The sequence below is a fragment of the Streptomyces sp. NPDC057424 genome (genome assembly GCF_042803315.1).
Lineage (GTDB): Bacteria > Actinomycetota > Actinomycetes > Streptomycetales > Streptomycetaceae > Streptomyces.
The window spans coordinates 10,241-64,906 of sequence record NZ_JBHVCP010000009.1 but is presented as its reverse complement, the minus strand read 5'-3'; the positions used below and the strand labels follow the sequence as shown (position 1 = coordinate 64,906).

The 54,666-nt window shown below is 71.7% G+C and carries 58 protein-coding genes, 1 tRNA gene and 2 pseudogenes (1 of these 61 running past the window's edge); 38 read left to right on the top strand and 23 right to left on the bottom strand.

The features are described 5' to 3' along the window. The 3 genes from ACFU3E_RS10750 to ACFU3E_RS10740 all read right to left on the bottom strand — a co-directional run. Positions 1-1,005 carry the 5' end (the start) of a BTAD domain-containing putative transcriptional regulator gene (locus ACFU3E_RS10750; protein WP_384154784.1) on the bottom strand. The gene continues 2,052 nt to the left of window position 1, outside the view, so the window shows 1,005 of its 3,057 coding nt (coding positions 1-1,005); its start codon is at positions 1,003-1,005; the stop codon falls past the left edge of the window. 333 nt (positions 1,006-1,338) lie between these two features. Beyond that, a complete protein-coding gene (locus ACFU3E_RS10745; protein ID WP_384154782.1) occupies positions 1,339-2,508 on the bottom strand; it encodes a serine hydrolase domain-containing protein in 1,170 nt (389 codons plus the stop codon). Further along, positions 2,502-3,446: a LuxR family transcriptional regulator gene (locus ACFU3E_RS10740; RefSeq protein ID WP_384154780.1), complete on the bottom strand. Its 945-nt coding sequence runs from the start codon at positions 3,444-3,446 to the stop codon at positions 2,502-2,504. Before ACFU3E_RS10740 ends, ACFU3E_RS10745 begins: the two co-directional genes overlap by 7 nt. A gap of 432 nt (positions 3,447-3,878) precedes the next feature. Between ACFU3E_RS10740 and ACFU3E_RS10735 the strand changes: the two genes are divergently transcribed. The 14 genes from ACFU3E_RS10735 (at position 3,879) to ACFU3E_RS10670 (ending at position 18,948) form a co-directional block, all read left to right on the top strand. Continuing rightward, on the top strand, positions 3,879-6,395 hold the full coding sequence (locus ACFU3E_RS10735) for a PEP/pyruvate-binding domain-containing protein (RefSeq protein ID WP_384154779.1): 2,517 nt from the start codon (positions 3,879-3,881) through the stop codon (positions 6,393-6,395). Then, positions 6,392-7,633 carry a hypothetical protein gene (locus ACFU3E_RS10730; RefSeq protein WP_384154777.1) on the top strand — a complete coding sequence of 414 codons (1,242 nt, stop codon included), beginning with the start codon at positions 6,392-6,394 and terminating at the stop codon, positions 7,631-7,633. Before ACFU3E_RS10735 ends, ACFU3E_RS10730 begins: the two co-directional genes overlap by 4 nt. Then, positions 7,633-8,415, top strand: coding sequence for an HAD-IIA family hydrolase (locus tag ACFU3E_RS10725; protein WP_384154775.1), 783 nt, complete (start codon positions 7,633-7,635; stop codon positions 8,413-8,415). Before ACFU3E_RS10730 ends, ACFU3E_RS10725 begins: the two co-directional genes overlap by 1 nt. Next, the gene (locus tag ACFU3E_RS10720) at positions 8,412-10,154 is read left to right on the top strand and encodes an alkaline phosphatase family protein (RefSeq protein ID WP_384154773.1); all 1,743 of its coding nucleotides are present in this window, start codon (positions 8,412-8,414) and stop codon (positions 10,152-10,154) included. The genes ACFU3E_RS10725 and ACFU3E_RS10720 overlap by 4 nt, the downstream gene beginning before the upstream one ends. 28 nt (positions 10,155-10,182) lie before the next feature. Beyond that, the gene (locus ACFU3E_RS10715; protein WP_384154771.1) at positions 10,183-11,229 is read left to right on the top strand and encodes a DUF6001 family protein; all 1,047 of its coding nucleotides are present in this window, start codon (positions 10,183-10,185) and stop codon (positions 11,227-11,229) included. Next, positions 11,226-11,840: a DUF6031 family protein gene (locus ACFU3E_RS10710; RefSeq protein ID WP_384154769.1), complete on the top strand. Its 615-nt coding sequence runs from the start codon at positions 11,226-11,228 to the stop codon at positions 11,838-11,840. The genes ACFU3E_RS10715 and ACFU3E_RS10710 overlap by 4 nt, the downstream gene beginning before the upstream one ends. A 28-nt stretch (positions 11,841-11,868) precedes the next feature. Next, the gene (locus tag ACFU3E_RS10705) at positions 11,869-12,318 is read left to right on the top strand and encodes a type II toxin-antitoxin system RatA family toxin (RefSeq protein ID WP_384154767.1); all 450 of its coding nucleotides are present in this window, start codon (positions 11,869-11,871) and stop codon (positions 12,316-12,318) included. Then, positions 12,315-13,394, top strand: coding sequence for a hypothetical protein (locus ACFU3E_RS10700; protein WP_384154765.1), 1,080 nt, complete (start codon positions 12,315-12,317; stop codon positions 13,392-13,394). Before ACFU3E_RS10705 ends, ACFU3E_RS10700 begins: the two co-directional genes overlap by 4 nt. Beyond that, the gene (locus tag ACFU3E_RS10695; RefSeq protein ID WP_384154763.1) at positions 13,391-13,951 is read left to right on the top strand and encodes a hypothetical protein; all 561 of its coding nucleotides are present in this window, start codon (positions 13,391-13,393) and stop codon (positions 13,949-13,951) included. The genes ACFU3E_RS10700 and ACFU3E_RS10695 overlap by 4 nt, the downstream gene beginning before the upstream one ends. Then, positions 13,948-14,475: a deoxycytidine triphosphate deaminase gene (locus tag ACFU3E_RS10690; RefSeq protein ID WP_384154761.1), complete on the top strand. Its 528-nt coding sequence runs from the start codon at positions 13,948-13,950 to the stop codon at positions 14,473-14,475. Before ACFU3E_RS10695 ends, ACFU3E_RS10690 begins: the two co-directional genes overlap by 4 nt. Continuing rightward, positions 14,462-15,805 carry a cation:proton antiporter gene (locus tag ACFU3E_RS10685; RefSeq protein ID WP_384154759.1) on the top strand — a complete coding sequence of 448 codons (1,344 nt, stop codon included), beginning with the start codon at positions 14,462-14,464 and terminating at the stop codon, positions 15,803-15,805. The genes ACFU3E_RS10690 and ACFU3E_RS10685 overlap by 14 nt, the downstream gene beginning before the upstream one ends. Before the next feature lie 173 nt (positions 15,806-15,978). Further along, positions 15,979-17,238, top strand: a complete 1,260-nt coding sequence (locus ACFU3E_RS10680) for an ATP-grasp domain-containing protein (protein ID WP_384154757.1) — start codon at positions 15,979-15,981, stop codon at positions 17,236-17,238. Continuing rightward, entirely contained in the window at positions 17,228-18,205 is a 978-nt protein-coding gene (locus ACFU3E_RS10675) for an EamA/RhaT family transporter (protein ID WP_384154755.1), read from the top strand. Before ACFU3E_RS10680 ends, ACFU3E_RS10675 begins: the two co-directional genes overlap by 11 nt. Beyond that, positions 18,202-18,948: a phosphodiesterase gene (locus ACFU3E_RS10670; RefSeq protein ID WP_384154753.1), complete on the top strand. Its 747-nt coding sequence runs from the start codon at positions 18,202-18,204 to the stop codon at positions 18,946-18,948. Before ACFU3E_RS10675 ends, ACFU3E_RS10670 begins: the two co-directional genes overlap by 4 nt. 367 nt (positions 18,949-19,315) lie before the next feature. On the opposite strand, the gene ACFU3E_RS10665 is transcribed toward ACFU3E_RS10670, so the two are convergent. Beyond that, the gene (locus ACFU3E_RS10665; protein ID WP_384154751.1) at positions 19,316-19,540 is read right to left on the bottom strand and encodes a hypothetical protein; all 225 of its coding nucleotides are present in this window, start codon (positions 19,538-19,540) and stop codon (positions 19,316-19,318) included. Between the two features lie 44 nt (positions 19,541-19,584). Next, entirely contained in the window at positions 19,585-19,818 is a 234-nt protein-coding gene (locus ACFU3E_RS10660) for a hypothetical protein (RefSeq protein WP_384154749.1), read from the bottom strand. A 123-nt stretch (positions 19,819-19,941) separates the two neighbouring features. On the opposite strand from ACFU3E_RS10660, the gene ACFU3E_RS10655 reads away from it, so the two are divergent. Then, positions 19,942-20,163 carry a hypothetical protein gene (locus tag ACFU3E_RS10655; RefSeq protein WP_102910292.1) on the top strand — a complete coding sequence of 74 codons (222 nt, stop codon included), beginning with the start codon at positions 19,942-19,944 and terminating at the stop codon, positions 20,161-20,163. A 247-nt stretch (positions 20,164-20,410) separates the two neighbouring features. On the opposite strand, the gene ACFU3E_RS10650 is transcribed toward ACFU3E_RS10655, so the two are convergent. The 3 genes from ACFU3E_RS10650 to ACFU3E_RS10640 are packed head-to-tail and all read right to left on the bottom strand — an operon-like array spanning position 20,411 to position 23,872. Further along, the gene (locus ACFU3E_RS10650) at positions 20,411-20,908 is read right to left on the bottom strand and encodes an MSMEG_6728 family protein (protein WP_384154747.1); all 498 of its coding nucleotides are present in this window, start codon (positions 20,906-20,908) and stop codon (positions 20,411-20,413) included. Between the two features lie 17 nt (positions 20,909-20,925). Further along, on the bottom strand, positions 20,926-21,378 hold the full coding sequence (locus ACFU3E_RS10645) for a DUF4383 domain-containing protein (RefSeq protein WP_384154746.1): 453 nt from the start codon (positions 21,376-21,378) through the stop codon (positions 20,926-20,928). 13 nt (positions 21,379-21,391) lie between these two features. Continuing rightward, positions 21,392-23,872, bottom strand: a complete 2,481-nt coding sequence (locus ACFU3E_RS10640) for a SpoIIE family protein phosphatase (RefSeq protein ID WP_384154744.1) — start codon at positions 23,870-23,872, stop codon at positions 21,392-21,394. Positions 23,873-24,020: 148 nt separating this feature from the next. Here ACFU3E_RS10640 and ACFU3E_RS10635 point away from each other — a divergent pair, with 148 nt between their 5' ends. Continuing rightward, a complete protein-coding gene (locus ACFU3E_RS10635; protein WP_384154742.1) occupies positions 24,021-24,992 on the top strand; it encodes a DUF72 domain-containing protein in 972 nt (323 codons plus the stop codon). Here ACFU3E_RS10635 and ACFU3E_RS10630 read toward each other — a convergent pair. The 4 genes from ACFU3E_RS10630 to ACFU3E_RS10615 all read right to left on the bottom strand — a co-directional run bounded on the left by ACFU3E_RS10630 (position 24,892) and on the right by ACFU3E_RS10615 (position 30,017). Then, positions 24,892-26,712 carry a copper resistance protein CopC gene (locus ACFU3E_RS10630; RefSeq protein ID WP_384154988.1) on the bottom strand — a complete coding sequence of 607 codons (1,821 nt, stop codon included), beginning with the start codon at positions 26,710-26,712 and terminating at the stop codon, positions 24,892-24,894. The two genes, ACFU3E_RS10635 and ACFU3E_RS10630, sit on opposite strands and share 101 nt — an antisense overlap. A gap of 122 nt (positions 26,713-26,834) precedes the next feature. Further along, complete coding sequence (locus ACFU3E_RS10625) at positions 26,835-27,332, bottom strand: cupin domain-containing protein (protein ID WP_384154740.1); 498 nt, start codon at positions 27,330-27,332, stop codon at positions 26,835-26,837. Further along, positions 27,329-27,937 (bottom strand): GNAT family N-acetyltransferase, encoded by a 609-nt coding sequence (locus tag ACFU3E_RS10620; RefSeq protein WP_384154738.1) that lies wholly within the window; start codon positions 27,935-27,937, stop codon positions 27,329-27,331. The genes ACFU3E_RS10625 and ACFU3E_RS10620 overlap by 4 nt, the downstream gene beginning before the upstream one ends. Further along, positions 27,930-30,017: a penicillin acylase family protein gene (locus ACFU3E_RS10615; protein WP_384154736.1), complete on the bottom strand. Its 2,088-nt coding sequence runs from the start codon at positions 30,015-30,017 to the stop codon at positions 27,930-27,932. Before ACFU3E_RS10615 ends, ACFU3E_RS10620 begins: the two co-directional genes overlap by 8 nt. A gap of 78 nt (positions 30,018-30,095) precedes the next feature. Here ACFU3E_RS10615 and ACFU3E_RS10610 point away from each other — a divergent pair, with 78 nt between their 5' ends. From ACFU3E_RS10610 to ACFU3E_RS10590, 5 genes are all read left to right on the top strand, one after another. Then, entirely contained in the window at positions 30,096-30,818 is a 723-nt protein-coding gene (locus ACFU3E_RS10610) for a siderophore-interacting protein (protein WP_384154734.1), read from the top strand. A gap of 36 nt (positions 30,819-30,854) precedes the next feature. Next, positions 30,855-31,448, top strand: a complete 594-nt coding sequence (locus tag ACFU3E_RS10605) for an HhH-GPD-type base excision DNA repair protein (protein WP_384154732.1) — start codon at positions 30,855-30,857, stop codon at positions 31,446-31,448. A 110-nt stretch (positions 31,449-31,558) separates the two neighbouring features. Then, entirely contained in the window at positions 31,559-31,822 is a 264-nt protein-coding gene (locus ACFU3E_RS10600; protein WP_384154730.1) for a hypothetical protein, read from the top strand. A gap of 6 nt (positions 31,823-31,828) precedes the next feature. Then, a complete protein-coding gene (locus ACFU3E_RS10595) occupies positions 31,829-32,167 on the top strand; it encodes a hypothetical protein (protein WP_384154728.1) in 339 nt (112 codons plus the stop codon). 73 nt (positions 32,168-32,240) lie between these two features. Further along, complete coding sequence (locus ACFU3E_RS10590) at positions 32,241-32,378, top strand: hypothetical protein (RefSeq protein ID WP_384154726.1); 138 nt, start codon at positions 32,241-32,243, stop codon at positions 32,376-32,378. Between the two features lie 58 nt (positions 32,379-32,436). Here ACFU3E_RS10590 and ACFU3E_RS10585 read toward each other — a convergent pair. Beyond that, positions 32,437-32,766 (bottom strand): annotated as a pseudogene (locus ACFU3E_RS10585) (helicase HerA-like domain-containing protein); the annotation flags it as partial. Between the two features lie 106 nt (positions 32,767-32,872). Here ACFU3E_RS10585 and ACFU3E_RS10580 point away from each other — a divergent pair. Next, positions 32,873-33,169 (top strand): type II toxin-antitoxin system VapB family antitoxin, encoded by a 297-nt coding sequence (locus tag ACFU3E_RS10580; RefSeq protein WP_003999914.1) that lies wholly within the window; start codon positions 32,873-32,875, stop codon positions 33,167-33,169. A 121-nt stretch (positions 33,170-33,290) separates the two neighbouring features. Continuing rightward, positions 33,291-33,908 (top strand): LytR C-terminal domain-containing protein, encoded by a 618-nt coding sequence (locus ACFU3E_RS10575; RefSeq protein WP_384154986.1) that lies wholly within the window; start codon positions 33,291-33,293, stop codon positions 33,906-33,908. Positions 33,909-33,947: 39 nt separating this feature from the next. On the opposite strand, the gene upp is transcribed toward ACFU3E_RS10575, so the two are convergent. After that, positions 33,948-34,583 carry a uracil phosphoribosyltransferase gene (gene upp, locus ACFU3E_RS10570; protein WP_384154724.1) on the bottom strand — a complete coding sequence of 212 codons (636 nt, stop codon included), beginning with the start codon at positions 34,581-34,583 and terminating at the stop codon, positions 33,948-33,950. A gap of 131 nt (positions 34,584-34,714) precedes the next feature. Between upp and ACFU3E_RS10565 the strand changes: the two genes are divergently transcribed. The 4 genes from ACFU3E_RS10565 to ACFU3E_RS10550 all read left to right on the top strand — a co-directional run bounded on the left by ACFU3E_RS10565 (position 34,715) and on the right by ACFU3E_RS10550 (position 36,388). Continuing rightward, positions 34,715-34,948, top strand: a complete 234-nt coding sequence (locus ACFU3E_RS10565; RefSeq protein WP_384154722.1) for a hypothetical protein — start codon at positions 34,715-34,717, stop codon at positions 34,946-34,948. Between the two features lie 276 nt (positions 34,949-35,224). Then, complete coding sequence (locus ACFU3E_RS10560; protein WP_384154985.1) at positions 35,225-35,770, top strand: hypothetical protein; 546 nt, start codon at positions 35,225-35,227, stop codon at positions 35,768-35,770. Positions 35,771-35,826: 56 nt separating this feature from the next. Beyond that, on the top strand, positions 35,827-36,258 hold the full coding sequence (gene tadA, locus ACFU3E_RS10555; protein ID WP_384154720.1) for a tRNA adenosine(34) deaminase TadA: 432 nt from the start codon (positions 35,827-35,829) through the stop codon (positions 36,256-36,258). Positions 36,259-36,303: 45 nt separating this feature from the next. Further along, positions 36,304-36,388: transfer RNA gene (locus ACFU3E_RS10550), tRNA-Ser, on the top strand. Between the two features lie 413 nt (positions 36,389-36,801). Here the strand turns inward: ACFU3E_RS10550 and ACFU3E_RS10545 are convergent. Continuing rightward, entirely contained in the window at positions 36,802-37,668 is an 867-nt protein-coding gene (locus ACFU3E_RS10545) for a helix-turn-helix domain-containing protein (RefSeq protein ID WP_384154718.1), read from the bottom strand. Further along, positions 37,665-38,462: a peptidoglycan-binding protein gene (locus ACFU3E_RS10540; protein WP_384154716.1), complete on the bottom strand. Its 798-nt coding sequence runs from the start codon at positions 38,460-38,462 to the stop codon at positions 37,665-37,667. The genes ACFU3E_RS10545 and ACFU3E_RS10540 overlap by 4 nt, the downstream gene beginning before the upstream one ends. A gap of 310 nt (positions 38,463-38,772) precedes the next feature. Between ACFU3E_RS10540 and ACFU3E_RS10535 the strand changes: the two genes are divergently transcribed. From ACFU3E_RS10535 to ACFU3E_RS10510, 6 genes are all read left to right on the top strand, one after another. After that, a complete protein-coding gene (locus ACFU3E_RS10535; protein WP_384154714.1) occupies positions 38,773-39,216 on the top strand; it encodes a peptidoglycan-binding protein in 444 nt (147 codons plus the stop codon). Positions 39,217-39,334: 118 nt separating this feature from the next. Beyond that, a complete protein-coding gene (locus tag ACFU3E_RS10530) occupies positions 39,335-39,760 on the top strand; it encodes a peptidoglycan-binding protein (RefSeq protein WP_384154712.1) in 426 nt (141 codons plus the stop codon). A 134-nt stretch (positions 39,761-39,894) separates the two neighbouring features. Then, positions 39,895-40,071, top strand: a complete 177-nt coding sequence (locus ACFU3E_RS10525) for a hypothetical protein (protein ID WP_384154710.1) — start codon at positions 39,895-39,897, stop codon at positions 40,069-40,071. Further along, on the top strand, positions 40,071-40,364 hold the full coding sequence (locus tag ACFU3E_RS10520; RefSeq protein ID WP_384154708.1) for a Dabb family protein: 294 nt from the start codon (positions 40,071-40,073) through the stop codon (positions 40,362-40,364). Before ACFU3E_RS10525 ends, ACFU3E_RS10520 begins: the two co-directional genes overlap by 1 nt. A 179-nt stretch (positions 40,365-40,543) precedes the next feature. Beyond that, positions 40,544-41,464 (top strand): RNA polymerase sigma factor SigF, encoded by a 921-nt coding sequence (locus ACFU3E_RS10515; protein WP_384154706.1) that lies wholly within the window; start codon positions 40,544-40,546, stop codon positions 41,462-41,464. A gap of 268 nt (positions 41,465-41,732) precedes the next feature. Then, a complete protein-coding gene (locus ACFU3E_RS10510; protein ID WP_384154704.1) occupies positions 41,733-42,635 on the top strand; it encodes an RNA polymerase sigma factor SigF in 903 nt (300 codons plus the stop codon). Between the two features lie 271 nt (positions 42,636-42,906). On the opposite strand, the gene ACFU3E_RS10505 is transcribed toward ACFU3E_RS10510, so the two are convergent. Beyond that, complete coding sequence (locus tag ACFU3E_RS10505; RefSeq protein WP_384154702.1) at positions 42,907-43,104, bottom strand: hypothetical protein; 198 nt, start codon at positions 43,102-43,104, stop codon at positions 42,907-42,909. A 215-nt stretch (positions 43,105-43,319) separates the two neighbouring features. Between ACFU3E_RS10505 and ACFU3E_RS10500 the strand changes: the two genes are divergently transcribed. The 3 genes from ACFU3E_RS10500 (at position 43,320) to ACFU3E_RS10490 (ending at position 47,258) form a co-directional block, all read left to right on the top strand. After that, on the top strand, positions 43,320-43,808 hold the full coding sequence (locus ACFU3E_RS10500; protein WP_384154701.1) for a MarR family winged helix-turn-helix transcriptional regulator: 489 nt from the start codon (positions 43,320-43,322) through the stop codon (positions 43,806-43,808). A 13-nt stretch (positions 43,809-43,821) separates the two neighbouring features. Next, positions 43,822-46,347, top strand: a complete 2,526-nt coding sequence (locus ACFU3E_RS10495; protein ID WP_384154699.1) for an MFS transporter — start codon at positions 43,822-43,824, stop codon at positions 46,345-46,347. Between the two features lie 89 nt (positions 46,348-46,436). Beyond that, a complete protein-coding gene (locus ACFU3E_RS10490) occupies positions 46,437-47,258 on the top strand; it encodes a YceI family protein (protein WP_384154697.1) in 822 nt (273 codons plus the stop codon). Here the strand turns inward: ACFU3E_RS10490 and ACFU3E_RS10485 are convergent. Continuing rightward, entirely contained in the window at positions 47,241-47,942 is a 702-nt protein-coding gene (locus tag ACFU3E_RS10485; protein ID WP_384154695.1) for an ANTAR domain-containing protein, read from the bottom strand. The two genes, ACFU3E_RS10490 and ACFU3E_RS10485, sit on opposite strands and share 18 nt — an antisense overlap. A 57-nt stretch (positions 47,943-47,999) precedes the next feature. Continuing rightward, on the bottom strand, positions 48,000-48,722 hold the full coding sequence (locus ACFU3E_RS10480; protein ID WP_384154693.1) for a GAF and ANTAR domain-containing protein: 723 nt from the start codon (positions 48,720-48,722) through the stop codon (positions 48,000-48,002). Positions 48,723-48,938: 216 nt separating this feature from the next. On the opposite strand from ACFU3E_RS10480, the gene ACFU3E_RS10475 reads away from it, so the two are divergent. Both ACFU3E_RS10475 and ACFU3E_RS10470 read left to right on the top strand, forming a co-directional pair. Then, entirely contained in the window at positions 48,939-49,292 is a 354-nt protein-coding gene (locus ACFU3E_RS10475; protein WP_384154691.1) for an STAS domain-containing protein, read from the top strand. Positions 49,293-49,302: 10 nt separating this feature from the next. Continuing rightward, the gene (locus ACFU3E_RS10470) at positions 49,303-49,773 is read left to right on the top strand and encodes a PPOX class F420-dependent oxidoreductase (protein WP_384154689.1); all 471 of its coding nucleotides are present in this window, start codon (positions 49,303-49,305) and stop codon (positions 49,771-49,773) included. Between the two features lie 18 nt (positions 49,774-49,791). Here the strand turns inward: ACFU3E_RS10470 and ACFU3E_RS10465 are convergent, their stop codons facing one another. The 4 genes and pseudogenes from ACFU3E_RS10465 to ACFU3E_RS10450 all read right to left on the bottom strand — a co-directional run. After that, complete coding sequence (locus ACFU3E_RS10465) at positions 49,792-50,571, bottom strand: TetR/AcrR family transcriptional regulator (RefSeq protein WP_384154687.1); 780 nt, start codon at positions 50,569-50,571, stop codon at positions 49,792-49,794. 153 nt (positions 50,572-50,724) lie between these two features. Further along, positions 50,725-52,218 carry an MFS transporter gene (locus ACFU3E_RS10460; RefSeq protein WP_384154685.1) on the bottom strand — a complete coding sequence of 498 codons (1,494 nt, stop codon included), beginning with the start codon at positions 52,216-52,218 and terminating at the stop codon, positions 50,725-50,727. A 106-nt stretch (positions 52,219-52,324) separates the two neighbouring features. Beyond that, positions 52,325-54,490 carry a glycosyltransferase family 39 protein gene (locus ACFU3E_RS10455; protein ID WP_384154683.1) on the bottom strand — a complete coding sequence of 722 codons (2,166 nt, stop codon included), beginning with the start codon at positions 54,488-54,490 and terminating at the stop codon, positions 52,325-52,327. Beyond that, a pseudogene (locus ACFU3E_RS10450) lies at positions 54,487-54,666 on the bottom strand (glycosyl transferase); the annotation flags it as partial. The gene ACFU3E_RS10455 and the pseudogene ACFU3E_RS10450, both read right to left, overlap by 4 nt.

The following is a 54,666-nucleotide window of genomic DNA, read 5'->3' as shown; positions in this document are numbered from 1 at the left end:
CCACACCGCGAGTGACGTCTTCCCCGAACCGCCCATGCCGTCGACGGCCACGACCCGGCTGGCACGGTCGTCGGAGCCGTCCGCCGCGTCGACGTAGGCCAGCAGCTCGGCGAGTTCCTTGTTGCGGCCGGTGAAGTCGGGCAGCGGCTGGGGCAGGGTGCACACCCGGAGCGGCGGGGCCGGGAGCGACTCCTCGACGGCCGGCGGCTGCTGTTGCAGCAGCAGCCCGGGATCGTCGCGCAGGATGTCCTCGTAAAGCCTGGTCAGCGGGGGGCACGGGTCGACGCCGAGCTGATCGGCGAGGATTTCACGGACCCGGGCGTACTCGTGCAGCGCCTCGGCCTTCCGCCCGGTGCGGTACAGGGCGAGCATGAGGTGGCCGTGGAAGGTCTCGCGCAGCGGATGCTCGGAGACGACGGTCCGGAGGTCGGCCACCAGTTCACTGCTGAAGCCCAGGCCCAGGCGCAGGTCGAAGAGTTCCTCCATGGCCACCAGCCGGCGCTCCTCCAGCGCCCTGGCCGCCGACTCGATGACCGCGCCGCCCTGGCCGGAGAGGACCGCCCCGCGCCACAGCGAGAGCGCGGCCTCGAGTTCGGTGGTGGCCTCGCGCCGCCGGTCCTCGCGCAGGGCCTGCTCGGCGGCCCGTATCCGGTCGTTGAACTCCAGCAGGTCGAGCTGTGCCGCGGTCACGGTGACGCGGTAGCCGCTGCCCTCGGTCGAGATGACCGCGTCACCGGGTATGCGGCGCCGCAGCTCCGAGACGGCCTTGCGGACCTGGTGGAAGGCCGTCGCCGGCGGATCGTCCTCCCAGGCCGCCTCGACGAGGCGGGGCATGGGGACCACCCGGCCCGGCTCCAGGAGCAGGACGGACAGGACCCGCTCCTGGACCGCGCCGCCGAGCGAGAGCCTCGCCCCGCCGGCGGAAACCTCGAGCGGTCCGAGAATCCGGAAACGCAGCTGTCTTGCCTCGAACGTCGCTTCTCGTTCGGTGTCTTCTGTATGCATGTTTCGCCCCGTATGCGGACCACCAGGGCCCCCTCACAGGGCTCCGCGCAGTCCGATGATATTGGCTCATTGGTATGGACAGGGGTAAACCGGAACGGTGGTCTCAGGCATGCGGGTGTGAGGAGGACGTCTGGGTGCGACGTGGCCCGCGGAAGCGGAGCGACGACGGCCGGGCCGCCGGGGTGGACGGCATCACGCGCGCACGGCACCCTCGTCCGGCGCCGGCCGCACCGCACAGGAGTGCGCGATGCGCCGGACGCGGACGGATCCGTGCGCGCCGGACGCCTTCCGGGGCCGGGCGGGCAGTCCCCCCGGCGTGCCCTGCGGGCGTCCCTACCCGTTGCCGCGGGCCGCCGACCTCATCACCTCTTGGATCAGCAGGGAGTTCTCCCTGTCCGCACTGTCACCGAGCGCGAACCGGTTCCGGATGTACGCGTAGGCGAGGCCGTGGCGCGGACTCGCGAACGCCATGGCGCCGGCCGCGCCCCCGTGACCGAAGGCGTCCGGTCCCAGTGCCGTGTAGCGGTCGTCGAGGACCTGGAATCCCAGGGCGAAGCGGCTCTCGCCACCGCCCACCACGTCGATGCCCTCGGAGTGGATCCGGCTGAACGTCTCCATCGTGTCCGGGGTGAGCAGCGCCGGCCTGCCGTCCAGCCCTCCGATGACCGCCGCATAGGCTCCCGCCACACCCCGGGCGGAGGCCACTCCGCCCGCCGATCCCTGACCGAGGGCCCTGGTGCGGCGGAAGTTCGGGAAGACGGACAGGTCCGGCATGTACCTGGTGCTGAAGGCTGTCGCCAGCAGCTTCCCCACTTCTTGCGGGCTCTGCGCACTCTCCCCCGGCTCGGGGACGGCGGGCTGCACGGGCAGGTAGCGGGGCTCCAGCTCCTCGGGCAGCCCCAGGTAGAAGTCGACGCCGTACGGACGGCGGACGCGGTGCTCCCACCAGTCCTGCAGACTCCGGCCGGTGGCCCTGCGTACGACCTCTCCCGTGAGGGCGGCGATGACGAGCCCGTGGTAACCGAAGGCCGTACCGGGTGTCCAGTAGGGGGCCTGCGCCGCAAGGCGTTCGGCCATCAGCCGGTCGTCGGCCAGCTCCTCGATCGTGAAGACCTCGTCGACACCGATCACACCCGCCTGGTGGGCGAGCAGTTGACGCAGTGTGATCCGGTCCTTGCCGTACCGACCGAATTCCGGCCAGTACGCGGACACCGCGCGGTCCAGGTCGAGCACGCCGTCCTGGACGAGCATCGCCACGACGAGGTGTGCGGCCCCCTTGCTCACCGAGAACACGCCGGTCAGGGAGTCCCCGTCCACGGCGGGGCCGGCCCAGAGGTCCACCAGGCGGATCCCCTCGCGGTACACCGCGAGCTGCTGGCCGGTGGGTTGCGGCTGGTCCCGCACCACCTGCGCGAAGGCCTCACGCACGCCTTCGAATCCGGCATGCACGTGTCCGTGAACCGTCAGCTCGCCCTCGCCGGTCCCGTGGTCGCTCGTCAACATGCCTCTCCCTGTCGTTCCCGCTCGGGTGCGGTCACCCGTTTCTGCCCGGGCGGTCGCAGCGGCATGCCGGCGCCCCTGCGCGTGCGCACCGCCGGTCCCACCGGGTGGGGACGCAGCAGGTAGCCGGCCTGGAACCGGCTCTGGGCGCCCAACTCCTCCATCAGCTCCGCGATGTGGCGGCGGCAGGTGCGCACGGACATACCCAGACGCTTGGCGACGGAGGCGTCCGTCAGCCCCTCGCCGAGCAGACGGACGATGGCCTGACGGACGTCACCCGCGGCCTCCGCCCGGGCACGGGGGGCCACCACGCAGGGGGCCGCCGTCAGCCACAGCCGCTCGTACGTCTCCACGCTGAAGGCGACGACGTGCGGTTCGCGGACCACCACGGCGCCCAGCGGGTTGCCGGGCAGGGAGATGATCGCCGTCTCCGCGTCGAAGACCAGCAGCCGGACGAAGTGGTCGTCCAGGGTCCGCACCTGGGCGCCCAGTTCCAGCATGTGGTCGATGCTGGAGGAGGTGCCCGGGCTTAACGGGGCCGTGCGCTGGCAGAGGACGCGCATGCGGACGCCCTGGCCGAGCGCGTCCCGGTCCCTGGGCACCGCCTCCGCGAAGCTCCCCCCGGCGCGGCCGCCGCCCGGCTGGGCCGTGAGTATCTCGGTACGGGCCCGCGCCGTCAGGTCGGCGATGACGGCGCGGACCTGGGTGTGCTCCTCCAGGACCTCGAACCTGCTCTCCTTCTCCCGGGAGAACTGGCTCGACTGGAAGACGGGCAGGAAGCCCATGATCGACGCCCGCGCCTGTTCCGCGAGCGCGCGGCGGGTCCGGATGTCGCGGTCCAGGGGGCCGACGACGGAGGCCACGGCTTCCTCCGGCGCCACCGCCCGGAGTCCGTCGCCGGAATCACCGCGCAGCAGCCCGAGGGCCAGAAGTTCTCTCACCGCGTCATGGACGTCTGTGAGAGGAAGGCCGGTATTCACACTGATGGAATTGGCCGAAAATGCATTCCCCGAGGCGCATTGCAACGCATATTCATACACGGACTGAAGGATTGCTTGCGATGCTCTACCTTTGTCCGTATTGGTGACATTTCCCATCTTTCCCCCCTGTGCACTGCATGGCAGCAAGCTGCCATGCAGCTTGCTGAAACCATTCTGCCCGCTCATGTGTCTGCAAGCTCTGGAATGGTGATTCATCCCGCACACATTCCCGCAAGGCAGTGTCCACGACAGGCGGATGGACGACAACCAACGCACGGGGGAAGGCGATGCCATGAATGTTTCACAGTGAACGTTTCACGGCGAAACGATTCGCGTCGGCCGGCCGTCGAGGCCCCCACACCCTTCTTATGAGACGAGCGAACAGGTCGACCCATGATTCTGACCGGGAGCGAGATCGAGCGAGAACGGGCGAATGGTCGTATCACGATCGAGCCGTTCACGCCTGAGCAGGTAAACCCCAACAGCTACAACTTCCGCCTCGGCAAGACCCTGCGGGTCTACCAGGCCATGCCGCTGGACGCCCGGCGCACGAACGACTTCGAAGAGGTCGAGATCCCGGACGACGGGTACGTCGTGGAGCCCGGGCGGCTCTACCTGGCCCACACCATCGAGGTGCTGGGCAGCGAGCACTACGCGCCCACCTTCGCCGCACGCTCCTCGGTCGCCCGGCTCGGTCTCTTCATCAACCTCTCCGCCAGCCTGGGCGACATCGGTTACACCGGCCAGTGGACACTGCAGCTCTACAGCATGAACCGGGTCCGGGTGTATCCCGGCCTCAACATCGGCCAGATGATGTGGTGGCGCCCGCAGGGCGAGATCGTCCTCTACGACGGCAAGTACCAGGGGTCTGTCGGCCCCCGCTCCAGCGACATCCACGTCGACTTCGACAAGCAGTTCGCCCGCCAGCGCTTCCCCGGGCTGGGCGCGAGCTTCGACGCGAACGACGTGGGCCCCAAGTTCGCCCAACTCGCCGCCTCCAGCCACGACTTCCGCGTGCCGACCGCCTTCTGCGTGCCCGCGGGCGAGTTCTCCGACGCGCTCACCGCCGAGCAGAACGCCGCGCTCGCCGACGCCTTCGGCGACCTGAAGGCCACCGTCGGCGCCTTCTTCACCGACTCCGCGGCGAAGATCCAGAAGATCGGTGCCGAGGTCCGCGTCCCCGAGCAGGTCCGCGAGCTGTTGGCCGCCCGGCTGAACGAGGTGTTCCCGGACTCCGGAGACGAACCGACCGAACTGGCCGTTCGCTCCTCGGGCCTGGACGAGGACACCGAGGGCTCCAGCCTCGCCGGGATCCACCAGTCCATCCTCGGCGTGCGCGGCGTGGATGCCGTCATCGATGCCGTCGAGAGGTGCTGGCGCTCGTACTACGAGGCTCCGGCCGTCGCCGCCCGTATCCGGGCCGGCGACTTCTCTCCTGCACCGCGACTGGCCGTGATCGTCCAGAGGCTCGTACGCCCGACTGTCGCGGGTGTCGCGTTCACCGGCCTCGACGGCGGCGACGGCGACCGGGTGTCCGTCGAGTACGTCGAGGGCCTCGCCGACGAACTCGTCGCCGGTGTCGCCGTACCGCGGCGCGCCGACTCGGCGGAGCTGGCCGCGGGGCACGCGGAGCACGACGCGGCCGAACACGAGGTTCTCGTCCAGGTCGTGGACCTGGCCCGGCGGCTGCGCGAGAGCCGCGGCCACGACGTGGACGTCGAGTGGGCGGCCGACACCGACGGCGTCCACCTCGTCCAGGTACGCCCGCTCACCGCGGCCCGCGAGGTCTCCCACGGCTGCGCCGAGCCGGTCACCGAAGCACACCGGCTGTATGCCGACGAACTTCCCGCCGGCTTCAACCTCGGCGCCGTGGCGGCCGTTTACGGCGGATACAGCGCCAAGCGAGGTCCGGCTCACCGGCTGGCCCACGAGCACGGGGTGTCCACCGGCGCGGGCTGGGTCATCCGCTTCAACGGCCGCGGCCTGCACGGCGCCGAGGGCGGCAAGACCCTGCGCGACACGCTCTCCGGCGGCACCGACGAGTGCGTCCTGGACTTCGGCGACACCCTGCGCCAGATCGTGGTCCCCAAGGAGGAGGTGCCGCACCAGCTCGCCGTCACCACCGGATCGGCCCCGGACGGAACGGATCTGCACACGGTCGTGGTACGCGACTTCATCCGCGGTGAGCTCGGTGTGATCTCCCGCCGGGCGGGCGAGAACGGCCTCGTCGTCGAGTACACCGACGAGGGCCTGATGGCCCTCAACCGGGGCACCGCAGGCGGCGAGGCGATCGTCGTCAAGGACCTGGACGCGGGATACGACGACGCGTCCAACGTGACCTGCCCCGCTGCGGGAACGGTGCTGCGCCCGCACTTCGACGAACTCGCCCGCTTCACGGCGGCCATGCACGCCAAGCACGGGCCGGTGACCCTGGAGTGGGTCTTCGACCGGGGCACGCTGTACTTCGTCGACTACTCGGTGCTCGGCGGCGGCGACGCCGTCACCGTCGCCCACGGAGAGGTCTGCATCTCCCCCGGCACCGCCCGGGGACCACTGCTGCGCCTGGACGACGACGCACTGCTGCGCCGGCTGTCCATCGGCCCGGCCGTGAGCATCGACAAGTCCCAGGACGTCACCGAGCACGAGGGGCTCGCCCGAATCCTCGACCTGGTCAAGTCGTACGACGAGAAGCCCGTGATCAGCACCGCGCGGCCGTACGCGGTGCTGTCCGTCCTCCTCGACGACGTGGCGGGGTTCGTCTTCGACCAGGGTTCCGCGCTGGGGCACCTGGCGATCCTGCTGCGCGAGGCCCGGATCCCCGCGGTGACCGCCGCCGGGATCAGCGGAGCCGAAGCAGTGATCAGTGACGGCACCGTCGCGACGACCGGCCCCAAGGGAGAACGACCGTGAGCGACACCACCACCCTCACCGCCACGGCCGGACGCCGGGCCTGGCTGGTCCTCGGCGGGCTGCACCTCCTCAACGGCACGGCCCCGCCGACCGACTCCGACCCCGTGGTCCTCGTGGAGCTCGACGCCCCGGTGGAACAGGCCTTCCCGAGCAATACGGTCGTTCTGCACTGGGACCGGCTCGGCCCGCTGGAGCTGGCCGTCCGTACCGTCGACGGGACCCGCCGCCACACCGCGAAGGCGCGCGGCGAGGAGCTCTTCCCCGGCATGCTGGCCGGCCGGTCGCTGCGCGAGGCGGTGATCGCAGTCACCGGTCGGGCCGTCGGACCGCTCGTGCCGCTGTTCTACGTCACCGCGGACGGCGGCCAGGCCCACGTGCACAGCCAGATCCGGTTCCTGGCCGAGGACGCATGCTTCATCCGGATCACGCCCGAGGCCGTGGCCACGGCCGGCGTCGAGGACCTGGATTGGCTGCCGGAAGCGGTCCGGCTGCACGCGGAACAGTTCCTCTTCCTCAACAACCACCAGCGCTACTACCGCAAATGCTTCAGCGGCAAGGAGCTGGAGTACAAGTACACGCTCACCCCGCCCGTGGACACCTGGACGCTGACGGTCGAGCTGTACCAGAGCCTGCTGAACGGCGAACTGCCCGGCTACGTCATGGAGTACCGCGACGAGTACCAGGCCTGGGACTACCTCAACCACCTCTTCGAGGTCACCGGCCCCACCGAGGCGGAGCGCGGCTACGTCTCCTTCATCCCCACGACCGACGGCAAGCACCTGCTCAAGCGGAAGTGGTACGCCGAGGACGCCTTCAACCGCAGAGAGAGCCACACCTACGGGCTCGAACTGGCCGACGACGGCGGCTTCGAGCGGTACGTCCGCGAGGAGCTGAAGGTGGAGGGCGTCCGCCTGCCGTCCTTCCGCCGGGTCCGCTACGACGTCAACTTCGAGTCGGTGCGCACCGGTCACGTCTACGGCGTCTTCTTCGACCACTGCAGCCTGGTCGAGGCCCGCGAGGTGACGCTCAACCAGTGCGAGCTGGAGTACCTGCGCAGCCGGGTCGCCGTCGAGCCCGACGAGGCCGAGGTGCTGGCCGAGATGAGCGAGATCGCCGCCTGGCTGGAGGCGTTCCTGCGGGCGCGCGGCCTCAACGACCAGTGCGGCTTCTACTCGAAGCGCACCTTCCTCAAGGACGCCGTCGCGGCCCGGCCCGAGCTGGCCCGGGAGGTCGGCTGATGGCCTGCGCCCCGGTGGGAGCGGTCCTGCTCGACCTGGAGGGCACCCTCTACGCCCGCGGTGCCGTGATCGACGGTGCGGTGGAGGCGGTGGCAGCCCTGCGCGAGCTGGGGGTGGGGCTGCGCTTCCTGACCAACACCGACTCCAAGTCCGCGGAGCGGATCCGGGCCGAACTGGCCGGCTACGGCCTCGCGGTGGCGGCGGAGGAACTGTTCACACCGGTGGTGGCGGCCGCGCAGCTGCTGACCGCCGCCGGGGCCCGCACCTACCCACTGGTCTCGCGGGAACTGCGCGAGGTGCTGCCGACCCTGGCCGACGAACCCCCGTACAGCCATGTGGTGATCGGGGACTGCCGGGACACGCTGGACTATGCCGCGCTCGACGGGGCCTTCCGTGCCGTACGGGACGGGGCGCGGCTGCTCGCCCTGCAGACGGGCCGCTACTTCAAGCGGGCCGACGGGGACCACCTGGACACCGGCGCCGTGGTCGCAGCCGTCGCGTACGCCGCCGGAACCGAGGCGAGGGTGCTGGGGAAACCGGCCACCGACTTCTTCGAACTCGCGGCCCTCTCCCTGGGCGTACCCGTCACCGCGTGCGTGGTGGTCGGCGACGACGCGACGACCGACATCGCGGGGGGCCGCGCCGCCGGGCTCAGGACCGTACAGGTGCGCACGGGAAAGTACGAGGACCAACGGGCCGAGGGGCTGACCGGGCAGGCCACCCACGAGCTGGACTCCGTGGCCGGCCTGCCCCGGCTGGTCCGGGAGTGGGGCGTCGCATGACCGTCTACTGGGTGGTCTGGGACGCAGGGGCGCACTGGGTCGTGGACCGGCTGGAACGTGAGGGCGCACTGCCCGCCGTCACACGGATGCGGGAGCGTGGTGTCTTCGCGGCGGCGCGCCCCGCACACCCCAACTGCCAGACCCCGCCGTCCCTCGCGACCCTGTTCACCGGCACCTGGCCGGCCGAGCATCAGGTCACCGGGTACACCGTGCCGGGGGCGGGAAAGGGTGTCGCCAGCCATGTCAGCGGCTTCTCACCGGGTTTCCCCGCCACGCCCCCGGTGTGGGAGGCCATGTCCGAGAACGATCTGACCAGCGCGCTCGTGCACGCCCCCTGGGTCTTCGGCGCCGACGATCACGTCGGCCCGCACATCGACGGGGCGGTGGAGGCGTACAGCGGCCGGCTGACCCGGCACGCACTGCGCACGCTGGACCCCGGCCCCGGGAACCAGCCCTGGGACATCGGCGGGTTTCGCGTCGAAGCCGTGGTCGAGCGGGCCCGGGGCGGCTCGCATCGGGTACGGATCACCGGCGGCGAGCGACTGCTGCTCGGGTCCGAGGAGGGCTGGCAGCCCTTCGCACTGGACCGCGACCACGGCACCTGGATGCGCTGTCTCCGGGTGGGCGAACAGCTGGTGCTGGTGCACACGGGCGTCTGGCGGGCACGCACCGCCGGGCGCAACCCGAAGACGACGCGTCGCCTCGCGCAGTGCCCGCCGTTCGCCGGCGAGGGAGTCGGACCGCTCTACCGCCAGGCTGCGTTCGGCCCCCGGCTGGCCGAGGGCGGGGCCGGCTCCGCCGAGGAGGTCTTCCTCTCCTCGGTGGAGTGCGTCGCCCGCTCCTTCGGCGCTGCGGCCGACGCGGTCCTTCAGACCCATGAAGCAGACCTGGTCGTCGTCTATCTGCCGATGACCGACGACGTGGGCCACGAGTTCCTGGGCTGGTGCGACGAGCGGAGCGCGGCCCACCGGCCGGACATCGCCGAGCGGGTGTGGTCGTACATCCGGCGCTGCTACACCTGGTCGGACGCGATTCTCGGGCGGGTCCTCGACCGGGCCGGCGCCGAGGACACCGTGGTGCTCGGTGCGGACCACGGCATGGTCGGCAGCACTCACCTGGTGCATCTCAACGACCAGTTGGTGCGCGCGGGCCTGGCGGCGCGCGATGTCGACGGAGGCCTGGACCCGGAGGGTTCCCAGGTCTTCTACCACCCGGCGAACAACGGCTCCCTGTGGGCCACCGAGAGTACGGCCGGCGATCCCGTACGGGCCCGCCACGCCCTCCGGCAGGCGAGGGCGGCCCTGTCATCGATCACGGACCCCGAAACGGGCCGCCCCGTCGTGGCCGGCTTCCTCGACCGCGACGGGGAGCCGCTCACCGGGGGGCCGGCCGAACACCTCGCTGTGTCCTATGTCGTCCTGGCGGACGACTACCAACCGAGTGCCCGACTGCTGGGTGAGGGCCCGGTGGTGCGGCGTGCGGCCAAGACCGGGGCCCATGTGGTCAACACCGGTGACAGCAGGCTGCACGCGGTCCACGCGGCGGTCGGACCGGGCATCCGCCCCGGCGCCGCGGCGGGTGTCATCGACAACACCCAGCCGGCCGCGCTGGTCCTCGGTCAGCTGGGCCTGGCCGGGACGCCGCAGGCCTGTGCCGCACCGGCCGCACCGGCGCTATCGATCCGATCGACGAAAGATGATGGTCATGCCGTCCGGCTTTCCCCATTTCCTCTCTCCTGACGGGCTGACGGCTCGTCGTCGTGCACAGGTGGCGGCCTTCCTCGAAAGCCGTGACCTGGACCCCGTGTGGCTGTCCGAGCTGATGCGCGAACGCGTCGGCGCGGGTCTGCTGCTGTTGACCAGCTCCCCCGTGCACGGACTGGCCAATCCGACCAGCGACCTGGACTTCATCCGGATCCAGGAGGCCGCGATCGACGGCCCTCGCATATCCACCAAGATCTTCGAGAACGGCCACCACCTGGAGGTCGTATCGTTCAGCGAAGCCGAACTCGCCGTCGGCCTTCAGGAGTTGAGCCGTCTCGCGGACCTCCCGGCCGAGCAGACCGTGGCGGGTTTCCGCGTCTGGGACAAGCAGCGCGAACCGCGCCGGAAGCAGACCGAGCGCATCGTCAACGGCCTCGCGATGGACGGCTCGGCGCCCTACCTGCGGTGGCTGCCCGCCCTCAGCCGGGTCTGGAGCCGGGCTGCCCTGCAGACCGCGATCGAGCAGGTCGTGCACGCCACGCTCGCCGAAGCCGCCGGCGAGACGCGAGGGCGTGTGGGCTACGCGTACAACGTGCTGCTGCATCTGATGGACGGCCTGCTCTCCCACCACGGCGATGTGTACACCACCCGCAAGTGGTACGTGCTGCGCTGGACCCGGCTGATGGCCGAGGGCGCCTGGCACGACGAGCGGCTTCAGTCGGCGGCCGCCGGCCTGGAACGCCTCCGCAAGGACGTCCACACCTTCCTCGACCCCGCCGCGGGCGGTCACCCGCTGGCCGCGCCGTACACGGAGGTGGTCCTGGACGCGGTACAGGCCACCGGCACCGCCCGGGCCGTCACCGTGGGCGTCGAACTCACCGGCCGTGTCCGGGCCTTCCTGCCCGGTGCCGCGGTTCTGCTCGGGTCGGACGGCGCAGTGATGCTGCCCGGCGCCGGCACCGGAACGGACCTGCCGTTCACCGGTGCTCCGGTCGGCCTGGACGAGCTGTCCGCGCTCGACGCTCCGACCGCAGCCTCCCTGCTGCGGGCGCTGCGGGCGGGCGCGGCCCGGCTGCGGATCGGCTACCTGGACGAGGAGGCCGGGCGATGACGACATCCAACGCGACAGACAGGGGTGACCGGGAGATGACCGAGGACCGCGGCCGGGCGCCGTGCGCATCGCGCGGCGCGAGCGAGCTCACCGCCTTCCCTTCGGTGCGGGCCGGGCACGTCATGGCGGGTCAGCAGGCCGTTGAGGTCTGGGTGCAGGCTGCCTGGCTGATGCTCGCCGAGGGGCGGGCCTACGTCGAGGACCTCGAAGGGGGCACCGAGCAGCCGCAGATGCAGCAAGCCGCCAAGCTCCGCTTCCTCGAGCAGCTGCTCGACATCGACCAGCGCCTGGCGGGCCGGGTCGCCGTGGACGACGCGCACTGTCTCGCGCTCGCGCTCGAGTACGGGATGCGCGAGGTGGTCGACGCGACCGGCCCCGAGCTGGCCGAGGTCTTCGGTCTGCGAGAGGAGTTCGGCGGCGACAGCTGCGCCGTACACGAGGTCCACGTGCTGTGGGAGCGGCTGCTCGAGGCCTTCCCCGGCGAGCTGCCCGACCGGCTGGTCGCCGAGGGCCAGCGGGACATGCTGCGGACCCTGCGGGTCTGGGCGGAACTCGCCCGTACGGCCGGGCTCGACATCGGATTCCTCGCCCCCTTCATGAAGGCCGCCTGAACCGCCCGCACGACGGAAGTGAGGTCACATGCCTGAGATTCAGGCGGAAACGCTGATCGAGGAACGTACCCCGGAGGAGTTGTGGGCGATCGTCAAGGACAGTTCGCTCGTCGCGTCCCGGGCCCGGCACGTGGTGGCCGTCAGCCCGCAGTCCGACCAGGACAAGACGTTCCGCATCAATGAGTGGACCGTGCTGCTCAACGGCAGCGAGGTGACCTGGAGGCAACGGGAGGCCGCCGGGCCCGGGCTCCGGCTGCGCTTCGAGCAGACCATCGGTGACCTGGAGAAGCTGTCCGGCGAGTGGTCCCTGACCGCGGACGGCACCAGCACCCGGATCTCGCTCGCCCTCGACTACGAACTGGGCGTCGACGGCCTCGCCCCGCTGCTCGAACCCATCTGGTCCCAGTCCTTCCAAGCCCACGCGGACGAACTGCTGCGCGCCCTCACGGCCTGCGCCGCGTCACGGAGAGCGACATGAGTATGAGTCTCTACCTGAACTTCCTGCACACCACCGTGCGGTTCGACGTGGCCGAGGACGCGGAGGAGGTGTTCGAGCCCGTCCGCCGCTTCTTCCGGCACCTGATCGCTCCGGACCCGGCCGGCGACATCACCTTCTCCGTCGACGTACGCTCCTACGACCCGGACACGGACACCGCCCCCGGGGTGTGGGACCTGCCGCAGTCGGTCATCCGCCGCAGCAACGCCGCCGAGTTCAACTTCGACGCGCACGTCGTCGACGCCGGCGGCCGCCGGCAGTACATCAACCGGGCCACACTGCTCGACACCCCGGCCGACACCGCGAAGGACAACACCTTCCTGGCCCGGATCACCGAGCGTTCCACGGTGCAGATCCTCGACTTCGTGCGCGATCTCGTCATCAGGCACGAGGAGAACCTCGGCACGGTGGTGCTGCACGCCTCCGGCCTGCACCGGGACGGCGAGGCCGTGATCATCGCCGGCCCCAAGGGCGCGGGCAAGACCACCACCCTGCTGTCGGCCCTGCGCCGGCCCGGCTGGACGTACTTCACCGGGGACAAGCTCTTCTGCACGATCGAGAACGGCGAGATCCTCGTCCATCCCTGGCGGGACTACCCGTACGTGGGGGTCGGCACGATCCGGGCCGACCCCCGTCTGGAGCAGCTGGTCCGCGAGAGTGTGGACGACCGCATCGAGTCGTACGAGCCCGGCCACAAGATTCTGATGGACCCCGACCTCTTCGAGTCCTGGCTCGGCGCGGAGTTCACGGCCGAGCCCAAGCGGCTGGCCGCGCTGCTGCTGCCCGAGGTCGAACCCGGGGAGCCGCTGACCGTACGGCATGTGACCGACGGCAACGAGCGCTGGGCGTACCTGAACAAGATCGTGGACCGCCAGGTCGACACCACCTTCTTCACCTGGCAGACCTACCTGGTGCCCGACTACACGTCGTTCTACCGGGGCCTGGCCGAACTGCGCACGGTCCTCGGTTCCGTGGCCATGGTGCGGCTGCGCGGCACCCTCGACGTCGATCCGGACGCCGTGCTGGCCAGGACCACCGGGAAGGAGAACGCCCGATGAGGACCGGTACCCGCCGCAGCCTGCGGATAGCCGTGGTGGGCCTCGCCGGCGCCGGCAAGTCCACCTGCGCCTCCCTCATCGAGGAGTTCGCCGGGGACAAGGGTCTGACGCACGCCCGGATCAAACTCGCCAAGCCGCTGTACGACCTGCAGGAGCAGGTGTACCGGGCAGCCGGCGGCTCGCTCCACGAGGGTGCGCAGGACCAGATCCTGATGGAGGCGCTCGCCGACGCGATGCGGCGCATTCGCCCGGACTCGCTCGCCGCCGACTTCACCGCCCGCCTCGCGGACACCGACGCCGATCTCGTCGTCAACGACGACCTGCGCGACCCGCACGTGGACGCCCCGGCCCTGCGCGGGCACGGCTTCCGTGTCCTGCGCATCACCTGCGACGAGGAACTGCGCCGGCAGCGGCTGGCCGGCCGGGGGGATCCGTCCCGCGCCGACCGCTCGACCCGGGACATCGACCTGATCACCCCGGACGCCGTGATCGACAACCGGGCGGGCCTGGACGCGTACCGCTCCGCCGTCCACGAGGTGCTGGGGAGCTGGCTGTGATCCTGAGTGGACCCGAGATCCTGTCCGAGGTACGCGCCGGACGGATCCGCATCGACGACTTCGACCCGGAGCGCCTGGAGCCGAACAGCTACGGCTTCCGTCTCGCCGACGACATCCTCTGGTACGAGCAGGACGTGATCGACTGCTTCGAACCGCCGAAGGCCGAGCACGTCACGATGGGCCCCGAGGGCATGGTGCTGGAACCGGGCCGCTTCTACCTCGGCGGCACCATGGAGGCGATGGGCAGCCCGCACTATGCGGCCACCCTCTACGCCTGCCGGTCCGCCTCGACCCTCGGAATCTGGATCCAGTTCTCCGCCCCGCTCGGGCACAGCGGAGCGGTCTTTCCGTGGACGCTGGAGATGAAGGTCGCGCACCCGGTGCGGGTCTATCCCGGGATGATGATCGGGAAGCTGGCCTTCTGGTCGATGCAGGGCGAGCCGGTCGGCTACGACGGCAAGTACACGGGCTCCACCTCCGCCGTGGCGTCCCGCCTGAGTCTGGACACCCGTGTCTCAGATTGACCTCTTCCGGGTCCTGACGGCGCTCGCCCTGCTGCTGGCCGCAGCGCACGGCATGGGCAGGCTCTTCGCCAGGTTCCGGCAGCCGCCCGTGATCGGGGAGATCCTCGGCGGGCTGCTGTTGGGGCCGACCGTGCTGGGGCAGCTGCTGCCCCGGGCCGGGACCTGGCTGTTCCCCACGGAGGGGCCGGTGGCGTACGGGCCCGCCCTGGTCTACCAGCTCGGGATGCTCCTGCTGATGTTCACGGCGGGGGTGGAGATGCGTCAGGTCTTCTCCCGGCAGGACGGCCGGTCCGTCGCGGTGATCGCCCTGGCCGGAATGGCCGTGCCCTTCGGGCTCGGCCTGCTGGCCGTCCGGTTCGTCGACACCGCGGACCTGGTCGGACCCGCCGGCAACGTGTCCGCGCTGACTCTGGTCCTCGCCTGTGCGATCGCCGTGACCAGCATCCCGGTGATCTCCCGGATCATGCTCGATCTGGGCATCATCCGGACCCGGTTCGCCAGGATCGTGCTGTCGGTCGCGGTGGTCGAGGACATCATTCTGAACGTGATCCTCTCCGTGGCGCTCGGCATGGTCGCGGGCGGCGAGGAGAGCGGCTTCGGACTGGCCCACACCCTGGGAATCACGTCGGCCAACGCCTCCGCGGCCTACCACTCGGTGGCCTCGGTCGCCTTCTTCGGGCTGATGACGCTGGTGGCCGTGGTGCTGCGGCGCCGACCGGGCGGCACGACCGGTACGGCGGACCGCCCGCCGGGCACGGTCGCCGTGCGCATGGTCGTGCTCCTGGCGGTGGCCGCGAGCTGTGTGTTCCTCGGGGTCGCGGCCATGTTCGGCGCGTTCGTCGTGGGACTGCTGTCCGGCATGACCGGGCAGGACTCGCAGAGCGAACCCCTGGGCCGGCTCAAGGGCTTCGCCGCCGGGTTCTTCATCCCCGTCTACTTCGCGATGGTCGGCCTCAAGCTCGACCTGGTGCACTCCTTCGACCTGTGGTTCACCGCCGGCTTCCTCCTGGTGGCCTGCTCGGCGAAGACGGCCGGCGCATACGCCGGGGCCCGCCTGACGAACCGGTCGAAGGCCGAGTCCCTCGACCTCGCCGTCGCGCTCAACGCACGAGGCGGCCCGGGCATCGTGCTGGCCACGGTCTCGTTCGACGCGGGGATCGTCAACGCCTCACTGTTCACGACCCTGGTGCTCACCGCGATCGTCACCTCGCAGACCGCCGGCTGGTGGCTCGAACGGGCCGTGTCCCGAGGGGTGTTCGCCGTGGACTGCGGTCCCGCACCGCCGCAGGACCCGCGTGCCGAGGCACCTGTGGACGCCAAGGCGGGCTGACCCGGCCCGGCACCCCTTCCCTCTCCCCCTCGCGGCTTACGGGAGTCTCCTCTTGGACGCCCTCGCCCGGCCCGCCCCCACCCTCTTCACCGGCCTGGTCAGGGCCGCCGTCGACCGCATCACCGCCACCCCTTCGGCGGTCACCTCAGCACACCACCAAAGGAGCCCCTCGCGTGAGTACCCCTCAGGGCCACCGCCCGGTCGTCGCGATAGTCGACGCCTTCTCCACCGCCAGTCACCTCGCACCGCTCTTCCACGCCCGGGGCTACGACTGCCTGCACGTGCAGAGCCTGGAGACCCCGCCCACCGCCTTCGGCGCGTCCTTCCGGCCCGGCGACTTCATCGCCACGGTGGTCCACCGCGGCGACACGGCCGAAACGCTGGCCGGCGTCGCCCCGTACGCCCCGGTCGCGCTGCTGGCCGGCGCGGAGATCGGCGTGGAGCTGGCCGACGTGCTCAGTGAGGCGCTGGGGCTGCGAACGAACGGCACCGCGCTCAGCAACGCCCGGCGGGACAAGTTCCGCATGGTCGAGACGGTCAGGGCCGCCGGGGTACCGGCCGCCGAGCAGGTCCTGGCCACCGACCTGGACACGCTGCTGGACTGGTACGGCGCGACAGACCGGACCGTGGTCGTCAAGCCGGTCCGCAGCGCGCTGAACGACGGGGTGTCCTTCTGCAGCACGGCCGGTGAGGTACGGGCCGCCTTCGCCTCGCTCGTCGGCGCCGACAGCGCGGTCGGGCTGCGCAACGACGCCGTGGTCGCCCAGGAGTACCTCGTGGGGGCCGAGTACTACGTCAACACGGTGAGCCTGGACGGCAAGCACTACGTGTGCGACGTGTGGAAGACCCAGCACCTCAAGGTCAACGGTGTACGTGACCTGCTCGGCGGGTCGGCCCTGCTGGTCCGCCGGGGTCCTGAACAGGACCTGCTGACCGAGTACGCGTTCTCCGTGCTGGACGCGCTCGGCGTCCGGCACGGCCCGGCCCACACCGAGCTGAAGCTGACGCCGCAGGGCCCCCGGCTGGTCGAGACCGGCGCCCGGGTGTGTGGTGCCATGCTCCCCCTGCTGACCCGGGCGGCGATCGGCGAGAGCCAGCTGGAGTGGACGGTGCTCGCCTACACGGACCCCGAGGCCTTCGACGCCCGCCGGCACACCGACTACGAAGTCGCCCGGCACGCCGTGTGCGTCAACATGATCGCGCCCGAGGCGGGCAAGCTCGTCGACTACCCGAAGATGACCGACCTGCGCGCGCTGGAGAGCTTCCACGACGTCCTGCTGAAGGTACGGCCCGGCGACGAGATCGCGCGGACGGTCAACGACCTCACCTACCCGATGCTCGTGCACCTCCTGCACGAGGTGGAGGGCGTGGTGACGCACGACTACATGACCGCCCGCTACCTCGACGGCGAGGGCTTCTACGATGTCGTCTAGCCGCCGCCTCGCCCTGGCCGCCGGTCCCCTGCTGGTGCTGGGCTACTGCGTCATCAACTCGACCAAGTCGGTCTTCGAGGGCGCCCTGGTCCAGGACCTCTCGCCGGAGTTCATCGCCTTCAACTCCTTCGTCGTGGCCCAGGCCTTCTACTTCCTCACCCTGCGCGACAAGCGGGAGCTGAAGGCCGTGGTGCGGCGCTGTCTGCCGGACGTGGTGATGCTCAACCTCTCCACCGCGGTCTGCTGGATCGCGGTGCTGTACGCGTTCACCGCCTTCGAACCCGCCATGGCCAACTCGATGATCATCGGCCTGGGTCCGGCCGTCACCATCGCGCTCGGCTTCAAGCTGCGGCCCGGTACGAAGGCACTCCCGCTGGAGCTGGCAGCGGCCGGAGCGATGCTCGTCGCCATGGCGTACCTGCTGATCACGGCCTCCGACGGGGAGTCGGCCATCGGGGACCTGCCGACCGGAAAGCTGGTCTTCGGGATCGTGATGTGTGTGCTGACCACCATCTCGCTGTCGGGGATTACGTACTACACGAAGCGGCTCGGCGACGCGGGGATGTCGGTACGGCAGATGATGGCCTCCCGGTTCGTGGCCCTGATCGTCGCCACCCTCGTCATCCTGGTGGCGCGCGACAGCTTCGGCCCCTATTCCCCGGACAACGTCGGCGCGATCCTCGCGATCAGCCTCGTCGGCGTGATCATCTCGCTCTACCTGCTCCAGCAGGGAATCGTACGGACCGAGCCGATCACGGTCTCGATGCTGTTCGGGACGAACCTGATGATCACCTATGTGGTTCAGTTCGTCGACCCGCGCCTGCACCAGTCGCAGGACACCTTCATCGGCGTCCTCGCGATCTCCCTGGCCATGTGCGTGGGCACATGGGCCCGCTGGCGGGCGAGCAGGCAGGACGCCGGGGAGCCCGGGCGTGATCTGCCGGCTCAGACGGAGGCCAGGACGTGACCGTACTGGCCCACCTCAGCGACCTGCACCTGGACGGCACGCCGGAAAGCGCCGAGCGCACGCGCCGGGCCGTCTCCCACGTGACGGGGCTGCCGGGCACGGTGGACGCCGTGCTGATCACCGGGGACATCGCCGACCGGGGCACCGTGGCGGAGTACCTTCAGGCCCGCGAGGTTCTCGCCCCGCTGTACGAGCGCCACCAGGTGCTCCTGTGCCCGGGCAACCACGACTCCCGCCCGGAGTACCGGGAGGTGCTGCTCGGCGGTGGTGGGACGGCGCCGGTCAACGAGGTCCAGGACATCGCCGGCGTCCGGGTGCTGATGTGCGACTCCTCGATACCCGGCCGCTCCGAGGGCCTGCTGGAGCCGGAGACGCTGAGCTGGCTGGACGACACCCTCGCCGCCGCCCCCGACCGGCCGGCCTTCGTCGCCCTGCACCACCCGCCCGTGGCGCTGGGCCTGCCGTACATCGACCGCATCGGGCTGAGGGAGCCGGATGCCCTGGCGAAGGTCCTCGACAGCCACGCGCACGTCGTCGCCGTCCTCTGCGGCCACGCCCACACGGCGGCCGCGAGCTCCTTCGCCGGCCGCCCGCTGCTGTGCGCCCCGGGCATCGTCTCGACGGCCCTGCTGCCCTGGGAGCAAGGCCCGGACTCCTCCTGGAAGACCCAGGCGGCCCCGCCCGCGCTCACGTTCCACCTCTACGAGGAGGGCCGGCTCACGAGCCACGTCCGCGCGGTGTGAGACCGGCCGGCGGTGCGCCCGGGGACGACCGGGGCGCACCGTCCTCATCGGGCGACGGCTCCTCCGTCGCCCCGGTCCGCACCCGGCCCGCAACAAGCGCCCACGGCTGCGCGCCGATCTCCCGGCGCGGTGCTCCGGTCGGCGGGCGGTGGTGACGGGTGCCTCCCGTCGCGTCGACGTACTGCAGCCCGCCGTGCGGTTCCTCCGGGCCGTCCGCGGCCCAGGCCGTCGAAGGTGCTCACGACCGTGGAGCTCCCCGGCGCGCCCGGTTCGGCTACTCCGACGACGACCCCTCGTGCGCGGACGCGGCGGCCGCCGGCGTCGAAGTCCGTGATGGCGTCGTCCGTGGCACGAGGCCTTCGGCGGGTCAGCCGCCCGGCTCCGGGCCCCAGTGCTCAGGCCCCACTCCGCGCCAGTCGATCCACGACACCTCCGCCACGTCCGCCGGGTCGATCTCCAGGCCGGCGCGGCGGAGGAACTCCGCGACATCGGTCACGTCGTGGGCGAGTCCGAGGATCTCGCCGTCCACACGGACGCGTCGGCCGCCCGAGGGCGACGGTGGATGCACGATCACGCGAATCGGTCCGGCCATGCCTTCAGGATCATCCGGGACGTACGGTTCCGCAGTCCGGCGTGTCATCGGTGGAGCCGCTCACTCGCGTCCCCGGCTGTGCGCCCCAGCTCCCGCAGCTCCCACCACGCCGCGGGGGCCGGCCGTCGCTGCTGCCAGTAGGGGTGGAAGAAGGCCTGCGCCGACAGCCGGTACAGACGCCTGCGCAGCTCGGTGCGGCCGGGCCGATCGGCGAGCTGCCGGTAGGCGGCGCTCCACTCCCGTTGCGCCCGGACGAGATCGTCGGGAAACGTTCGCATGGCCAAATTCAATCATGTGTTCGATTCTTCGGGCCAATGCACGGCCTCTCTTTCGTCTCGGTTCGGGCACCGGACATGGACAGCCGCAGCGCGAGAGGCGCCAGTAGGCGCATACTGAGGCCAATGACAAAGCCTGCTGCTCATAAGCGTCACTTGCCTACCAGCCCCTTCAAGGCTCCGGTCGCGCCCGCTCCCAAGCACTTCGCCGTGGGTGACCAGGTCACACACGACATGTACGGGCTCGGCCGGGTCATCGGCATCGAGGACGGAATCGCCGCGCTCGTCGACTTCGGGTCGGCGCAGATGCGGATCCTGAGTCCCTACGCCAAGATGACCAAGCTGTAGGACCTCCGTGCCCGGTCAGGGCACGCCTGGCCCTGCCCGGGCCAGTAACGGAAGAGAGACCTCTCATCGAACCGACTTCGCTGTTCTCCGCTGTGGAAGGGCAACCCCGCCGTTCCAGCGCAGCGTCGCCGCCTCCGGCGACCAACCCCTTCCAGGCTCCGGACTTCGGGGAGGACGAAGCCTTCCCGCTCGAGGACGTGACGGAGCAGCCCGCCGAGACCGGGCGTCCGGCGCGCCGCAGGGCGGCCTAGGGGCTGTCAGTTCTGGGGTCCGGCTCCCCGCCCGCGCGGTCCGACGCCGGCCAGACGTACGGCAGGTCGTCGGGGACGCCGGGGAAGAGGGCCGCGTAGGCCGTGGGGTCCTTGCGGACCAGGGCCGAGCGGTGGCTCTCGTGGAAGGTGTCGTCGCCGAGCCAGGGCGGGAGCTCGCCCTCGGCGGCGAGTCGGTGCTGGTCGCGGACCGGGGCTCGGGGGCGGGTCGCCGCGAGGTCGGCCACGAGCGTCGCCGCGCAGGTGTCCTGGTGGCCCTGTTCCCGCCAGACGCGGCAGATCTCCAGGCCGTAGCGCACCAGTGCCTCCTCGTAGCCGAGCCACATCCGCACGGCCGGGTGGCGGCGCCAGCCGTAGCCGGGGACGACCAGGCCGCGCAGGACCTGCAGCGCCTCCACCCGCTGCTTGCCGAGCCGGCGGCGGTCGAGGGCCAGGGCCGTGGTGCGGAAGTCGGGGTAGGGCAGGAAGGTCTGCATGCCGTCGTCGGTGATCCTTACCGTGCGCCGGTGCGCGTTCCGCGCCGGCCAAGGGCCAGGGCCAGGCCGATCATGGCGATGCCCAGGGCGAAGTGGAGCCAGTCGTCCGCTGTGTTCAGCGGGACGAAGTTGGCGTCGCTGTCGTGGCCGACGGACAGGCCGTACACCCACAGCACCAGGTAGACCGCGCCGCCCACCAGCAGGTACGAGTACGCCCCGGCGGCCGTGCCTGCGAGGGTCAGACCGGCCAGGCCGTAGACCAGGTGCACGAGGTTGTGCAGGATCGAGACCTGGAACAGGCCGAACAGTTCGGCGCCCGAGTCCTGGGAGGCGAACTCCAGCGAGCCGTAGTCGGTGGTGATGCCGGGGACGAAGCCCAGCACGCCGACCACGAGGAAGACGAGGCCGAACAGCAGGGCGGCCTGCTGGACGCGGGCGCGGGCGGCCCGGTGCGATGCGGGTCTGGTCATGGCCGGTGGCTCCTCACGCGTAGGACAGGCTCTGTTCCGCCCAGATGGTCTTGCCCGTGGCGCTCTGGCGGGTGCCCCAGCGCTCGGTCAGCTGGGCGACGAGGAGCAGGCCGCGGCCGCCCTCGTCATAGGTGCGAGCGCGCCGCAGGTGGGGGGCGGTGCTGCCGCCGTCGGAGACCTCGCAGATCAGGGTCGTGTCGTGGATCAGGCGGAGCTGGACCGGCGGCTCGGCGTGCCGGATGGCGTTGGTGACGAGTTCGCTGGCGACCAGTTCCGTGACGAACACGGCGTCCGAAAGCCCCCACCGCTCCAGTTGCGCCACCACGTCCTTGCGGGTCTGCGCGACCGCGGACGGGTCGGCCGGCACCGCCCAGGTGGCGACCTGCCTCGCGTCGAGCGCGCGGGTACGGGCGATGAGCAGGGCCACGTCGTCGGCCGGGCGCTGCGGCAGCAGGTCGGCGAGAACCGTGTCGCACAGGGCGTCCAGCGAGGCCGCCGGGCGGGCCAGGGCCTCCCGCAGCCGGTGGACGCCGGTGTCGACGTCCCGGTCGGGGGTCTCGATCAGGCCGTTGGTGTAGAGGGCGAGCAGGCTGCCCTCGGGGAGGACGATCTCGGTCGCCTCGTACGGCAGGCCGCCCACGCCGAGCGGGGGCGCGGCCGGGATCCCGACGAGTTCGACGGTGCCGTCGGGGCGCACCACGGCCGGTACGGGATGGCCGGCCCCGGAGAAGCAGCAGCGCCGCGTCACCGGGTCGTAGACGGCGTACAGGCAGGTCGCGCCGACATCGCTCGAGGTCTCGGCGGAGTCCGCCGGCCTCCGCTCACCGTCGCTCTCCTCCTCCGTGTTCAGGCGGGCGACCAGATCGTCGAGGTGGGTCAGCAGCTCGTCGCAGGGCAGGTCGATGTCGGCGAGTGTGCGAACCGCCGTCCGCAGCCGCCCCATGGTCGCCGAGGCCACCAGGCCGTGGCCGACCACGTCTCCGACGACCAGCGCCACCCGCGCGCCCGAGAGGGGGATGACGTCGAACCAGTCCCCGCCGACACCGGCGTGCCCGCCCGCCGGGAGGTAGCGGGAGGCGACCTCGACGGCCGCCTGCCGGGGCAGCCGCCGCGGCAGCAGGCTGCGCTGGAGCGTGACCGCCATGGCACGCTCGCGGGTGTAGCGGCGGGCGTTGTCGATGCTGACCGCGGCCCGGGCGGCCAGTTCCCCGGCCAGGACCAGGTCGTCGTGCTGGAAGGTCTCCTGGTTGCGGTGCCGCACGAAGAAGGCGATGCCCAGGGTGGTGCCGCGGGCGGCCAGCGGCACGGTCATCACGGAGTGGACGCCGAACGCCCGGACCCGGGCGGCGCGGGCCGGGTCGCGGGCGAGCCAGGCGGTGAACGCCGTGTCGCTCACCCCGTGCAGGGTGGGCCGCCCGCTGCGCAGGCTCTCGAACGGCATCGAGCCCGCCGGGTAGGAGTCCACCGCGCCGGCCGCCACGACCGACTCCGGGGCGCCCGGGGTCACCGACCGCAGGGCTGCCCGGCGCAGCAGCAGCGGCCCGTCCGCCGGAACCGCCCGCACGGGCGGCTCGGGTGCGTCGTCCAGCGCGGCCAGCAGATCGACGCTGACGAAGTCGGCCAGCGCCGGGACGGTCACGTCCGCCAGCTCCTGGGCCGTGCGGGTCACGTCGAGCGTGCTGCCGATACGGCGGCCGGCCTCGGTGATCAGCTGGAGGCGCTTGCGGGCCCAGAACTGCTCCGTCATGTCGTGCGCCGACAGGCAGACGCCCCGGATGGTGCCCTCGTGGTCGCGCAGCGCCGACATGAAGACCGACCAGGCGTGCTCGTGGTTCTCGCCGTGGGCGCGCAGGTAGTTCTCCTGGTGCTCGGGCTCGCCGGTCCGCAGCACCCGGGCCATGCTGCGTTCCGCCCGCCGACCGGCGGCGTCGTCGACGATCTCGGACACGCGCAGGCCCCGCATCTCCTCCTCGGTGAGCGCCGTGGCGCGCTCCATGTCGGCGTTGGCCCGGCGCAGCCGGAGCCGCGTGTCGTAGATCGCCTGGGCGCAGCACGGGGACTGGGCGAAGCTCCAGCTCACCAGGGATTCGTCGAGACCGGCCGGTGGCTGCCGGCCGGTCAGGGCGGAGACGACGAGCCAGGCGGGCGCGCCGGTGCCGGGCGGTCTGTGGTGGGCGAGGATCCGGACCGTCAGCTTCCGGCCGTCACGGTGCCGCAGCGCGACGTCGCCGTTCCAGCGGAGCAGCTCGGCGAGCGTGGGCAGACCGCCCCGCACCGGGATCGGCTCGGCCAGCAGATCCGCGGCGCGGCGCCCGGTGAGCTGCCGGGCCGGGTAACCGAGGAGCCGCTCGGCGCCCGCGTTCCAGCCGGTCACGGTGCCGTGTTCGTCGAGGGTGACACGGGCAGTGAGGGAGGCGCCCACGAGCGCTTCGAGAGCCTCGGGTTCTTCTCCCGAGGACCGGGTGGCCCGGCCGGCGGTGACGGGCTGCTCCATGATCGGTCATCTCACTCTCGGGGGAAATCAGCTGTATCCCCGGATATGCACAGTTATCACCTGGTTACCCCGATTGCGACGGGTATCACCGTGACGCCCCACCGCGAAGCAAAGCCTGCCGCCGCCCGGCGCGGGTAACCGCTCCCCCATGGGTCAGATCCTGGTGGGCACGTGTTCCTGGACCGACCGGGCGCTGGTCGGCAGCGGCTGGTATCCGCCGGGACGGCGGGACGCCGAGGGGCGGTTACGGCACTACGCCGAGCGGTTCCCGGTCGTCGAGGTCGACGCCTCGTACTACGCGCTGCCGAGCGAGCGGAACAGCCGGTTGTGGGCCGAGCGGACACCGGACGGGTTCGTCTTCGACGTGAAGGCGTTCTCGCTGCTCACCGGGCATCCCACCCGGCAGACGGTGATGCCGGACGGGCTGCGTGCCGAGCACCGGGACCCGGGAGTGCTCGACGAGGTGTGGGCCCGGTTCGCGGCCGGGATCGAGCCACTGCGGCAGGCCGGGCGCCTCGGAAGCGTGCTGTTCCAGTTCCCGCCCTGGTTCCGGCCCGGGCAGCGGGCGGAGGCGTTCCTCCGGGAGTGCGCCGAGCGGACCGAAGGCTGGCCGCTCGCCGTCGAGTTCCGCCACCCCTCCTGGTGGGAGCCGGGGCAGGACGAGTCGACCGGTGCGCTGCTCACCCGGCACGGCATGGCCGCGGTCGCCGTCGACATGACGCAGACGCTCCCCTCGTCCGTCCCGCCCGTCACACCCGTGACCTCGCCCCGGCTGTCCGTCGTCCGGTTCCACGGCCGCAGCCCCGCCTGGGGCACCGGCGGCAAGGAGGACCGGTTCCGCCACGCGTACGACGAGGAGGAACTCGCCGAGTGGCTGCCCCGCGTGCGCCGGCTGGCCGCGCGGACCGAGCAGGTCCACGTCCTGTTCAACAACTGCTGCGGCGACGCCGCCGTACGCGCCGCCGAGGTCATGGCACGGCTCCTCGACGGGGACCCGCCGACGGCGGCCGTGCGGCTGCCTAAGGCACGATCCGCACCTGCCGCTCCACCGACACCTGGTCCACGTCCGACACCCGCACGGTCGTCTTCATCGTCCAGTTCCCGGCGAGCGGCAGGTTGACGGAGTTGGTGCCCCAGTAGCCGCCCTGGTCGGTGAGTTCGGCGTCGATGGGGCCGACGTTCCGGGCGGGCAGGGAGAAGGTGATGCGCACCTCGGGGACGACGACCAGGCCCGTGTCGGAGCCGTAGACCACGGCCTGGACGCCGTTCTCGCCGACACGGGCCGGGTCCAGGGTGACCTGCACCGTGCCGCGTCCGGTCACGGACCCCGTGCCCGTGTCGAAGGGCACCGTGGCCTGGGTCGTGGGCGGCAGCGCGCCCACCGGGGCCTGCTGGGCCGCCTCGGCCTGGGCACGGCCCGGGAGGGTTCCCGTGAGCACGGTCGTGATGATCAGCACCACGGCGGCGACGGCGACTTCCACGAGGACGGAGCGGCGCAGGCGGCGCCGCCGGGTGTCCCGGTCGGCGTCGGACGCGGGGGACTCCTCCACGGGCCCGCCGGGCGGCGTCCCCGGTTCTTCCGGGCGCGCGGACGGTTCCCCGGGCCCTGGCTGTTCCACGGTCGCGCCGACCGGCTGCGGGACCCGTGCCGGTACGGCTGCCCGGACGGCCGTCGCGGGTGCCGCGAGCCGCTGCGTCCAGCGCCGCGAGTAGCCGGCCACCAGCAACAGCACGGCCACCCCGGCCAGTTTGGCGAGCAGCAGCCGGCCGTACGGCGTGCCGGTCAGCGCGGAGAGGGAGCCCAGGCCGCGCCAGGACTGGTAGGTGCCCGTGACGGCCAGGACGGTCACCGAGGCGAAGGCGATCCGGGAGAAGCGGGGCACGACCTCCGCCAGGTCGTCGCCGGACGAGCGGCGCAGGGTCAGCAGCAGCGCCACGAGGCCGCCGAGCCAGACGCCGGTCGCCAGCAGGTGCAGTACGGACGACGTCATCGCCAGCGGCACCTGGATCCCGGCGGAGGCGTGCTCGGCCGCCGCCCAGGTCAGGGCCAGGGCGGCGGCCAGGGCCGTGCCGATCGCCAGGGCGACGGGCTGCTCCCTGGTGTCACGGCGTCTGGACAGCCGTGTCAGGAAGGCGGCGATCAGCAGGAGGATGACCAGGCGGGCGAGCAGGGCCTCGCCGGGGCGGCCGGTGAGAGTGCGGCCGAGGGCGGAGACGTCGAAGGCCGCGGCCGGGCCCGTGCCCGTCTCGTACGGGGCACGCAGCAGCAGCAGGACGGCCGTGGAACCCAGCAGCGTCCACCAGGCCGCCACCAGTGGCCGGCGCAGGGGGGAGGTGCGCGGGGGCCGGCACAGCAGCGCGAACGCCACCACGCCGACGAGCAGCGCGGCGGCGAGGTAGGCGAGGTAGCGGGCGGCGTCGTGGAGGCCGCGGGTGAGCGGGTCCTCGGCCGGGCCCGTGTCGGCCTGGACCGTGGTCGCGGAGCGTTTCCCCACCGAGAAGGTGAAGGCGCCGGAGACGGGGTGGCTGTCGGCGGAGACGACCCGCCAGGCCACGGTGTACGTGCCCCGGGCGAGCTTGCCGGGCAGGCCGACCCGGGCCGTGTCGGAGCGGCCGTCCGCGTGCGTGGCCTCGCCGGTGTGGACCCGGCGCTGGTCGGGGCCGAAGACCCGGAAGGAGTCGTCGAGCAGGCCTACGGACTCGGTGAAGGTCAGGGTGACGTGGCGGGGGGCCTGCCGGACCACGGATCCGTCGTCGGGATCGGTGCTGCGGAGGGCGGCGTGGGCGGAGGCGGGGGTTGCGCCGAGGAGGAGCAGGACCAGCACGGTGCCCAGCAGCACCAGGGCTTGGGCTCGCCGGGGGTGTCCGACATCGCGATCCTCGTTCCGCCGGTGGTCCACAGGGTTCTCCGGGGTGGGGCTGTACGGCTTCCCGTGGGGTACGGACGGGATCGGTGGAGCGCTCAACGGTTTGGGGTGTGGCTGGGAGAAGACCGGGACAGACCCGCGATCCTGGCTGCCGCTGCCGGATAGCGTGCCGTCAGCTCTGCCGCGTCGCCGTGTTCGTAGCCCTCGAACGTGAAGCCGGGAGCCATCGTGCAGCCGAAGAGGGTCCATGCGCCGCCCCCGGTCACCCGGCCGCCCATCCAGGTGCCCGCCGGGACCGTGAACTGGACGTGCTGGCCGTGGAGGATGTCCGGCCCGAGGACCACCGTCCGGGTGCCGCCGTCCGGGGCGAGCAGGAGGAGCTCCAGGGGGTCGCCCCGGTAGAAGTGCCAGATCTCGTCCGTCGGCAGGCGGTGGAGGGCGGAGAAGTCGTCCGCCGTCAGGAGCGCGACGATCGCCGTGCCCTCCGGCCTGCCGTCGGGGCGTTCGGGGCCGGCCCAGGTCTGGCGGAACAGGCCGCCCTCACGCGGGATCGGCTCGAGTCCGTAATGGGCGATGAGGTCCTGTGGCGTCACCCGGGGAACAGTATCCGCCGGTCGAGGAAGGCGAGCTGGGCCTTCTTCTCCGGCAGGTGCACGTCCGGGAGGTCGATCTCCGGCAGGACCACCACCGGCCCGGGAGTGAAGCCGAGTGCGAGGAAACGGGCGATCGCCTTCTCGTTGCGCACGTCCGGGTCGACCACGACCCGCCGGCGGTCCAGGCCGAGCAGGACGTGGGCGGCGATGACGGCCACCAGCCGGGCGGTCCAGCCCGGCTGTCCGCCGTCCGGGCCCGCGGGGGCGAGGAGCAGGTGGACGCCGATGTCGCCGGGGCGGACGTGGTAGCACTCGCTGACGCGGTCGGCCTCCGGCTCGTAGGTCTGGAGGAGCGCGACCGGCGCGCCGTCCCGGACGACGAGGAAGGCGTGGTGGGTGGCGAGCGTGTCCATATGGGCGTAGATCTCGGCGACCTGCTGTTCGGTGAGGTCGTTCATGCCCCAGAAGACGGCCCGGTCCTCGCTCACCCAGCGGTGGATCACCCCGGCGTCGGCCTCCGGGTCCAGCGGCAGGACGCGGACGGTGCCGAAGCCGTCGACCACCTGCTCGTGGACGGACGTGCGGGAGGCGTACGGGTCAGACATCGGTTTCCTTCTTCAGCCGGGTCCAGTCGGTCACGACCGGGACGAGGTCTCCCGCGAGCCACAGGGGGAGCTGGTCGCGGTGGTGGGGCGAGCCGGGGACGCCCGAGGCGCCGAGCGGGACCACCCAGCGGCTGTCCTCGCGCCGGGCCAGGTCCCAGACGTACCGGGCGGCCGGGCCCCGGGTGGCGCGGTCGGTGAGGCCCGGCACGCCCGAGGTGCACAGCACGCAGTCGTGGTCACCGGACAGCCCCGGTTCCTCGTACGGCTGCTCCGGCGCGAGCGCCCGCCAGGGGGCGAGGCGGTGGGTGTCGCCCCAGACACCGGCCGGCGGGCGCAGGGCCACGTCCTCGATCGCCGCGCGGACGGCCGCGGGGCGGTCGATTCCGTACAGTTCCTCGGCCCGCAGCAGGTGTTCGAGCGCGAAGCCGACCCGGGGGAGGAGGGCCAGCCAGGGCTGGAACACCTCCGGGTACGCCGGTGGCGTGGTGAGCGCGGCGAACGCCGGGTGCGCCGCGAGCCGCCGTACGACCGCTCCGCGCACGGCCGCGTAGAGGGCCGCGTCGGCGCTGCCGGCGTCCATGCGGCGGTCCCAGCCGAGGAGGCGGTCCCGGAGGGCGGCGGCCTCTGGGGTGAGGCCGTCGAGGGCGTCGAGATGGTCCAGGAGAGGGGACGCGGAGGCCAGGTGGGTGTCCGTGTGGAGGGCGGGCATGTCGGCGGCGGACCAGCGCTCCCGGCCCTCGAGCAGCGCGGCGATCCGGTCGGCGCGGTGCGGCGGGGCGAACTCGACGCCGAGGGGCCCGGCCGGGCCGCGCTGGTTGGCCATGACGGCGACGCCGTCGGTGAGCCCGGCGCGCGGTGACACGTGCCAGCCCCGCCACTCGTGGCCGGGCTCCCAGGCGGGCACCACCCGCAGGGAGTTGGTCTCGGCACGCAGCGGAACCCGCCCGGCCACGCGGTGCAGGACACCGCCCTCGGTGTCGGCGGCCTGGACGACGTTGACCGGCTCGGCCCAGTGGTCGAAGGCCGTGTCCACGTCGGCGACCCGGCGGGCCCGCAGCAGCGGCAGCAGGGCGCCGAAGCCGAGGTCGCCGGTGACGCGGGGCGGGTAGCGCAGGCTGATCGCGACGGGCACGCCCGAGGGGCCGGCCGGGTCGCCGTCGAGGCCCTCGGGCCCGCCGATGATCACCGGGCCCCGGCCGGTCTCGATCACCTCGACCTCGACCGGGTCCTCGCCGGCCACCTCGACGGTCTCCGTGTGCCGGGCCGCCCGCCGCCAGACCCCGTCCGGGCCGAGAGCCTCGACCCCGGCGCCGGTGCGCCGCAGCCGCTCCCGGTAGAGGTCCTGGTAGTCGGCCATGGCGTTGGTGATGGCCCAGGCGACGGTGCCGGTGTGCCCGAAGTGGGCGATGCCGGGGATGCCGGGGACCGCCAGGCCCACGACGTCGAACTCCGGGCAGGACAGGTGGATCTGCTGGTAGACGCCCGGGTCCTCGATCCAGCGGTGCGGGTCGCCGGCGATCACCGCCTGCCCGGTGACGGTCCGCTCGCCGCTGACCAGCCAGCCGTTGCTGCCGGAGGTGCCGGGGCCGTCGGCGGCGAAGAGGCCGAGGGCGTCGGCGTCCAGGTGGGCGGCGACCTCCTCGCGCCAGAGCTTGGCCGGGAACCCGGCGAAGAGGATGTGGGTCGCGAGCCAGACAGCGAGGGGGGTCCAGGGTTCCCAGCGGCCGGGGGTGAGGCGGGTGCGGGCGAACTCGGGTGCGGTGCTGTCGGCCAGACCCTCGTTGACCCCGTCGACGTACGCGCTCACCCACCGCGCCGTCCCGGGGTCCCGTCTCTCCAGGTCCGCGAAGCAGCGTTGCGCGGTGTCGTCGAGTCTGGCCCGTCTCGCGAACCGGTCCCAGGCCAGGGCGCTCTCGCCGAGGAAGGACGCCGAGGTGCCCTGCGCCCGGTGCCGCTCGGTCTCCAGCTGCCAGGCCCGGTCGCGGGCGGTGACGAGGCCCTGCGCGCGGGCGAGTTCGGTCGCGCTGCCCGCGCGCAGATGCGGGATGCCCCAGGCGTCACGGTGGATCTCGGTGGCCACGCTGCGCCCCTTCTGTGCTTTAGGTTAGCCTTGCCTAAGTCAATCGTGGCGGAATGGTACGTGAAAGGTGAGGGCGCGATGGGGCAGGGGCGGGGTTGGGAGGGCGCGGTCCTCAAACTGCTGCGCGGCAAGGACTTCGAGTTCACGGTGACGGACGTCGAGGACGTCACCCCGGACTACCGGCGGCTGCACTTCACCGACGGCGGTCTGCTGGCCGCGACCGGAGTGCACCCCACCATGTGGGTGCGGCTGTGGTTCGACAACGCGGGCAAGCCGCACCAGCGGGCCTACACCCTGGTCGACCCGGACACCGAGGCCGGCACCTTCGCCCTGGAGTTCGCCCTGCACGAGGGGTGCGCCAGCGACTGGGCCAGGGCGGCGAAGCCGGGCGACACCATCGGGGCGACCGTCCAGGGCACCGGCTTCGAGCACCCGGGACCCGCGCCCTCGCACGTCTTCGCCGTCGGCGACCCGGCCTCCCTCCCCGCCATCAACTCCCTCCTGGACGCCCTCGGCTCCGCCCCGGCCACCGTCTGGTTCGAGGGCGGCGGCGACGGCCTGCCGTTCCGCACCGACCCGGACCGGCACGAGCTGCGCAAGGTGCCGCGCCGGGACTCCGGCGCCCACCTCGTCGACCGGGTGAAGTCGGACCTGCCCGGCCTGCTCCAGGGCACGGCCGACCCCTACGTCTGGATCGCCTGCGACACGGCGACGACCCGGGCCCTGACGGCGTACGTCCGCAAGGAACTGGGCCTGCCCAAGCAGCGGGTGCACGCGCTGGGGTACTGGCGGGCGACCTGAGCGGCGGCCGGCTCGGCCCCGGGGGATGATCGGGACATGGACGTCACCCTTCACCTCGCCCAGGATCCCGAGGCCGACGCGCTGCTCGGCCGCAGTCCGCTCGCCGCGCTGGTCGGCATGCTGCTGGACCAGCAGGTCCCCATGGAGTGGGCGTTCAAGGGCCCTGCGACCATCGCCCAGCGGCTCGGCACGGACGACCTGGACGCGCACGAGATCGCCGCGCACGAGCCGGAGGCCTTCGCCGCGCTGCTGTCCCGGAAGCCGGCCGTGCACCGCTACCCGGGCTCCATGGCCAAGCGGATCCAGCAGCTGTGCCGGTACCTCGTCGAGCACTACGACGGTGACGCCGAGGCCGTCTGGAAGGACGTCGGCACCGGCAAGGACCTGCTGAAGCGCCTCGCGGACCTGCCCGGCTTCGGCAAGCAGAAGGCCCAGATCTTCCTCGCCCTGCTCGGCAAGCAGCTCGGCGTGCGGCCCACGGGCTGGCAAGAGGCAGCGGGCTCCTACGGCGACCCGGACTCGTTCCGCTCGGTCGCCGACATCACGGGCCCCGAGTCGCTGGTCAAGGTGAGGGCGCACAAGCAGGAGATGAAGGCAGCAGCCAAGGCCGCGAAGGCCTCCGGCAAGTAGAGCGTCAGCCTCTCGGCTCGTCGGCAAGCAGCAGGCACCCGTCACACAGGCATCCACCCCCTGGCTCCCCCCAAGTGGCGGCACCCTGCGGCCCGCTCCCAGCATGGACCATGACCGAGCCACCGAGCGGCTCCCCCTGGGACCCGGAGCAGGACGCCTTCCGCGACCGCGCGCCCCGCCCGCCCCAGGGCCCGGAACCCCACGTCTCCCACGGCCCGCACAGCGCCGGACGGCACGGCCGCACCCCGGCCGGCCCGCCCGGCACCGGGAGCAGCGCCACACCCCGCGCCCCCGGCCCGCACGTCGCCGGCATGGGCCGAGCGAGCGGATCTCGCCGTCGGCGCGATGAACGGCGTGGTCGCGGCGGGGAGTGACCTCCCGTGACCCCCGCACCGCAGCCGGCCCCCCGCCGCCCCCTCCGGCACGCCTGGCCGCGGGTGCTCGTCCTGCTGCTCGTCCTGCTCGTGCCCGGCGCCCACGCCGAGGCCCACACGGGGCCGGCGACCACCATGTCCGGGGAGAGCACCACCGTCGAGTGCGACCTCCTCGACCCCGCCCTGCGCCCACCGCCCAGAGGCTCCCGCCGCACCGCCGTTCCGCTGAGCCCCGCCCCGTTCCGGAACCCCGGGCCCGCGCACACCGCACAGCACCCCGTGCCCGTACCGCCGGACCCGCCGCACGACCCTCGCCCTCTGCGTTCCGAGGTCCTGCGCTGCTGACGGGACCGGCCCGGCCCCGGTCCGTCCGTCCCGCACGGAACCAGAACGACGAGGAACGACGAGGAACCCAGCCATGCTTCAAGACCCGTACGCCGTCCTGCGCGCCCTCCTGCGCGCGGAAGCCGCCCGCAGCACGCCCAAGCCCGCCCCCCGGCCGGACACGCGCAAGCCGCCGCAGCCCCTCAAGGGACAGGGGCGGGACCGCGGCTGACCCATCCGCACGGCGGAGACGCCCCGACGTCTCCGCCGTCCCCGCGCCGCCGCCGTCCGCCGGTCGCCGTCCAGCGCCGGTGGACGGCGGCGGCCCGGCCCTCGCCCCGGGCATCCAGGCGGACCCGGCGCGACGATCCCGGAGAGGTCGCCCCTGATGTCGGCGAGGAAGACGGGTACGTGCTGGGCGGACAGCTGCTCGGCGATCAGCTGGAGCGTCTTGCACGTGCCGTGCCGGTGGCGCCCGTGACCAGACCGTGCCGGCTGAGCATCGCCGGCGGCACCCGGACCTGCGCGTCCGGCAGGCACTGCCCGTCCCACAGCAGGGCGGCGGCGCGCTCGGGCACTTCCGGGGCGGGGGCCGACGGCATGGTCTCGCGGTCCGGCATGTTCACGCCCCTGTTTCCGGTTCGTACCGCCTTGTGAGGGTTTTTTCAGCGTCGCACTACGGCGCCATGGCTGCGCCTGGAAGGTCTTGACCGGTAGGCTTTCCGTGTGATCTTCAAGCGCATCGGAAACGGCCGGCCGTACCCCGACCACGGCCGGGAAAGCACCCGGCAGTGGGCGGACGTCGCGCCGCGCCCGGTCCGCCTCGATCAGCTCGTGACGACCAAGGGTCAGCTCGATCTGGAAACGCTGCTCGCCGAGGACTCCACGTTCTACGGCGACCTCTTCGCGCACGTCGTGAAGTGGCAGGGCGACCTGTACCTCGAGGACGGACTGCACCGCGCGGTGCGGGCGGCACTCCAGCAGCGCCAGGTGCTGCACGCGCGCGTGCTCGAACTCGACTGATCCCCGCCGGTCGCGGGTTGGCCCTTTCGGGTTCCGCTGGGCGACGTCGAATGATCATCTAGTAGGCATCGTCGCCCGGGCGCACTACGCTGCGCTCATGAGCATGCTGACTCCCCCCGGCATGGGCGGCAAGTACCGCATCACGGGCAACAAGTACCCCAAGATGCGTCGGCCCCGGCGGCGCGGCAGGCTCGTCGTCCTGACCGTCGCATCCGTCGTCGTCCTCGGCGTGGGCGGGTGGGGCACGCTGCAGCTCATCGACGCCTTCACCGGCGGCGGCAGAAAGGCTTCGGCGGCCGGTGACGGTACGGACTGCGGCATCAGGACCAAGGCGAGCCCCTCGCCCAGCGCCAGAGCCCTGCCCCAGCCGCGCACGATCACGGTCAACGTGCTCAACGCCACCACCCGCAGCGGCCTGGCGAAGAAGACCGCCGACGAGCTGAAGAAGCGCGGCTTCAAGATCGGCGACGTGGGCAACGCGACCAAGCAGTACGACAAGAAGATCAAGGGCACCGGCCTGCTGCTCGGCCCGGCCACCGCGCTCGACACCTCGCTGCCCGTGCTCGGCACCCAGCTTCCGGGCGCCGAACGGCGTACCGAGGCGGCCCGCGAGGGCGCTGCCGTCGACCTCGTCATCGGGGACGGCTTCAAGCAGCTGGCCACACAACAGGACGCCGACCGGGCCCTGACCGAGCTGGCCAGGCCCGAGCCGGCGCCGACGTCAAAGAAGGGCTGCTGAGCACGTCCCCGAGGGCGTGCCCGAGCGCCCCGGGGGGTCCTACTCGGCAGCCCCGTACATCCGGTCCCCCGCGTCCCCGAGGCCGGGCACGATGTAGCCGTGCTCGTTCAACCGCTCGTCGACCGAGGCGGTCACGACCGTCACCGGCGTGCCCGCCAGCTCACGCTCCAGGATCTCGACGCCCTCCGGGGCGGCCAGCAGCACCACGGCCGTCACATCGTCGGCGCCGCGCCGGATCAGCTCCCGGATCGCCGCGACCAGCGTGCCGCCGGTGGCGAGCATCGGGTCGAGCACGTACACCTGCCGGCCCGACAGGTCCTCCGGCATACGCGTCGCGTACGTGGAGGCCTCCAGCGTCTCCTCGTTGCGGATCATGCCGAGGAAACCCACCTCGGCGGTCGGCAGCAGCCGGACCATGCCGTCCAGCATGCCGAGCCCGGCGCGCAGGATCGGCACCACCAGCGGCCGCGGGTGGGACAGCTTGACGCCCGTGGTCCGCGCGACCGGCGTCTGGATGTCGACCTGTTCGGTGCGCACGTCACGCGTGGCCTCGTAGGCGAGCAGGGTGACCAGCTCGTCGGCGAGACGGCGGAAGGTCGCGGAGTCGGTGCGCTGGTCGCGCAGCGTGGTGAGCTTGTGGGCGACCAGAGGGTGGTCGACGACGTGGAGACGCATGTCCACAACATTAACCGGGCGGGATGCCCCGGCCGCACGGCCTGCCCGCCGACCGGCCCACACCCGATCGATGGCGTCAAACCGCCCGTCCGGGGGAAAGCGGGAAGCACGGACTGGGGGTGGTGAACCTGATGCCCGACCGGAAATTCCGAGACGATCCGTCGCCGCACACGCGGCCGGGGACGGGACAGGAGCCCGACCGGACGAACGGGACCGACGAGTCCGACGCCGAGCGCCGCCGGCGTCGCGCCCGGTTCCTGCGCGATCTGGCCGAGGCCCGGGAGCTGCGGGACCGCGTCCAGCCGCGCCGCGCCAAGACGGCACGGCTGCGCCACGCGATGCGCATGCGCACCTTCCGCTGGTAGGAAACGGGTGAGGAAACCCCCGGCAAAGATCACGAACCGCGCGGAGGTTGTCGCGGGTGACCGCGCGTGGAGCGGGGCAAAGCCGCGTACGATCCGCAGGTGGCGGCAACGGGCGTGCGAGCGGAACTGCCGGACACAGGGAGCCGAAGACGTCCCCTGAACGCCTTGTTTCTGCCACGATTCCGAGTGGGTGGGGCTCGGACGAGCACTCCCCACCCGTAACCTCCGCCGGGGGGACCCCCAACCGGCACGCCTATGACCAGTGGGAGAGTCACGGTGTACTTCGCCGCACTGCTCGCGCGCACCGAAGACGGGTGGGAAGCGAGCGACACAGAGCTCGACGATGTGGAAACCCTGTCGGATCTGGCCGACCTGGCCCGTGAAGCCTCCCCCGACGAGGACACGGTGCTCGTGCTCATCGAGCAGGAGGACGCCTGGTTCGGCGTCGTCCGCGTGGACGGCGAGGAGGACCCTCGCATCTACGTCTCGGACGCCGCCGCGGCTGCCCGCAGCAGCTACGGCGAGATCCTGCTCACCGACGAGCTGCTCGGCCGCGACCCGGACGACGGGGACGTCCTCGACGCCCTCGACCTCGACGGCACCGAGGACGGTGAGTCCGACGACAACGAGGACGACGACGCCGAGGACGGCGCCGGGACGGCCGGCTCCGCCGAGTCCGTGCCGCACGGCCCGGTCGGCGACGCCCTGATCCTGGACGACCTCGGCGTGAGCGAGAAGGAGCTGCGCCTGATGTCGACGGACGCCGTCACCGAGATCGCCGAGTCCCTGGGCGCCTCGGAGACCCTGGAGACCGTCCGCTGACCGGTCGTACCGCCGCGGGGCCGCCAGATCCGGTCCGGGACCCCTGGCGCCCCGCGATGCGCCTCGCCCTGGACGAGGCCGCCGGGGCCGTCCGGGGCGGGGACGTCCCGATCGGCGCCGTCGTCCTGGCCCCGGACGGCACGACCGTGCTCGCGGCCGGGCACAACGAACGCGAGGCCGGCGGCGACCCGACGGCCCACGCGGAGCTTCTCGCCCTGCGGCGGGCCGCGGCCGCCCTCGGCGGGTGGCGGCTCACCGGATGCACCCTCGTGGTGACGCTGGAGCCCTGCACGATGTGCGCGGGCGCGATCCAGCAGTCCCGCGTCGACCGGCTCGTCTACGGCGCCCGCGACGAGAAGGCCGGAGCGGCCGGCTCCCTGTGGGATCTCGTCCGCGACCGGCGGCTCAACCACCGCCCCGAGGTGATCGAGGGCGTGCTCGCGGAGGAGTGCGCGGGGCTGCTCACCGAGTTCTTCCGCGGTCGCTGAATACCGATTTCGAAGCACGCGGCACCTTGCTGTAAGGTCTCCCTCGGTAGCGTGTCCGAGCGGCCGAAGGAGCTCGCCTCGAAAGCGAGTGTGGCGCAAGTCACCGAGGGTTCAAATCCCTCCGCTACCGCTTTCACACCCTCCTGACCAGCGGAAACGCGGCCAGGGGGGTGTTTTGCGTGAGGCATGTGCCTCATGGCCGTGCGGCACCAGGAGCCATGGGAAGCAGCAGCGCCCCTCGCACCAAACGCGTTCACCCTTCCTACGGAGGACGGGCCGCCTGCGCTCCCCGAGACGATCTCTGCGATCCCGTGCCGTCGCCGTTCCGCTACCCCGGCCGCCGACGGTGCGGACACGGCTACGCCGTCCGGCAGGCACCCCCCTTCCGGTAGATCCGCACCCTCCTGAGCATGCCCGGCGCATCGGCCTGAGACGTCGCGCCCGCGCCGACAGCACGGTCGTCGTGCTGAACCTGACGGACGAGGAGGAGGCCCGCCGCGTGCCGGCGGAGGACTTCGGCATCGACGCGCCCAAGGCCTGACGCTACCGAGGTGAGGGCGGCCGGGTCCTGGTGGCGGCCTCGCCCACGCGGGCCTCGAAGCACTCCTGTTCGCCGTCGGCCGACGCGGGCCGGAAGCAGGCCCGGACGGTGCTGCCGGGACGGACTTCGGTCATCTCGGTATAGCGGAAGGTTGCCGCGTCGTCCTTGTTCCTGATGCGCACGCCGTGGGTCGGGCCGCCTGCCGTGACGTCCACCCGGTCACCGATCTCGGTCCCCCAGGTCCGGGCCCAGCTCGCACCGCACTTCTTGCTGTGGCGCAGCTCGACGTGGGCACCGGTGGCCGTGCGGTACGAGGCGAGGGTCTCGGGGCCGAGGCCGCAGATCAGGCGCATCGGGTCCCGGCCCTCGCAGGCGGCTCCGTGGCATTGGGGAGCGAGGGAGAACGGGACGGAGGCCGGCAGCGGCTCGGCCTCCTGAGCCTCCGAGTCCGGCAGCAGGAGGAACAGCAGGACCGCGACACCACCGACGATCACGGTGTACGCCGACACCAGCACCACCAGGAGCCTGCTCCCGCCAAGTCGCCGCCGCCCGGTCCCGGCGGGCGGCGGCTCCTGAGCATGTGACCGCGGCGACTCGTCCGTGGGAGGGGCGGGTGCGGGGGCCGCCGCGCGTCCGCTCCAGTGCGACTCGGCGATCTCCCACAGGGCCAGCAGCCGCCCGTCCGGTTCGTTCGCGAGTCGGCACAGTTCCCGTACGGCCTGCCGAGGAGGCAGGCTCTTGCCGTTGAGGTAACGCTCCCACGAGGACTTGCTGTACGCCGTTCGCTCCGCCAGCGCCGCCAGACTCAGTCCCGCACCGGCCCGCAGCTCCCGCAGCGCCGCGGCCAGCCGAGTGTGTTCCGTGGTCACTTGGCCGCCGCGTTCCGTAGGGCCTGCCAGGTGCGCGGGCCGATGACTCCGTCCACGACCAGCCCGCTCTGCTTCTGCATGCGCTCGACCGCTCGCCGCGTCTTCGGACCGAAGACGCCGTCGATCTCCCCTGGCGCGGTGCCCGCCCGGCGCAGCAGGCACTGCGCCTCGGCCACTTCGAGCCCCACGTGGGTGTTGGACAGGGGGATGTCCGTGGTCCGGCTCAGGCCCGCGTACCAGCGGCCGTCACGCTGCTCCAGCCGGCAGGTGTAGATGACCGGCACCAGGGACTCCGACACAGTGGCCGGGGCCGCCGCGACAGCATCGCTGCGGTCGCGCGCGAGCTGGGTTCGGGCCTCGGTGAGCTGCACGGCCAGCAGGAGTGCCGCGGTGACGGACACCACCGAGACCACGGCTCCCGCCGTGACCGCGACGCGCAGGTGACGCCCGTACGGCTGCGCCTCCGTGGGGGTGTGTGCCGGTGTCGCGGCGAGGTTCTCGGGGGCGGCGGTGGTGACCACCCGTCCCTCCGCCCAGCGCTGGGCGGCGATCTCGTGCATCAACAGCAGCCGGGCCGGATCGTCACCACCGATGCGGGCCATCGCCTCGACGGCCTCCCGGGGCGGCAGAGACCTGCCGTTCAGATATCGCTGCCACGACTTCGCGCTGTACCCGGTCCTCGCGGTCAGTTGACGCGTGCTCAGTTCGCTGCGGTCCTTCAATCTGCGCAGTCGCACGATCAACTGGTGGACGTGTGGATGCAGTTCTGCGGGCAGTTCCTTCCAGCGCGACATGCTTCCCCCCACTCGCGTCGGGGGCGCGGTCCCGACCCCCCTGGCCCGGTCTCATTCTGCACCAGCTGTCACGGGAGGCCCGCCCTGCTGTGACCCCGCCCTGGCGCGGAATCAGCCATCCCCCTCTCGTCGCAGTCCCGCCGCAGGGACTCGGCGGGCGGCATCTCAGCAGGTCAATGCGCGGGACGTCCCGGGATGCGGCCACTTCCGCGTCACCTGTGGCCGAACATCTCGCCGAACCCGCAGTCTCGTTGCGGAGCCGGCCGCTGCGGTCGGCTTCTTCCATCGCACGTCAATTGAGGGGAACAGCATGCGAGCTCTCACAAGGGCACTCGTCAGTGTCACCGCCGCGGTCGGGATCGCCGCCGGCGGCCTGGCCACCGCGGGCACGGCCACGGCGGCTCCCGCGTCGGCCCAGCAGCAGGCGGCGAGCGGTGAGGTCGGCACGCTCGCGGTGGAGAACCTGGGTCTGACCCGGGCGGAGGCCAGGAAGGTCCAGGGCTGGCTGGCGAAGCACTGGAACTACAACGACGCGATCGACGGGTACCTCGGCGAGAACAGCTGGAAGGCGTTCCAGCGCTGCCTGGCCAAGTACTGGGGCTACGAGGACAAGATCGACGGAATCGTCGGCCCCAACACGATCGAGGCGCTTCAGCGCCTGCTGCGGGCCAACGGCGACTACGACGGCGCCATCGACGGCCTCGCCGGCCCCAAGACCCGGTCAGGGTTCGAGACCTGGGCCAACAGGCTCTGACGGACCGGCCGCCCCACGAACCCACCCGGACCGTCCTCCTCCCCACGCCGGGAGGAGGACGGTCCGCGTGCCATGTCTCGCCGCCGCTCACCCATCACGCACGGAAAGTGAGGGAGCCATGCGCTCTCGCCTGACCACGGTTCGTCTCGCCGCCACCGCCGGCGCACTCACCACCGCCGTCCTTACCGGTCTGGCCCTCGCGCCCTCAGCCGCGGCGGTCGACCCCTACCCGACCTGCAACACGTACAAGAACGTCAGCGGGCACAAGGTTCCCGCCTACGGGCAGCCGACTCCCAGCCTGATCTGCAACCTCGTCCTCAACGTCAGCAAATCCAACGAGGCCGTGAAAGTCCTCCAGACCAGCCTGAACAACTGCCACAACTTCAGCCTTGACGTCGACGGCTACTACGGCCAGAAGACCTTCCTCGCCGTCAGAGCCATCCAGGAGGCCTACCTCGGGGAGGCCGACGCCGACGGCTACTACGGCCCTCGGACCCGAGACGTCATGAAGCACTGGGGCCTCAGCGGCTGCAGCAGGATCTGACGATCCGACTCCGTTACCGCTTGAAAGGGCCCCGTCGCCAGACGGGGCCCTTCGTATGATCTGCCCCTTCGCGTGATCGGGCCCTCGTGCGATCATGTGCGCTGCACGGGACACCAGCGACAGGGGAGGCCGCGATGGCGGTGAACGCGAAGAAGATCGCCGTCTACGCTCTTGTGGTCTTCGCGTTGTACGTGATCATCACGGACCCGGAGACGGCGACCGACTACGTCCTCGTAGCATTCCAGGGCATTTCGGATGCCGCCGGGGCCCTCGGCGACTTCGCCACGTGGGTCGCCAGGGGAGGAAAGTGATGATCCGCCACCTGGTCCTCTTCAAGCTCAACGACGGCGTCGAGCGCGACGACCCCCGGGTCGTGCAGGGCGTCGAGGCCTTCCGCGCGCTCGGCGGCAAGATCCCGGAGCTCCGCTTCTGGGAGCTCGGCTGGAACGTCAGCGACCGCCCCATCGCCTACGACTTCGCCATCAACTCGGCCTGCGACGACGCGGACGCGCTGCGGCGGTACGTGGAGCACCCGGACCACCAGGCGGGTGTCGCGCTGTGGCGGGAGTTCGCCACGTGGGTGATCGCGGACTACGAGTTCTGAGACCGGACTTTTCGGGCCCCCTGTCGCTTCGACAGGGGGATTTTCTGTTGCGTGAGTTGATTTGTGCGGCTTTCATCCCTCAACACGTAGTTATAGGGTGCTTGCACACAGTGCACATGTCTTGTGATGCTATGACCGCTTTTGATGGAAGAGTTGACGGATGAGTTGACGATGACGAGGTGGAGTTGACCGTGCTGGCCAGTACCGCACCTCAGGCACCGTCCCCTCCAGCACCGTCTCCGCAGGCGCCGTCCCCTCAAGGCGCACCCCCTCAGGCGGCGCCCACGGAAGCCGCACCGGCCGCACCGACCGCGCCGACCGCGCCTCAGCGGAGCAGCCGTGGCGCCGACACCCGGGCGCTGACCCAGGTGCTCTTCGCGCAGCTCAAGGAGCTCCAGCCGGGCACCCCGGAGCACGACCGCGTACGCGGGGCGCTCATCGAGGCCAACCTCCCGCTCGTGCGCTACGCGGCCGCCCGGTTCCGCTCCCGCAACGAGCCGATGGAGGACGTCGTCCAGGTCGGCACCATCGGGCTCATCAACGCCATCGACCGCTTCGACCCGGACCGGGGCGTGCAGTTCCCGACGTTCGCGATGCCGACGGTCGTCGGCGAGATCAAGCGGTACTTCCGCGACAACGTCCGCACCGTCCACGTGCCGCGCCGGCTGCACGAGCTGTGGGTGCAGGTCAACAGCGCGACGGAGGACCTGACGACCTCCTTCGGGCGGACCCCGACGACCGCGGAGATCGCCGAGCGGCTGCACATCACCGAGGGCGAGGTGCTGTCCTGCATCGAGGCCGGGCGGTCGTACCACGCGACCTCACTGGAGGCCGCACAGGAGGGCGACGGACTGCCGGGGCTGCTGGACCGGCTCGGCTACGAGGATCCCGCTCTGGACGGCGTGGAGCACCGGGATCTCGTACGGCACCTGCTCGTCCAGCTGCCCGAGCGGGAGCAGCGGATCCTGTTGCTGCGGTACTACAGCAATCTCACGCAGTCCCAGATCTCCGCGGAACTCGGCGTCTCGCAGATGCACGTGTCGCGGCTACTCGCGCGTAGTTTCCAGAGATTGCGGTCTGCGAACCGCATCGACGCGTAACCGCAAACGCTAGCGAGAGGTCACCGCGGGGAGGGAATCGCCCATCAGGGCGGTTGCCGACACTTGAGAGCCGAAAACCCGTCAGACCCCTTGTTTGCAGGGCGGATTCGCGTCTCAGATGTCGACATGTCACTACAGCGTGTTGCCGACATGTGACATTCTGCCGGAAGCGCGTTTGCCGGAGCTCCGGCTCCGGTATTCAGGTGAAGGCTGCGTTCCTCAGACGGGGGCGTTCGCCGCGACCGTCCCGCGACCCAAAGGGGGTGGCATGTCCGCAGAACAGGGCAGCTCGAAGGTGCTCACGCTCGCGGAGAGCGACACAGCTCCCCATGCTCTCGACTCAATCGGCCCCATCGATGACGTCCCGGCCCTGGCGGCCGAGCCCGTCCCGGTCCTTCCGGCCACGGGGGCCATCGACACCCGCACCCTGTCCCGCTCCCTGTTCCTGCGGCTGGCCGCGCTCGACGAGGACAGCCCCGAGCGTGCGTACGTCCGTGACACGCTCATCGAGCTCAACCTCCCGCTGGTGCGGTACGCCGCCGCACGGTTCCGGTCCCGGAACGAGCCGATGGAGGACATCGTCCAGGTCGGCACGATCGGGCTGATCAAGGCGATCGACCGGTTCGACTGCGAACGGGGCGTCGAGTTCCCCACGTTCGCGATGCCAACCGTCGTGGGCGAGATCAAGCGGTTCTTCCGCGACACGTCGTGGTCGGTGCGGGTGCCGCGCCGGCTGCAGGAGCTGCGGCTCGCTCTGACCAAGGCCAGTGACGAGCTCTCGCAGAAGCTGGACCGGTCCCCGACGGTGACCGAACTCGCCTCCGTGCTCGGGGTGTCCGAGGAGGACGTCGTCGACGGGCTGGCGGTGGGGAACGCCTACACGGCGTCCTCGCTGGACTCGCCGGCACCGGAGGACGACGGTGGCGAGGGGTCGCTGGCGGACCGGCTGGGGTACGAGGACACCGCGCTGGAGGGTGTGGAGTACCGGGAGTCCCTGAAGCCGCTGCTGGCGAAGCTGCCGCCGCGGGAGCGGCGGATCATCATGCTCCGCTTCTTCGCGAACATGACGCAGTCGCAGATCGGCGAGGAGGTCGGCATCTCGCAGATGCACGTCTCCCGGCTGCTGACCCGGACGCTGGCGCAGCTCCGGGAAGGGCTGATCTCGGACTGACCGAGGGCTGGGGCGCGGCTGCTGGGGCCGCGCCGTATGCCTGTGGCCGCCTCGGTGGGGATGCGGGCTTGCGCCGCTTCGCCGGGTGTGGGCCGGGGCCGTGCCGGGGGGTGTCCGTCCTCGGAACGGCGCGATGAGGTGTCATACCGGCTGACTGGCGCTGCCGGGCCGACCGCTGCGGGCGGACACCCCCCGACACGCCCGTTCTCGCCGTGGGCGGGTGCCGGCGCTTCTCCGCTCGGCCGCGGCAGCGACACCGGGGGCGTGAGAGCTACGCCAGCGCCAGCCAGGCCACCGCCGCGACGATCGCGACGGCGACGGCCACGCCGAGGATGAGGCCGATGCGCGGCCCGCCGCTGGACGGGGCCGCCGCCTGACGCCCCTGCGGGGCCTCGTCGACGAACGCGCGGAACATCTGGGTGCTGCCGGCGGGGTCGTGATTGCCCTGCGGGGCCTGGTTGTTAGCCATGGCCCGAGACCCTAGCGAAAACGCCGGGGCTCCCCAAGTGGGGGTTGGGGTTCCGTTTGGCCCCCACCGACCCGTACCGCCAGGTTCGCCACCAGCACGTTTACTCCCGCAATACTTGCCTTTGCCAAGTTTTTGTGCCGCGCTCGCCTCTTTTGTTTGCCTGTAGCAACCAACAGCTTCTATGGTTGCCCTAAGCAACGAAAGCGGGAGGTGTCATGGCCGAAAAGGCGCAGTACGAAGAGCTGGTCCGCCAGTTCAGTGCCTTCGGCGCCGTGAAGCGGGAGCTCGGCCGGATCATGCCCGCCGAGTGCCCCGGCGGATCGGCGGCCGTTCTGACCCTGCTGGGCCGTCACGGCGACATGCGCATGAGCAAGCTCGCCGAGCTGCTGGCGGTGGACATGTCGGTCACCAGCCGGCATGCCGCGCACGTCGTGGACCGGGGCTGGATCGAACGCTCCCCCGACCCGGCGGACAAACGGTCACGCATCCTGCGCCTCACCCCCGCGGGCCACGCACAGCTCGACGAGCTGTCCCGGCGGACCACCGAGGTCCTCGCCGAGCGCCTGAGCGACTGGACCGACGAGGACGTCGGCCGGCTCACGGATCTGATGGCGCGGCTGCGGGAGAGCTTCGACTGCCGTCCCACGCCCCGGGCGGCACCCCCCGCTGTCGAACAGACCACCCGTACACCCGCAAGCACGTAAGAAAAGGAAGCCCATGGCAACGACCACACCAGCCGGTGTGCGGGCTCATGCCAAGCACGGGGGAGGCTCCCACGGCTCCTCCGGCGACGGCGCTCCGATGACGCACCGGCAGATCATGGAGGCCCTCACCGGCCTTCTGCTCGGCATGTTCGTCGCGATCCTGTCGTCGACGATCGTCTCCAACGCCCTGCCCCGGATCATCGGCGACCTCGGCGGCGGCCAGAGCGCCTACACCTGGGTCGTGACCGCGTCCCTGCTGACGATGACCGCGTCCACCCCGCTGTGGGGCAAGCTCGCCGACCTGTTCTCCAAGAAGCTGCTGATCCAGTTCGCGCTGGTCATCTTCGTGCTGGGTTCGGCGGCGGCCGGCATGTCCCAGAACCCGGGCATGCTCATCACCTTCCGCGCGGTCCAGGGCATCGGCATGGGCGGTCTGTCCGCGCTGGCCCAGATCATCATGGCGGCGATGATCTCGCCGCGTGAGCGCGGCCGTTACAACGGCTACCTCGGCGCCACCTTCGCCACCGCCATGGTCGGCGGCCCGCTGGTCGGCGGTGTCATCACCGACACCGACTGGCTCGGCTGGCGCTGGTGCTTCTACGTCGGTGTGCCCTTCGCCGTGATCGCCCTGATCGTGCTGCAGAAGACCCTGCACCTGCCCGTGGTCAAGCGGAAGGTCAAGGTCGACTGGGCCGGCGCGTTCTTCATCACGGCGGCCGTCTGCCTGCTGCTCGTCTGGGTGACCTTCGCCGGTGACAAGTACGACTGGGTCTCGTGGCAGACGTACGCGATGGTCGGCGGCTCGGTCGTGCTGCTGGCGCTGTTCGTCCTGATCGAGGCGAAGGCGAGCGAGCCGATCATCCCGCTGCGGCTGTTCCGCAACCGGACCATCACGCTGGCCTCGCTGGCCTCGCTGTTCGTCGGTGTCGCGATGTTCGCCGGGACCGTCTTCTTCAGCCAGTACTTCCAGCTGGCCCGGGACAAGTCGCCGACGATGTCCGGTGTCATGACGATCCCGATGATCGCGGGTCTGTTCCTCTCCTCCACCGTCTCCGGCCAGGTCATCACCCGGACCGGTCGCTGGAAGGGCTGGCTCATAGGCGGCGGCGTGCTGGTGACCGCGGGGCTCGGGCTGCTGGGCACGATCCGGTACGACACCGAGTACTGGCACATAGCGATCTTCATGGCGCTGCTGGGTCTCGGCATCGGCATGATGATGCAGAACCTGGTGCTGTGCACGCAGAACCAGGTGGAGCCGGGTGACCTCGGTGCCGCGAGCTCCACGGTGACCTTCTTCCGGTCCCTCGGCGGTGCGGTGGGCGTCTCGGCGCTCGGCGCGGTCCTGGGCAACAAGATCACCGACTACGTGCAGGACGGCCTCGCCGGCCTGGGCGCGAAGGGCGCGGCCCTCGGCCACGCCGGCACGGGCGGTGGCGGCATCCCCGACCTCGACGCGATGCCCGCGCCGATCCGCACCGTCGTGGAGAGCGCCTACGGCCATGGTGTCGCGGACGTGTTCCTCTACTCGGCTCCGCTTGCGCTGCTCGCGCTGCTGGTGTCGCTGTTCATCAAGGAGGTCCCCTTGAAGACGAAGGGTGGGCTGGCCCAGGCTGCCGCCGGAACCGACGCCCCCACGGAGGCTCCCGCCGAGGAGAACAGCGTGCCGAGCTGGGCCGTGGCCGAGACCGGGGCCGCCGACGGGACCGGGCCGGAGGGCACGCAGCGGCTCGCCGCCGTGCCCACCGTGGCCCGTGCCGAGGAGCCCTCGTCCGGTCGAGGCGGCGTTCCGGTCCGTGGTTTCGTCCGCGGGAACGAGTCCGCGCCCGTGCCGCGGGCCGCCGTCACGCTGATCTCGCTGGCCGGGCGCCAGCTGGGCCGGTCCGTGGCGCAGGCCGACGGCTCGTACACGGTGGACGCCCCGGGCTCCGGGTCGTACGTCCTGATCGCCTCCGCCGACGGCTTCCAGCCGCAGGCCTCCACGGTCGTGGTGAACGGCGAGCCGGTCGCCTACGACATCCTGCTCAGCGGCACCAGCGGGCTGACCGGCCTGGTGCGGGCCGCCGGGAACGGGCAGCCGGTCAACGACGCCATGGTCATCGTGACGGATGTGCGCGGGGACCTGCTGGCCAACGGGACCACGGGTGAGCAGGGCGAGTTCGCCTTCGCCGAGCTGGTGCCGGGGGCGGTGACCGTCGCGGTGAACGCCGCCGGGTACCGGCCGCGCGCCCTGCCCGTCGAGGTGGGCGGCACCGGGGTCACCCGGGTCGAGATCGACCTGGCCCCGGGCGCCCGCGTCCAGGGTGTCGTCCGCGCCCCGCACGGCCCGCTGGCCGACGCCCGGGTGACGCTGGTCGACCAGGCGGGCAACGTCGTCGGCTCGGCCACGACCGGGACGGACGGGGCGTACGCCTTCACCGACCTGGACGGCGGCGAGTACACCGTCATCGCCACGGGCTACCCGCCGGTGGCCACCGCCCTGACGGTCACGGGCGCCGGCACCGACGCCCACGACATCGAACTCGCCCACCCCGGCGAGTAATACGGACCCCGGCCCGTGACAGGTGGGTGCGCTCTGAGCGGAGGTGCGCCCCCTGTCGCGGGCCGGTTCATTTCTGAGGAGTGGCTGAGATGGGACTGACCGCGAGGATCCGCACCCGGGACGGATGGGCCGTGTCGCACGCGGTCGTCACGGTGGCGGACATGACCGGTGCGCAGGTACTGCGGGCCGAGGCGGACGCGGAGGGCGCCGTGCGGGACGCGACGCCGCTGGAGCCGGGGGCCTACACCGTCATCGTCACGGCCGTCGGGTACGCGCCCGCGGCGTCCAGCGTGATCGTCACCGCGAGCGGGCGGGCGGAGGCCGGCACGGTGACGCTGGCGCGGCGGGGCGGCACCGAGCTGCCGCCGCCCGGCCCGTGGACCGTCGACCCGGTGCACTCCAGCGTGGCCGCCGTGGCCCGGCACCTGGGCATCTCCAGCGTGCACGGCCGGTTCACGGAATTCTCCGGCTCGGTCGAGATCGCCCCGGACGACGTCACCAGGTCGCGGGTGGAGGCGGTGATCCGGGCCGCGTCCGTGGACACCGGCAACGGCATGCGCGACGGGCACCTGAAGTCGCCGGACTTCCTCGACGTCGAGCGGTTCCCCGAGATCACCTACCGGTCCACGGGGCTGACGGCGACCGGGGCCGACCGGTGGACCGTCCACGGCGAGCTGGGCATGCACGGGGTCGTGCGGCCCGTGGACCTGGATCTGGCCTACCTCGGCACGGGTCCGGACCCGTGGGGCGGCACCCGCGCGGCGTTCCGCGCGACGACCGAACTGCACCGCGAGGACTTCGCGATGCACTACAACCAGGTCCTGCAGGCCGGCATCGCCGCCGTCGGCACGACACTGAAGGTGGAGCTGGACATCCAGGCCGTGCAGGGCGAGTCACTTCCGGCTGCGTGATTCCGGGGCGGACACCCGCGCCACCAACTGGCCGCACAGGTCCCGGAGCTTGATGTTCCGGTCCTGTGAGACCCGGCGCAGCCGCTCCAGCGCGATCCGCGCGTCGATCCGCTCCCGGGCCATCAGGATGCCGACCGCCTGGTCGATGACGCTGCGGGAGAGCAGCGCGGTGCGCACGTCGGCCGCCGACTGGCGGCGGCGCTCGATCCGCAGGGCCACGTCGATCGCGTCCCCGGACCGGCCCGCGAAGGCGCGGGCCGCGTCCCGGCCCGCGCTCAGTGCCCCGGCCCGCACGGCGTAGAAGTTGATCGCGGCACCGCTCTCGCCCTCGACGGCGACCGGCACCGCCAGCACACAGCGGACGCCCGCGGAGATCGCGTACTCCGTGTAGGACGTCCAGCGGGACTCCTCGGCCAGGTCCGGTGCGTACTGCTCCTCACCGGTCTCGGCCGCGTCGACGCAGGGCCCCGAGCCGTTCTCGTACTGGCGCAGGTCCAGGCCGCTGGGCATGCCGTCACTGCCGGCCAGGGTCAGCAGCCGGCCGGCGCGGCGCACGGTGATGCTGCACGCGTCCGCGCCGGGCACCTCCTGCACCGCGCGGTCGGTCAGATCACGCAGCAGGGTGTCGAGACCGCTGCTGCGCACCATGGCCTGGTCCAGCGTGTCGGACGTCTCGGAACTCATGACCGTACGGGTATCCCGTCGCCGTCCGAACACGCCTCGTTCGTGACTCACCTTCCCTCAGGGGGTGTTGTGAGCACCGACGATCCGGCGGGCGAGGTCGCGCAGTTTCACGTTCTCCCGCTGGGAGGCCCGCACCAGACTCTCGAAGGCCGCGGCCGCGTCGATGCCCTGGCGCTCCATGAGGATGCCGGTGGCCTGGCCGATCAGGTCCCGGGTGTGCATGGCCTCGGTGAGCTGCTCGCGCACGGTCGCGGAGTCCAGGGCGATGCTGACGTGCGCGCTGAACAGCCGTCCGACGCGCATGGCCTCCTCGTCGAAGACGCCCGGTTTGCGCGCATAGGCCGTGAGCACGGTCAGCCGGCGGCGGTCGGCGCGCAGCCGCAGCGACAGCGCCGAGCGCAGCCCCAGGGCCGCCAGCACGTCCCAGCCGTCGTCCGCCTCGCTGTCCGCTATCCGCGCCACGGGGCTGTTCCACAGCTGGTCCCACAGCCCGTGCTGTTCGCGGCCGGTGTGCCGGGACTCGGCGGAGCGCACCACCTCGTCGGTCCAGGCGAGCGTGCGGAGCTTGTTGCCGCGCTCGATCACGGAGATGCCGGCGTGCTCGGCACCCGGCATGAGATGCACCGCCAGCCGGACCGCCATACGCAGGGCACTGTGGGGCGTGAGTGTCTCGTGCAGCTGCTGAGAAGCCACCGTGAGGGCCTCGGCCAGCTCGACGCCAGCCGGAAAACGGGGCAAATCAGGAAACTCGGACGCAGCCACCACGAACCTCTTCGGCATGCACGGCCAATGGCCGTGCGCAGGAGAGCTCCGCAGCACATTCCCGACTGCGAGCACAGGACGGACAGCACTCTAACTGCTCGGTTGCCTCCAAGTGACGTCCGGCCGACGCCGCAGCGGGCGCTTCCGCCACCGGCCCCCCGCATGGTGGAATGGCGCCACGGGTCAGGAAGCGGCCTTACCGGAAACCGGACGAACGTCTGCCAGGTGAGTGCCGTGACCTTCTTCACGAATCCCACAGAACCGCGCGGCCTCCCCGGCCGCGTCCACCTGACCATGCCCGCCGAGATCGACTTCTGCAACGCGGCGGAACTGCTGCCGCTCGTCATGTCCGCCGCCCAGGCCCGTGGCGACCGGCTGGACATCCTGGTCCTCGACCTGACCACGACCTCCTTCATGGACTCCCAGGGCATCCGCCTCATCAACGACGTACGGCACCGGCTGCACCCCGGCGCCCGGGTGCGCCTGGTGGCCCGCCCGGAGGGGATCACCAGCCGCGTCCTGGAGGTGACCGGCCTGCGGCGGGACGTCCCCGTGTACGACGACCTCGCCGAGGCCCTGGCGTCGTAGGCTGCCGGACATGGCACCGAACATCGCGACGAACACCCGCGTCTCCCTGGACGAGTTGCTCGACTTCGTACGCCCCCGGCACCACGCGATCCTGCTGACCCGGCGGGCCGGTGGCGGCCCCCAGGGCTCCCCGCTGGCCTGCGGTGTCGACGACTCCGGCCGGATCGTGGTCTCCACCTACCCGGAGCGCGCCAAGACCCGCAACGCCAAGCGGGACCCGCGCGTGAGCCTGCTCGTGCTCAGCGACGACTGGAACGGCCCCTGGGTCCAGATCGACGGCACCGCCGAGATCATCGACTCCCCCGACTCCGTCGAACCGCTCGTGGAGTACTACCGGAACATCGCCGGGGAGCACCCCGACTGGGACGAGTACCGCACGGCCATGCTGAAGCAGGGCAAGTCGATCATCCGGATCACGCCGGAGCGGTGGGGGCCGGTGGCGACCGGGGGCTTCCCGGCACGGCTGGTGGAAGGGGAGTAGGCCGGCCCGCTGAGCAGGTCAGCCCTCTCCGGGGACCTCGCCCCCGCGGGCGGCCATCGCCTCGATGCCCACGATCAGCAGCTCCAGCGCGAACTCGAAGTCGCGCTCCATCATCTCCGCGACCGTGTCGCCGCCGCGCGCCGCCATGATCTCCTGGGACTCCTGGATGACGTCGGCGGCCTGCGGGGCGGTGGACACCGTGCTCAGGGCCTGCTGGAAGTACTCGTCGACGGTCATGCCGCCGGCCGCGGCCCGGGTGGCGAGATGGCCCTCCAGGGTGCCGTAGCCGTAGACGAACTGGAAGACGGCCGAGATCGTGCTCGTCAGGCGCTTCGCGGGCATCCCGGTCCCGCGGACGACGCGCTGGACGACCCGGGAGAACGCCAGGTTGTTGGGGCCGATGTTGAGGAAGACCCCGACCAGCGCGGACACCCAGGGGTGCCGCACCAGCAGCGTCCGGTACTCCCGGGCGAGCGCCCGCACCTGGTCCCGCCAGTCCTCACCGGCGTCCGGATCGGGCAGCCGCATCTCGCCCATGACCTCGTCCAGGGCGAGTTCGAGCAGGTCGTCCTTGGTGTCGACGTACCAGTAGACGGACATCGCGGTGACGTTCAGTTCACCGGCGAGCCGCCGCATGGAGAACTTGGCCAGGCCCTCGGCGTCCAGCAGCCGCACGGTGACCTCGATGATGCGTGCCCGGTCCAGTCCCGAGGGCTGCCCTCCACCGCGCCGCCGGTGCGCTGTGCTCTCCAGCCAGACGCTGGACCGCGGCTGATCCTGCCGGGCCGCTTTCGCCATGGCGCACCTTCCTCGATCTTCCGACGCCGCTCATGCTAGACGCGCCGTCTTCGAGGCGCGGGGCCGTGCCCGTGTGCGGCTCCGCCGCGGGGACACGATCACCCACATCGAACCCGCGTCCGCACCCGGGCGACGACGGCCGGCCCTGGGTTCCTAGGACTCTGCCCGCTCAGCGCGCCGGAGCAACGCCGCCGCGACCAGCCCGCCCGCCAGCACAGCGACTGCCCCGACCAGCTGGCTGGTCTCCAGCCCGGAGGCGAACGCCTCGGAGATACGGGCCTTCTCCTCCGCGGAGCCCGCCGCGGCCAGCGCCGCAGGCAACGACGTCGCGGACACGGCGACCAGCGAGGCGAACCGCGAGTTGAGCACGGCCCCGAGGACGGCCACCCCCAGCCCGTTGCCGAACTCCGCGAGCGTCCCGTTGATGCCCGCTCCGACGCCCGCCTTCTCGGGCGGGATCGCGCTCATGATCGCGTTGGCCATGGCCGGCATGGACAGGGCCACGCCCGCTCCCATCACGATCAGCCCGAGCAGCATGCCCCCGTACCCGTGGCCCCCGAGCAGCGCGATCGCCGCCAGCCCGGCGGACACCAGGGTCATGCCGAGCGCGATCGCCACCGGTGTCCCCAGCCTCAGCACCAGCTTCGCCCCGAGCCCCGTGAGGTTGAGCGCGACGACGGTCAGCGCCAGCGGCGCCGTCCGCAGCCCGGCGTCCAGCGGCTCGTAACCGAGGACGAACTGCAGATGCTGCGTGAGCAGGAACAGCGACCCCGTCATACCGAACGCCACGAGGATCGCGCCCGCGACCGCGCCCACGAACTTCTGGTTGCGGAAGAAGTGCATGTCGAGCATCGGGTGCTCGGTGCGCAGCTCCCACAGCACGAACAGGCCGAGCACGACCAGGCCGAGCAGCGCGGAGAGCAGCACCTGCGCGGACGTCCAGCCGTGCTCGGGCCCGGTGATGATCGCGTACACGATCGTCGTCATGCCGATGGTCGACAGCACCGCGCCGGCCAGGTCGGGCCGGTCGCCCGCCTTGTGCTTCGACTCCGGCACGAGCGCGGCGACCGCGACCAGGCCGAGCACGGCGACCGGGATGTTGATCAGGAAGATCGCGCCCCACCAGAAGTGGTTCAGCATCACGCCGCCGATCAGCGGGCCTGCCGCGAAGCCGAGCGAGCTGACCGTCGACCACAGCGCGATGGCCTTCACCCGCTCCTGGTCGTCGAAGATCTGCACGACGACGGCGAGGATCGTGGTCATCAGCAGCGCGCCGCCGACGCCCATGCCCGCACGGGCCGCGATCAGCTGGCCCGGGCTCTGGGACAGCCCGGCCGCCAGCGAGCCCACGCCGAAGATCACGAGGCCCGACATCAGCAGCAGCTTGCGGCCGTAGCGGTCGGCGGCGTTGCCCGCGGTGAGCAGCAGGCCGGACTGCACCAGTGCGTAGGCGTTCATCATCCACTGGACGTCGGCGGTCGTCGCGTCCATCTCGCGGGTGAGCGAGGGGATGGCCACGTTGAGGATCGTGTTGTCGAGCAGCACGGTGAGCTGCGCGAGGCAGATGACACCGAGGATCAGCCAGCGCTGGGGGTGGCCGCCCGGTGCGAGGTGCGGCGGGGCCTTTTCCTGGGAGGACGTCGTCATGCTGTACACCGTAGAACAGTTCTTATACGGCGTACAACAGAGTTCCGGCGGAGACGGCGAAGGGCGGTGGCTCCCGGCCACCGCCCCTCGTCCGGTCAGGGACGGGTCAGCTGCTCGCCTTCCGGGTGAGGTCGTAGAAGGTGGCCGAACCGGCCGTGACCTCCTTGAAGTTGGCCTCGACCCAGGAGGTGATCTGGGAGGACGTCCCGTCGCTGCCGCCGCCCATGCGGCCGCCCATGCCGCCCGAGGCGATGAAGTAGTGGATCTTTCCGTCCGCCACGTACTTCTTGAACTGGGCGAGTGTCGGGGACGGGTCGGTTCCGTTGAAGCCGCCGATGGCCATCACCGGCTCACCGGTGGAGAGCTGGTAACTCGCGGCGTTCTGGGCGCCGATGGCCGCCGCGGCCCAGGTGTACCGGTCGGCGTCGGCCTCCAGCAGCTTCTTGGCCGCGGAGCTGACGCTGGCGCCGTTGAGCAGGCCGCCGACGCCGCCACCGCCGCCCATGCCGCCCGTACGGCCGCCGTCGCCGTTCTGCCGGTTCTGGCCCTGGCCCTGCTGGTTCTGGCCTTGCTGGTTCTGGCCGCCGCCCGGGAAGCCGCCGCCGGGGAAACCGTTGCCCTGCTGACCCTGGGCGTTGCCGTTGCCGTTCTGCTGGTTCTGGCCCCCGCCGGGGAAGCCGCCACCGCCGGGAGCACCGCCACCGCCCGGTCCGCCGCGGCCGCCCGCGACCGCCGGCCCCGCCGTGACGATCGAGCCGGTGTGCCCCTCGTTCACGGTGGTCAGGGTGTACGCCGCCGGACCGGCCAGCGCGGCGACGAGGCCCAGTCCAACCGCTCCCAGGGCCGGCCGGCGCCCCAGCCGGCCGGCGAAGACCAGGCCGAGTGCCGCCGTCAGACCCCCGACCAGGACGAGCCACTTGAGCCAGGGCAGGTAGTCGGAGGAGCGGTTGAGCAGGACGTACCCCCAGGCCGCGGTCGCCGTCATCGCGGCGGCCAGGGCCAGCGACGCCCACGCCTTGTCACGCTTCTCCCAGAGCAGCGCCGCGCCCATACCGACGAGCGGGGCGAGGTAGGGGGCGAGGGCGACCGTGTAGTACTCGTGGAAGATGCCCTGCATGTAGCTGAAGACCAGCATGGTCATGAGCAGCGAGCCGCCCCAGACGAGGAACGAACTGCGGGTCACCGACGTGCGCTTCGCCTTGCGCGTGGCCACCAGCCCCGCGACGAGCAGGATCAGCGCGGCCGGGATCAGCCAGGAGATCTGGCCGCCGATGGAGGAGCTGAACAGCCGGTCCCAGCCGGTCTCGCCCCAGTTGCCGCCACCCCCGCCGCCCCCGACGCTGCCGGTCTCCTCGCCGTTCAGCCGGCCGAGGCCGTTGTAGCCGAAGGTCAGTTCGAGGAAGCTGTTGTTCTGCGAGCCGCCGACGTAGGGGCGGGAGGACGCGGGCCACAACTCGACGATCGCGACCCACCAGCCGCCCGAGACGACGATCGCGGCGAGACCTGCGGCCAACTGGCCGATCCGCTTCTTCACGGTCACCGGCGCGCAGGCACCGTAGACGAGGGCGAGCGGCGGCAGGATGAGGAAGGCCTGGAGCGTCTTGGCGAGGAAGGCGAAGCCGATCGCGGCACCGGCCCACAGCAGCCACTTCGTACGGCCGTCCTCCAGGGCGCGGATGACGAAGTAGCAGGCCGCCGCCATCAGCAGCGCCAGCATCGCGTCGGGGTTGTTGAAGCGGAACATCAGCGCCGCGACGGGGGTGAGCGCGAGCACGGCTCCCGCGATCAGTCCGGCCGCGGGGCCGAACCGGCGCCGGACGGCCGCGTACACGACGGCCACCGTGCCGACGCCCATGAGGACCTCGGGCGCCAGGATCGCCCAGGAGCTGAGGCCGAAGAGCCGCACGGCGAGGGCCATGGGCCACAGGGCCGCCGGAGGCTTGTCGACGGTGATGGCGTTCGCCGCGTCGAGCGAGCCGAAGAAGAACGCCTTCCAGGACTCGCTGCCGGCCTGCACGGCCGCCGAGTAGAAGGAGTTGGCGTAGCCGGAGGCGCTCAGGTTGTACAGGTAGAGCACGGCCGTCGCCAGCAGCAGGGCGAGGAAGGCCGGGCGGGCCCAGCGGGGGTCCTCCGGCCGGCCGCGCCAGAGCCGTTGCGGCAAGGGACTCCCGGGGGCGCCGGAGGCATGGGCCGGTGCGGGTTCCGGGGGACGGGTCCGGCTACGGCGGCTCGTGTCTCTGCCGGTGGACGGCAGGTCGAAGTGGACGGTCATCGCGAGTCCCTCGAATCGGTGTCGTGCGGGCGCACCGGCAGCAGGTGCAGGGTGGCGTCCGGCCAGGTGCCGTCCGCGGCTTCACCGGCGCGGAACGGTGCGGTGTCGTAAGGGGCGGTGTCGTGCGAGGTGGTGCCGTGCAGGGCCGTGTCGTACGAGGTGGTGCCGTGCAGGGT

Coding starts and splice junctions, on each gene's coding strand:
- ACFU3E_RS10745 (WP_384154782.1), bottom strand. CDS start 2,508: ATGTTGACGAGCGACCACGGGACCGGCGAGGGCGAGCTGACGGTTCAC.
- ACFU3E_RS10735 (WP_384154779.1), top strand. CDS start 3,879: ATGATTCTGACCGGGAGCGAGATCGAGCGAGAACGGGCGAATGGTCGT.
- ACFU3E_RS10725 (WP_384154775.1), top strand. CDS start 7,633: ATGGCCTGCGCCCCGGTGGGAGCGGTCCTGCTCGACCTGGAGGGCACC.
- ACFU3E_RS10720 (WP_384154773.1), top strand. CDS start 8,412: ATGACCGTCTACTGGGTGGTCTGGGACGCAGGGGCGCACTGGGTCGTG.
- ACFU3E_RS10710 (WP_384154769.1), top strand. CDS start 11,226: ATGACGACATCCAACGCGACAGACAGGGGTGACCGGGAGATGACCGAG.
- ACFU3E_RS10705 (WP_384154767.1), top strand. CDS start 11,869: ATGCCTGAGATTCAGGCGGAAACGCTGATCGAGGAACGTACCCCGGAG.
- ACFU3E_RS10700 (WP_384154765.1), top strand. CDS start 12,315: ATGAGTATGAGTCTCTACCTGAACTTCCTGCACACCACCGTGCGGTTC.
- ACFU3E_RS10695 (WP_384154763.1), top strand. CDS start 13,391: ATGAGGACCGGTACCCGCCGCAGCCTGCGGATAGCCGTGGTGGGCCTC.
- ACFU3E_RS10675 (WP_384154755.1), top strand. CDS start 17,228: ATGTCGTCTAGCCGCCGCCTCGCCCTGGCCGCCGGTCCCCTGCTGGTG.
- ACFU3E_RS10665 (WP_384154751.1), bottom strand. CDS start 19,540: ATGGCCGGACCGATTCGCGTGATCGTGCATCCACCGTCGCCCTCGGGC.
- ACFU3E_RS10660 (WP_384154749.1), bottom strand. CDS start 19,818: ATGCGAACGTTTCCCGACGATCTCGTCCGGGCGCAACGGGAGTGGAGC.
- ACFU3E_RS10655 (WP_102910292.1), top strand. CDS start 19,942: ATGACAAAGCCTGCTGCTCATAAGCGTCACTTGCCTACCAGCCCCTTC.
- ACFU3E_RS10650 (WP_384154747.1), bottom strand. CDS start 20,908: ATGCAGACCTTCCTGCCCTACCCCGACTTCCGCACCACGGCCCTGGCC.
- ACFU3E_RS10645 (WP_384154746.1), bottom strand. CDS start 21,378: ATGACCAGACCCGCATCGCACCGGGCCGCCCGCGCCCGCGTCCAGCAG.
- ACFU3E_RS10640 (WP_384154744.1), bottom strand. CDS start 23,872: ATGGAGCAGCCCGTCACCGCCGGCCGGGCCACCCGGTCCTCGGGAGAA.
- ACFU3E_RS10635 (WP_384154742.1), top strand. CDS start 24,021: ATGGGTCAGATCCTGGTGGGCACGTGTTCCTGGACCGACCGGGCGCTG.
- ACFU3E_RS10620 (WP_384154738.1), bottom strand. CDS start 27,937: ATGTCTGACCCGTACGCCTCCCGCACGTCCGTCCACGAGCAGGTGGTC.
- ACFU3E_RS10610 (WP_384154734.1), top strand. CDS start 30,096: ATGGGGCAGGGGCGGGGTTGGGAGGGCGCGGTCCTCAAACTGCTGCGC.
- ACFU3E_RS10605 (WP_384154732.1), top strand. CDS start 30,855: ATGGACGTCACCCTTCACCTCGCCCAGGATCCCGAGGCCGACGCGCTG.
- ACFU3E_RS10600 (WP_384154730.1), top strand. CDS start 31,559: ATGACCGAGCCACCGAGCGGCTCCCCCTGGGACCCGGAGCAGGACGCC.
- ACFU3E_RS10590 (WP_384154726.1), top strand. CDS start 32,241: ATGCTTCAAGACCCGTACGCCGTCCTGCGCGCCCTCCTGCGCGCGGAA.
- ACFU3E_RS10575 (WP_384154986.1), top strand. CDS start 33,291: ATGGGCGGCAAGTACCGCATCACGGGCAACAAGTACCCCAAGATGCGT.
- upp (WP_384154724.1), bottom strand. CDS start 34,583: ATGCGTCTCCACGTCGTCGACCACCCTCTGGTCGCCCACAAGCTCACC.
- ACFU3E_RS10565 (WP_384154722.1), top strand. CDS start 34,715: ATGCCCGACCGGAAATTCCGAGACGATCCGTCGCCGCACACGCGGCCG.
- tadA (WP_384154720.1), top strand. CDS start 35,827: ATGCGCCTCGCCCTGGACGAGGCCGCCGGGGCCGTCCGGGGCGGGGAC.
- ACFU3E_RS10540 (WP_384154716.1), bottom strand. CDS start 38,462: ATGTCGCGCTGGAAGGAACTGCCCGCAGAACTGCATCCACACGTCCAC.
- ACFU3E_RS10535 (WP_384154714.1), top strand. CDS start 38,773: ATGCGAGCTCTCACAAGGGCACTCGTCAGTGTCACCGCCGCGGTCGGG.
- ACFU3E_RS10530 (WP_384154712.1), top strand. CDS start 39,335: ATGCGCTCTCGCCTGACCACGGTTCGTCTCGCCGCCACCGCCGGCGCA.
- ACFU3E_RS10525 (WP_384154710.1), top strand. CDS start 39,895: ATGGCGGTGAACGCGAAGAAGATCGCCGTCTACGCTCTTGTGGTCTTC.
- ACFU3E_RS10520 (WP_384154708.1), top strand. CDS start 40,071: ATGATCCGCCACCTGGTCCTCTTCAAGCTCAACGACGGCGTCGAGCGC.
- ACFU3E_RS10510 (WP_384154704.1), top strand. CDS start 41,733: ATGTCCGCAGAACAGGGCAGCTCGAAGGTGCTCACGCTCGCGGAGAGC.
- ACFU3E_RS10505 (WP_384154702.1), bottom strand. CDS start 43,104: ATGGCTAACAACCAGGCCCCGCAGGGCAATCACGACCCCGCCGGCAGC.
- ACFU3E_RS10500 (WP_384154701.1), top strand. CDS start 43,320: ATGGCCGAAAAGGCGCAGTACGAAGAGCTGGTCCGCCAGTTCAGTGCC.
- ACFU3E_RS10495 (WP_384154699.1), top strand. CDS start 43,822: ATGGCAACGACCACACCAGCCGGTGTGCGGGCTCATGCCAAGCACGGG.
- ACFU3E_RS10490 (WP_384154697.1), top strand. CDS start 46,437: ATGGGACTGACCGCGAGGATCCGCACCCGGGACGGATGGGCCGTGTCG.
- ACFU3E_RS10485 (WP_384154695.1), bottom strand. CDS start 47,942: ATGAGTTCCGAGACGTCCGACACGCTGGACCAGGCCATGGTGCGCAGC.
- ACFU3E_RS10480 (WP_384154693.1), bottom strand. CDS start 48,722: ATGCCGAAGAGGTTCGTGGTGGCTGCGTCCGAGTTTCCTGATTTGCCC.
- ACFU3E_RS10470 (WP_384154689.1), top strand. CDS start 49,303: ATGGCACCGAACATCGCGACGAACACCCGCGTCTCCCTGGACGAGTTG.
- ACFU3E_RS10465 (WP_384154687.1), bottom strand. CDS start 50,571: ATGGCGAAAGCGGCCCGGCAGGATCAGCCGCGGTCCAGCGTCTGGCTG.
- ACFU3E_RS10460 (WP_384154685.1), bottom strand. CDS start 52,218: ATGACGACGTCCTCCCAGGAAAAGGCCCCGCCGCACCTCGCACCGGGC.
- ACFU3E_RS10455 (WP_384154683.1), bottom strand. CDS start 54,490: ATGACCGTCCACTTCGACCTGCCGTCCACCGGCAGAGACACGAGCCGC.